Below are 57,671 nucleotides of genomic sequence, written 5' to 3' on the forward strand. Positions count from 1 at the left end.
GGGCTCTGATAAGTAATGCCCCTTGTCCAAAATAGTTAAGTACAAGTCCAGGCAAGACCACAAAAAACCATGCTTGACGAATAGCCTTTTTTCCAAAATGCCCTAAATCAGCATAGAGTGCCTCCCCTCCTGTAACTACTAGAAATACGGCACCCAGCACATATAAACTTTCAAAGCCTTCCACAGAAAGAAACTTTATAGCCAATACAGGGTTTAAGGCAACCAAAATGTCTGGATACTTGAGGATATGGACAACACCCAACACACCTAGTATTGAAAACCAAAGCAACATAACAGGTCCAAACAACATCCCTACTTTGGCTGTCCCAAATTGCTGCCCTAAAAAAAGTACCACAAGAATCAGGGTTGTAAGTGGCGGAGCTAGGTTCTCAAATGCAGGATTGATCACTTTGAGACCTTCTACTGCACTCAAGACAGAGATCGCAGGCGTTAACAACCCATCTCCATATAAAAGGGCTGCACCAAAAAGTCCTATCAACAAGATAAATGTTTTCCCTAACCTTTTATCACCAAGACTGGTAAGAGCCGATTGCATCAACGCCAATACCCCTCCTTCCCCATGGTGGTCAGCTTTTAAAACAACAAACAGGTATTTAACACTTACAATCAATATCAATAACCAGAAAATCAAGGATAATATTCCCATCACATTATCCGGATTCAGTGTTGTAGCATGTTTACCATTGAAACACTCCCGAAAGGCATAAAGTGGTGATGTACCAATATCCCCGTAGACGATACCGAGGGCTGCTAAAGCCAGAACTGATTGCTTGGATGGTGTTTTCGACATCGTACCCTAGTATAAGTTGTGTTGTTTGAGGTTTACATAAAGCTAACCTTGATTTAGTGATTGGCAAAATGCCTTTTCAAACTAATGGTACGCCCTTTCAGTTTATAAAATCTTAGATTAGTACTACCTTGAGTAAATCCTAGCTAGCACTTACAATAGCAGGAACTTACCAGAGAAAATAACAATACATTGAAATAATAACATGACAGAGTTTTGGGAATCGAGTTTTAAGGATAAACAAACAATGTGGGGATTTGAACCTGCTGATGCTGCAATTTCAACTCTTGACTTATTTAAAAATAAGAAATTAAAGGAAATATTAATCCCTGGGTTTGGATACGGCAGGAATGCACAAATTTTCACTGAAAATGGCTTCAACGTTACAGGAATTGAAATTTCAGAAACGGCAATTGATTTAGCAAAAAAACACTATGGCAATATCGTAAATGTGTATCATGGAAGTGTCAGCGAGATGCCATTTGACCAAAAGTTATATGATGGCATTTTTTGTTATGCATTAATTCATTTACTAAATGAAGAAGAAAGAGCTAAACTGATTGCGGATTGTTATAACCAACTTCGAATTGGTGGATACATGGTATTTGTTGCAATTTCAAAGAATACCGCCACATATGGAGAAGGTATAGAACTAAGTAAAGACAGATTCAAGACCAAGCATGGAGTTAATCTATTCTATTATGATCTAGCAGCAATAGAGAATGAGTTTGGCCAATATGGATTGAGTGAAACTGAAGAAATTAGTGAACCTGCAAAAAATATAGGCAACAAGCCTTCACAAAAATTTTGGCAAATTACCTGTACTAAAAAGGAACAGTAAAACGCTTCAGATTGATTTTTAAACTAAAACCAACAGTCCAAACTTGTGTCATAACAGCTTGATACTGCTTGTACTTAACCTAACAAATGAATAAGCTAATTGCAATAATTCTAATATTGGTCATTGGGCCAATTCTTGGAGGGGTTTATGGGATTCTTCATGACCAAATCACCTATTCCATCTCAGAGGAGTATTATACAAAGTTTAAGTTTATACAATTTGGACTTGAAAACTGGGGATTAGGACAAAATATCGGATCAGGTAAAAATCCGGAGATACAGTTAGAGAACCCTAGATTTGGAGTTACCATCATAGGAATATTGGCTACATGGTGGGTAGGACTTATTATAGGGGTGTTTCTTGGTCTTGTAGGGTTCATCCATAAAAATGGAAATGAGATGTTCAAGGTTACCCTAAAAGCAATTATGGTAACTATGGGAGTCGCATTAATAACTGGCTTTATTGGGCTTTTATATGGACAATTTTTTCTGGATGAAGTTCCTCCGTATTGGTTTTTACCTGACCATACAAATGACAGGAAAAGCTTTATAGCCATTGGCTCAATGCATAATTTCAGCTACTTGGGAGGACTAATTGGATTAATTGCAGGTGTGATATTTAGTATCCTCCAAAAAAGAAAAAATAAACGCATGATAACTCAAAATTCCTGATGCATAAAACGTCAGCAGATACTCCAATTAACAATAACCAATTGATGATTAAAGCATTATATCAAATAGAAAACACGCTCTTAAATTATAATGGGCTGAAAATAAAAAACGTTGTTCAAGACCATGAATGTCAAGAATATTTTGGGTTTAACTTCCAAATAAACAAGCTCAACATAAAATTTAGAAAAGCGAAAGTCACTCCTAAAAAAACGGGGCTGTTTGTCTCCTTATGGAAAAGAAACGCAACAGGACAAACAGCGCCTTTTAGCATAAATGACAATTTCGATTATTATATCATCGCAACGGAACAAGATCACCAATTCGGGTTTTTCCTTTTCCCAAAACAAGTTTTAAGCGACAATCAAATATTAACCAAGCACAATAAAGAAGGTAAACGGGGTTTCAGGGTCTATGCAGATTGGAATACACCCAACAACAAACAAGCTCAAAAAAGCAAAAATTGGCAAGAAAAGTATTTTATAGATTTGACCAATACCGAAAATAAGTGTGTTGAAAAACTTAATTCAATTCTGCCCATCACTTGTCTGTAATATGAATGGGATACACTAATTGTTCATCACATTTAATCAGCATTCAAACAAAAGGTATAGCCCATTCCTACTCAAATAGTAATGGCTATACCTTTATAATATTCAGCATCATAATGTCCTGCTATTGACTACAAACATTTGTATGCTTAACCTATCTACTTAAGTCTAATCGGATATTGGTTAGGTTACCCTTAAAATGAAAAGGAGTATCGTAGTTATCATCAATCGGGGTGCCGCCATCCATACCGATATCTTGCGTTTCATCCAAAGAGTACTTGATAGGTGTCGTCTGATCAATCTTACCTTCACCTACTACCTTGCCATCCACAAGGAGCTTCACTGTACCACTCTTACCAAACTCCTTTTCACCACCATTATAGGTAAAGTCTGCCTTGACCTCATGCTTTCCGGCAGGTACTTTTGAAGTAGAATTGATGGTATAGCGCTTCAGGTCAATGTAATTGTGGGAGAAATAAAGTTGACCATCTTTCAGGTAAAATGCCCAACCTGCTGTATTGCCGCCTTGCGTGAAGATCATCCCATTACTATTTTCATCCACCTCCACATCTGCCGTAATCGAGAAGGATTTGTTCTTCAGGTCAGGGGCAGTTGCTTCCGGCAACCCGCTGATAGGAGAAGGATAAACAAAGTGAGTTCTACCTGCACTTGGGTTGGGCTTACCTGTCATCTCTGCCGAAAAGCGTTCCGCTCCTCGCCAGTCCAGCGGCAGTACATTGTACTTGCTCGCCTGTGCCCACCACAAAGCTTTTAGCTCTTCCAACTTTGCAGGTTCGGACTTTGCCAAATCAGTAGCCTGAGAAAAATCCTTGTCAATATTGTAAAGTTCCCACTTGGCTTCAAATGGGTCATAGTTATCCCTTACCGGATTCCATGGTTCAAACGAAAGGCTGGCAGCCCACCAACCATCCTTGTAGATGCCCCGGTTGGCAAACATTTCAAAGTATTGCATGGTATGGCTTTCCTTGGCTTTGCCATCGGTCAAACTTTCCATAAAGCTACGTCCTTCCATGGGCTTCTGTGGTACCCCATTGACCATATTAGGCTCTTCTAGTCCCACTACCTCCAAAATAGTTGGCGCTATATCCACCACATGGGTAAACTGATTCCTGATCGCTTTGCTTTCCTTGATCTTCTTGGGCCATGAGATTATCATCGGGTTTCTTACTCCTCCTAAATGACTGGCTACCTGCTTGGTCCATTGGAATGGTGTATTCATCGCCCAAGCCCACTCAGCAGGGAAATGGTTGAAGTGTTTTTCCGTTCCCAACTCATCAATATGAGGCAGCACTTCCTCATAAGTAGTCTCATGGGCATTGAAGAATGCAATCTCATTCATACAGCCTTCCAATCCTCCCTCTGCCGAAGAACCATTATCACCCACGATATAAATGATCATGGTATTTTCAGCATCCGGCAAGGTCTTGACATAGTCCATCACCCGCCCTACCTGAGCATCGGCATGTGCCCCATAGGCAGCAAAAATTTCCATCATATGGCTGTACAGCTTTTTCTGGTCGGCATTCAGGCTCTCCCATGCCGGCAGACTTTTGGGACGGGTTGTCAGCTTGGCATCGGCAGGGATTACCCCCATCTCTTTTTGACGCTTGAAGGTCTCTTCCCGATACTTATCCCAGCCCATATCAAACTTGCCTTTAAACTTGTCAATCCATTCTTTCGGTGCCTGATGTGGACTGTGTGTTGCAGCCAAAGCCAAATAAACAAACCAAGGCTTTTCAGGCTCAAATGCCTCTGCCTTTTGCAAGTACGCAATGGTCTTGTCTGCAAGGTCTGCACTCAGGTGATAGTTCGGGTCATCTGGACGCTCTATTGGGTTCAGGTTTTCGATCAGGTCCGCCTTGAACTGGTTGATATCTCCCGCATTAAAGCCATAGAAGTAATTAAATCCCAATCCTGTGGGCCAGTGGTCAAAAGGTCCCAATGGACCTGTCTCATATACGGGTGTATTGTGGTTTTTTCCAATCCAAGCGGTGGCATAGCCATTTTGTCTCAGTATTTCGGCAATGGTAGCCGTACTTTTCGGGATTACACCAGTATAGCCGTCATATCCGGTAGCCAGCTCTGTAATAATACCTGTACCGGAAGACTGGTGGTTTCGCCCAGTCAGTAAGGCAGCTCGGGTAGGTGAGCAAAGCGCTGTCGTATGGAAACGATTATAGATCACGCCCTTCTCTGCCAGCTTTTCCATATTGGGTGAAGGTACCCCTCCACCGCTTACAGCAAACTGGCCAAACCCGGCATCGTCTATCAGGACAAGCAAAATGTTGGGAGCGCCTTCCGGTGGTTTGGCAGGCTGTGGAAACTTGGCAGGGTCACTGTCCTTGAAGGTCGTCCCCACGACACCCTTGAATCGGTATTCCGGTCGAGGTAAGACTTCCTGTGCAAAGGCACGTGGTACGTACACTAGCAACAGCAACATAAAAATAGTAGGTTTCATATTCGTTATCAGTTAGATCTAAAGAGGCAAAACAGAAAGGAGTGAATACCTAACAGGTAGCTAATAAGATACTTTTAGAGTTGACTTCAATAGCTAAATCAAGTGCATCAACAAAATGTAAAATGAAGTAAAAAAGAAGGGTATTTATCTATACTAAAGAAGTAGCCTTTTATGCTATATTATAAGTTTTCAAATTGAGCATTTATTTTAATAAATATATTTTCAGTACAAAACCCCATTCAATAACATTATATACAATCACAGAGTTCAAACTTTATTGCAATAAAAACTGCCCAACATACTTATATAAAAATATTCATATGTATTAAAGTCAATTTACGATGAATATCAGACTCAACTAAGTATTCTAATTGAAGTAATCACAATCCACCTTCCCCACTGTTTACGCTGTTTATCAGATAAAGTCATCCTGAAAAGTAACCATCACTTCTTGATTCCCTCATTATGAAATTTGTAACACAACGATAATTAAACACTAATAACCAAACACTTACCACTACAACTGACGCTTGTAAAACCTCCTTCTCTTCTTAAAAAGGGATCGTATAACCAACTTTCCTTATTGAAATGGTAACTAAAAAGTTTCATCACAACAGGCTCAGGACAATACCTGTTTAAGTCCTAAGATCTTTATACCTACATTCCATTCATCGCAATTCTTGTTCTTCCTATCGCACTATTTTCTTTTGAAAAATCTATACGCTCTACTTTGACACTCAATAGAAATTATGATCACTGGTTTTTAAGCGAACCTGATCGTCACGTGCTTTCTACTTTAAAAATTGTGCTAATGAAGACACCTGATTTTTATTACAGTGGATTTAAATCACAAACAGCATAGAAAAAGTAGAATTACAACAAACTATTAATAAACTAAATACTAGGTAATTATGACCAAATTGCGGAACACAAAACTCCAAATCACCCACCGGGTAATTTTTCAAGCAGTGACAGCCCTTATTATTTCATCATTAGTTATACTTTCAGGTTGCAATGATGACGATGAAAACGTAGTAGATGAAGCCTCCATTACATCCATAGATTGTAGCGGCGTCACTTTTGACTTGACTATAGACGGCCCAGATATTTCAGGTACAGCTACCGTTCCTTATTCCGGCGGAAATGGCGTGGCTTATGACACTGCAATGGTGATCTCTTCAACTGGTGTAATAGGCTATACTGCTACATTGGAAAGCGGTACGTTGGCGAGTGGCGAAGGTAACTTGGTCTTTGATATCACGGGTACATCCACAAATCAGATGGGCGGCGGCATCGCTTTCTTCAGTGTAGCTTTTGGAGGTCAGGCCTGCGTACTTGAGATGACACTTGATGGTGGATTCGATGGCGGCATGGAACCTGGCGCTGGTGGTCCTGGCGGAGACATGGGCGACATTGTGGACAACGGCTTCTCAGATGTTGAAGCGGTAGAAGTTACGGCTTGTTCTTCTGCTTCAGGAATTGAGAAGATCATTTGCCTTGCCGAATCTTTTATCGCATTGCTTGATGATGAAGAGTTGGCAATTGTACAGCTTGATTACTCAGTGGAAAATGCACAGAAATGGTCTAACCTACCAGAAGGAATGGCAGGAATCAGACTGGGACTTTCTCTGGGCGAAATGGATTCAACACAAGTGGCCTATGTAAAAGCCCTGCTGAAAGAAGTTACCGGAAGTAAAGCAAACGAAGGATGGGACGAACTGTATCAACACCTTATCGCTGACAATTACCTAGGTGACAATGGAGGCGGCAATACTTACGGCTCTCACAATTACTATTTTGCCTTGTTGGGAACACCATCTACCTCCGGCACTTTTGAGATCCAATTCGGAGGCCATCACTTTGCGCTTGCCAACACTTACATTGATGGAGAACTGGTGGGTGCTACTCCTTCTTTCCGTGGCATTGAACCATTCGGTACTTTCACTTACAATGGTGAATCTTACCAAACCATGAATGATGAGCAAGCAGCTATGGTGGCTATGCTGGCAGGACTGTCTTCTGACGAGCTGGCAACTGCTCAACTGAGTGGTACATTCGGTGATCTTGTAGCTGGCCCTCAGAATGATAACAATTTCCCTGCAACGCCTTCTGGACTGAACGTAGGTGGACTAACCTCTGCTCAGAAAGAACTGGTACTTGCCGTAATCGAAACTTACGTTGCTGACCTGTCTGATACTGAAGCTGAAAAAATCATGGACAAATATGAAAGCGAGATAGACGATACCTACATCGGATATTCAGGTACAACCAGCGTAACTGAAAGAAACGATTATGTCAGAATCGATGGCCCGTCTGTATGGATTGAGTACAGTACGCAGTCTGGCGTTATCCTGTCAGGCACACACCCTCACTCTGTATGGAGAGACAAGACATTTGATTACGGTGGAAATTAATTTTTTCCACTGCTGAAACATTCAGTGACAACCTGCCCTCCTGCTGAGGGCAGGTTGCTTTCAACCAATATGATAACAAATCCGTCCGACTTCAGGTGCAGGTACATTTCTGCAAGGTGATCGGGCAGCATTACTTATTGAATACCAGTATGCATTTCAGAAAGCTATGGCATGTATCACTTTTGCTGCTACCTGCCTTCATGATACTACCCTCAAAAATTTTGGCTCACCCCATGCCCAATACGGTGGTGGAACTTTCCGTTTCAGATCATTCTGTTTTTGGTGTGGCAAAGATGCCTTTTATAGTTTGGATGGATGCCACCAAAAGCACTGAAGAGAAAGTTGACAGCACACAGATCGTAGGTTATTTCCAGCAACATATCAAGGCGCTATCAGGGAATGACGTTTGGAAAACCAACATCAGTGGCTTTAAGACGATCGAAGAGTTTGACCGTGAAGTTGGTAAGTATACTGAACTGGAGATTTATTTTGAGCTGACACCTTCTACCCCATCGGCACTTCACCAGTTTGATTTTGCCTATGATGCCATCATTCATGAGGTACTCACCCACAAGATTCTCATTTACCTGAAATATGACTGGAACAGCGGGATGATCACAGATGAGGCTACCAGACCTGTTGGCGTTATAGCGACAGATTTTAAATTGGGAAAATGCCTGCCACTGAAGATTGACATTGATGGCGGAAGCTGGATCAAAGGCACTTGGGCCATGTTTTTATTTGGAATGGAACATATCCGTGTTGGGTTGGACCATATTCTTTTCCTGCTCACGTTGTTGATCGTCTCGCCGCTGGCAGTCTTTGATAAAAGGTGGACAGGCTTTGAAGGCTATAGGCACACCCTCTTCCGATTTCTGAAAATAAGTATTGCCTTTACAATTGGCCATTCAATCACATTGCTTGTTGGCAGCTTTGACCTGATTCCTTTCCGTGCTCAGTATATCGAAGTTCTGATTGCCCTATCCATCCTGATATCTGCCATTCACTGCATCAAACCTGTTTTTGTAAAGAAAGAGGCTTGGGTGGCGGCCGGCTTCGGGCTTATCCATGGTTTGGCATTTTCGATTTCACTTTCATCCATGAACCTCGGATGGCAGGCAAGGTTACTGAGTGTTGTCGGATTCAACCTTGGCATCGAAAGCATGCAGCTTATCATTATGGTTTGCTTCTTTCCCTTACTGATCACCAGCAAATGGAAATTTTACCCAGCCTTCAGGGTTGCCTTTGCCATCATCACAGGCATCACTGCCGTGGCGTGGATTTTTGAACGCGTTCTGGAGAAAGAAAATTTCATTACCGAGATCGCTAATTCTATTTTATAAACAATCAGCATGAATTTTTTCAAATCAATTTACAGTACAATTTTTTTTGTACTGGTCGGTTCTGCCGCATTGGCTCAAGGAATTTCAGGAAAGGTGGTGGATGAAACAGGACTTGCCATAGAAGCAGTACTCGTACAAAATCTTCACACCGATCAGCACACCCACACCAACCAACAGGGAACATTTTTACTCAACGGTATAGAAGCAGGCGATACGCTTACGCTAACACATGCCGCATACAATACGATTAGTGTTGTAGTAAAAGAAGAAAAAGAACGCACCATCATACTTGAACTCAAGACCTTTGAACTGGATCAGATTACGGTGAGTCCGGAGGTCAATGCGCTCAATGTTGTATCAAAGATTGACCTGAAAACTACGCCTGTCAACTCCAGTCAGGAAGTTCTCCGTAAGGTGCCCGGTCTCATCATCGGTCAGCATGCAGGTGGAGGAAAAGCCGAGCAGATTTTTTTACGGGGATTTGATATAGACCACGGAACAGACATTGCCATTTCTGTAGATGGCATGCCTGTCAATATGGTTTCCCATGCTCATGGACAGGGCTACGCTGATCTCCACTTCGTGATTCCGGAAACGATTGAGAAAATCGATTTTGGAAAAGGAACTTACTATGCCGATCAAGGAAATTTTAGTACAGCTGGATATGTCGCCTTTCAGACCAAAGACAGGCTGGAAAATAATATCATTCAGACAGAGATCGGTCAGTACAATACCAAAAGGTTATTTAGCCTGATCAATCTCTCCCGCAATTCACATCACGCTGCCTATGTCGCCAGTGAATACCTCACTACAGATGGCTATTTTGAAAGCCCCCAGAACTTTTCCAGACTGAATGTCATGGGCAAGTACACGGGAGAGCTGGACAATAACAACAAGCTTTCCGTTAGTGCGTCCCATTTCCAGTCCAGTTGGGATGCGTCAGGACAGATTCCTGAACGGGCAGTGGAAACCAATATCATCAGCAGGTTCGGTGCGATAGATGATACGGAAGGTGGAAATACGTCAAGGTCAAACCTGAACCTTAACTACATCCATCAGCTATCCAAAAATTCATCCCTGACTTCAAGATTCTATTTGTCTCATTATGATTTTGAACTTTACAGCAACTTTACTTTCTATCTGGAAGATGCTGAGCATGGAGACCAGATCAGGCAGAAGGAAGACCGCAACATGTTTGGATTCAATTCTGAGTGGAATCGCTTTATTGCGCTACCCAATGGGTCGATCAATCTGTCTGCCGGTGTTGGATTGAGAGATGACCAAACTACAGGCACAGCGCTGTCTCATTCCCTGAACAGACAAACAACGCTTGAAACCCTCAAGCTGGGAGACATTCACGAAACCAACAGCTACGCTTATGCACAGGCTGAGCTGGTCAGGGGAAAATGGACCGTCAACCCTGCCCTTAGGCTAGATTATTTTCAGTTCGGTTATTATGACCGTCTTTCAGAAACCTATGAAAACAATCAGGTAGAAAAAGGAATACTGAGTCCAAAACTGAATGTACTTTACCAGCATTCGCCGCTGCTGCAATATTACCTGAAGACGGGCATTGGATTTCATTCCAATGATACGCGTGTAGTCGTGGCAGAAGAAGGCGAAAGCATCTTGCCCAAAGCCTATTCCTCTGATTTGGGGCTGATATGGAAAGCACATCCCCGACTTCTGGTCAATGCAGCTGTTTGGAATCTCTTTCTCGAACAGGAATTTGTTTATGTGGGAGATGCCGGCATCGTAGAGCCAAGCGGAAAAACCAACCGATCGGGCTTCGATCTTGGCGTAAGATGGCAATTGCTGGACTGGCTTTACTTCAGTCAGGATGTCAATTATGCCTATGCCCGTTCCGTTTCTGACCCTGAAGGAGAAAACTATATTCCTCTGGCGCCGGACTTGACTGCTGTGGGCACCTTGAGCATATCAGGTCAAAGCAACTGGTACGGCAGCATCCAGTACCGATATATCAGTGATCGACCTGCCAATGAAGACAACACCATCGTAGCAGAAGGCTATACCGTAGTGGATACCAACCTTGGTTATCAGTTTAAACACTTTGACTTGGGTTTGAAAATTCAGAACCTCTTTGATGTGGAATGGAAAGAAACTCAGTTTGCGACAGAATCCAGGCTGTTTAATGAGACCTCAAGCGTTGAGGAAATCCATTATACACCGGGTATTCCATTTTGTGCGACGGCAATGCTCCGGTACAAATTCTGATAAGGATAAAGTTGCCATTTCAATACTAAACTCAGACGGTCATCATACAAAAACAATATGCTATATTGATAGTCCGAGTCCACAAATAATTCATCTTAAATAGTCGAGAAATGGTAACATGTTTTTTAAAATACACAATCGATCCGTACAAAGTAGCAGCGTTTGAACACTATGGAAAACTTTGGATTGATCTGGTCAATGAAATGGGAGGTGTACATCATGGATACCTATTGCCGTATGAAGGAGCCAACAACATTGGTTATGCTACATTTTCATTTGCGACCTTGGCTGATTATGAAGACTATAGAAATAAAATTCCTTCTTGCCCAAAATGCATGGAAGCTTTTGAGTATGCCAAAAACACAGGCTGTATCCTTCATTATGAGCGGTCATTCCTGAAGCCAGTATTTGAAGGCATAAACGATAAGGCGAGGATAGACTGATATCTTTTGACACAAAGCGTGCTAGCAAAACTCAAACAGCATAAAGGAATCCCAATTAGTGAGGATGAGATTTTTAAAAATCTCATCCTTTTTTTCTATTAATTAGATTAGTAGATAATTATCTCCCTTTGATTTCACAAAATCAGTAACATCTCTTTAAGAAGAGTATCCAAAAATTAGAGACCAATAAATAACATGAAAATGAAAAAAATAGGACACCTACTATTAGGGGTAACCTTATTTATGATCGGATGTCAAACCCCTAATAATAAGCAAGATCAAGAAAGTTCTACAACAAATACCGATCGATACGTGCCCAAACCATATGTAAAAATCACGCACCCTGAGTGGAGTAAAAATGCGGCTATTTACCAACTCAATACAAGACAGTTTACACAAGAAGGCACGTTCCTAGCTGCTGAGAAAGAATTACCAAGATTAAAAGAATTAGGGGTTGATATTATATGGTTGATGCCTGTTCAAGAAATTGGAAGTAAAAACAGGAAAGGCACATTAGGAAGCCCTTATTCCGTGAAAGACTATTTCAAGGTCAATCCGGAATTCGGGACCATGGAAGATTTAAAACAATTTGTCTCATCGGCTCATAATCAGGGCATGTATGTTATTTTAGATTGGGTCGCTAACCACACTGCATGGGATAATGTATTGGTTCAAGAGCACCCAGATTGGTATGATAGAGACTATAAAAATGATTTTAGACCTACTCCTTGGTGGGACTGGTCTGACATTATTGATTTGGATTATAACCAACCTGGCCTAAGGCAATATATGACCAATGCTTTAAAATATTGGGTCAAGGAAGCTGATATTGATGGCTACAGATGTGATGTTGCCGGATTTGTACCTGTTGATTTTTGGAATAACGCACGTAAAGAATTGGATGCCATAAAACCCGTTTTTATGCTTGCCGAGTGGGAGTCTAGGGATTTACATGCAGAAGCTTTTGATATGACCTATGCGTGGAGCTGGAATGAAACGATGCACAAAATCTGTACAGGACACGCAGATGTAAATGGCTTATATATTTATTACTCTTGGAATGAGAGTGCATTTCCTCCAAATTCATTTCGAATGACATTTGTAAGCAACCATGACAAAAATGCATGGGAAGGCACCATGTGGGAACAGTTTGGAGATGGTTTAGAGGCTGCCATTACCTTATCAGTGGTTGGGGAAGGAATGCCTTTGATTTATAATGGACAGGAAGCCGGTAATAAAAAGCGACTGGAGTTTTTTGAAAAAGACCCTATTGTATGGAAAGACCATTACATTGGTAAGCTATATAAAGACCTATTTGCTTTGATGAAGGAAAATACAGCACTGTGGCATGCGAAATGGGGCAGTACAATGGTTAAGGTTCCTAACTCTTCAGAAAAGGAAATACTTAGCTTTGTCCGTCAAAATGAAAAAGATAAGGTTTTTGCTGTATTCAATTTTTCAGATAATGCACAAACCATATCATTTAAAGAGACACTTTATCACGGAACATATACCGATTACTTTTCAAATGAAGTGATTGATTTCAAAGAAGATTCAGCGTTGAAATTAGATGCTTGGGGATATAAAGTATTTGTAAAAAAATAAGGGAATTGTAATTGATGCTATTTGCCATTTTTACACTTAGCTATCATTAAAAAGTCAATCCATAACTTATGTTCAAGTAATATAAACTATGGATTGACTTCGCTCTCCTTTCTAAGAATATCATTGGGAGATCATCACCCAACATTAAGGTTATTTCACCCTGCCAGACTTAACAACTCACCCTTAACCTTCTTCAGTTCCAATTTTGCTTTTTTATACTTTATGATTTCAGCGATATAAGTAAACTGGGCTTCCCTGACTGCGGCTTCTGAAGACAAAAGCTCAACATAGGTCATCTTACCTTGATGATAAAGTGCTTTTGTTTGAGCATAAACCTTCTCTGCCAGTTGAGCATTCTCTTGTTGCGAAATGGTGGATTGATATGCCGACAGCAATTGATTAATTGCATTGAAATAGTTATTGTAAGTAACCTGTTTTTCATGTTCCAAATCCTTCCTTAGGCTTGAAAGCTGCATGTTCACCTGATTAATCTTGCTTTGCTTGGCAAGACCATCATACAAAGGAATTGAAAGTTTGAAACCGATGTATGCATAATCTGACCAGCTATTTTTAGTAGATAACTCAAAGTTATCCGACTGATATTGATACGCTCCTGTAATGTTTGCCGAAAGTGTTGGTAGGTATTGTAGCTGATAACCTTTCTTCTTGAGCAGCAGTTGCTCTCGCTCCACCTCCAATTGCTGAATGGTTGTAATTGAACCAATATTGATAGAATCAGACATAAAAGCTTCTGGCACTTCAATAAAAGTAAGTGGCGCTTTGTCTACTGAAATATCATTTTCAACCGGCATGCCGATCAAGACTTTCAGATAATTCATTTGTTGACTGATTGTTGCCTGAAGATTCCTTTCACTTACTTCCAGCATACTTCGGTCAACCTTGGCTCTATTCAATTCTATTTCATGTGTAACGCCAAGCTCAACTTGCTTTTGAGTAATCATTAAAGAAGTATCTTTCTGGCTTAATAGCTCGTGAATTTTATCCAACTCTTCACCACTTTTCAAAAGGTCATAATACACTATACAGATATTGTAGACGGTTTCCTCTTTTGTCATCTTGCTTTTGATGGCACTCAGTTCCTCCACATTCCTGGCAACTTTTATGTCAGTAAAAATGGAAGGATCAAAGATCACCTGACTTAAAGTTCCACTGAGTGTATAATTGTAAGTGGTACCAAAATTTACAAACACCTGTTCCCCAGGCTGACCAAAAAACTCACCAGGCATGATGCTGGTCTCCAACTTCATATAGTTATCAAATTGTCCTGAAGCAGAAACTTGTGGCTGCACTTTGCTTTTAGCTTCTTTTGTTGCAAATGTCTTTTCTTGCTTATCATATTGAGACTTAACAACCTTATAGTTATTCTCAAGTCCATAATCCAGACATTTTTCCAGTGTCAGATGTGTTACTTCCTGTTGGGCTTTTACATTCAGTATATTGAACAGAAAGAAGAGCAACCACAGTGTATATTTTATGCTATTGATATTTTTAAAGCTATTCATTATTTACATTCTAAAGATTTGTACAGGCTCCAGTTTCAAGATTTTCCGCATAGAAAAATAACTCCCTGCCAAGCTGATCAACAGCGTTGAAAAAATCAGGAATATGATCCGTTCAGGAGCGTAATCCATGCTCTGGTTGATTGATTTCATAAAGTATTTCAATCCGATAAGCAGCAACATGGTAAAGCTGAACCCGCAAATGGAATAAAAAATGGACTGTATCATAATCAGTTTTGTAATGAGCCAATTTCCTCCTCCAATTGCCTTGATCGTGCCATAGTCTTTGATGCGGTCATTGACTGCTGAAAACATGGTCAACCCAACAATGACCAATCCCGTAACCAGCGAGAACCAGACAAGTATCATAAAGGTGCCTACAATACCACTTGCTTCTCCCATATAATCAAGTGTTACATCCTTGAAAGTATCACCGACGTAGGCTTTCACAGTAGGGATAGTCGCAGTTATGGTATCTGCAATGCGCTTTTTAACCATCGGGTCTTGTGTGTCAGCCTCTACAATGTATGCACTGACATGGTTAGGACTAAATCCGGAGAGTTTTCTGACTCTTTCGATTGTCGAAACCATATTAAATTCCCCAAGGCCTGCATTTCCAATTGAAATCCCGCTGATATACACCCTGACATCATTGATACTGAAATAATCCCCTTGCTTTAGTTTTCCAAGATTTTCCAAATCCGATTCATCTACAATCACAGCTCCTTCACTTTGCAGGCTTTTCAGGTTGGTACCTTCAAGAAACTGTTTCGGTGCGCCCACATAGTCTGGCGCTTTAATCCCAACCAAACTACAGCCAGCTGTACCTCCAGAAGAATTTTTCATCATGCCTCCAGTCACAATCACCGGATGGACTTTATTCACCCCTGGAATAGACTGTAACTCATACCCAACTCGCTTATCCACATTCACAAGAGAGATGGACGATTCACTTTTTTCATTCACTACAAAAATGTATTCGGTATTTCCCTTGATAATACCCAAGCTAGCCTCAAGAAAACCATCCAACAAACCCAATTGGGCACCTATCAGAAAGACCGAGATCACTATCCCGAAAAGTATTCCTATAAGCTTAGCCTTATCATAAACCATAAAGCTGAATGCTGTTTTCCACATGGCTAGTTCCGATTTAAATAGATGACACAATCCACCCTGTTATTAATCATTACCTGTGCATTATCATCCAATCGGATTTTCACTTCTCGCACACGTCGGTCTTCTACAGTATTCTCATCAGAGAAAAGTGACTTTTTCTTCAAAAAACCTCCAACAAATACTACTTCTCCCTTACCGATTGTCTTCCCGTTGACCTGTGAGATCACTTCGGCTTTCAGTCCTGTCTTAATGCGGTCTGCAAAAAGCTCATCCACTTCTGTTATAGCGACCAAATGACCATCAGGTGCATACTGTCCCAGCTTTTCCCCAGCAGTAAGAAAATCCCCGTTGTGTACATCCCATTTCAGTACTTTTCCGTCATAGGCAGCCTTGACATTTTTATCTGCCAATACTGCTTTCTGGTAGGCTATATTGGCATTGATTTCCTGCATGCCACTTTTCTGGTAAGCTATCTCTGCCAATTGTTTTTCGTATTCTATCTGAAGCTTCTCTACTTTGGATTTGCTATCCTTCAGTACCTTTTCTGTAATCGCTTTTGAGTTGAAAAGCGCTTCATCTACCGCCAAATCTTTCTGTGCATTCTGCCAATCATTCAGGGTAATTTTGGCTTTGATTTCTGCTGATTTTATGGATGCTTGCTGGCTGATAATTTTACCCTCCTGAATTTTTAATTGTGCCAGGTCAGCGCTTTTTTCCATATCCAAGATGACAGCACCTTTACTTACCAATTCATTCTCAGCTGCCATAATCTGGTTCACTTTACCATTGGCAGCCGAGTAGATATTCAATAACCCTTTTTCAGGTTCAATCTTGGCAATGCCTACTATCTTATTGATCTCAGTCTGCTCAGTCTTCACATTGTTATCATCTACTTTCTTTGCGTCGGCTGAACAAGCCATCAGCAGAGCAATCATTCCGATACCCAATATGCCGTTGAATAATTTTTGGTTTTTCATTTTTGCTGTCTGTCAGTTTATTGTCTGTTTATTTACTTCATTCACAATCCCGTTTTCCACTTCAATTACACGGTCTGCATATTCCATCAGGCGAGGGTCATGCGTCACCACTGCAACGGCTTTCCCACCTTCAGCCAACTCCTTCAGTTCTTTCATCACAATTTCAAGGCTATGCTTGTCCAGTGAAGCAGTTGGCTCATCACATAGGATAATTTTGGGGTCTGTCACCAATGCCCTGGCAATAGCTACCCGCTGTTGTTGACCACCAGAAAGCTGCTTAGGAAGTTTATGCTTATGCTCAGAAATATTGACTTTTTTAAGCGCCTCTTCCGTTTTCTGCTTTATCTCAGCAGTTTTCATGTTTCTCATCTTTAATGGGAATGCCACATTTTCAGCCGCTGTAAGCGGTGCCAGCAGGTTGAATTGCTGAAACACAAACCCAATGGTATCCAACCTTACCTTTGCCATTTCCTTATCAGGAAGGTCGTCCACATTTTTCCCATCTATCTCAAGGGTTCCTTCAGTAGGATTGATCAGACACCCCAAAAGGGATAACAAGGTGGTCTTGCCTGATCCTGATGGACCAATGATCAAAAGCAGCTCTCCTTCATATAACTCAAGGTTGCAATTTGCCAATGCAGTAAATTTTCCTGCCTGCGTTTCGTATATCTTGTTTGCATTTTTTAGTCTCGCAATCATCATTTGATTTATTGTTTTTGATTACGATACAAAATTGAGTGATTGGATAGTGATAAAATACCTATATTAGCTCACTTAATATCAGAAAACGGTCAAAATCATGTTAAAGCTGACTTTAAAGCAGCCTACCGGTTTTTTATTTGCCCTAGCAGAATTGATTGGCGGTAAAGTAGATAGCAATGGCAGGCTAAATATTCCTGAAAAAAAGGGCAACGGTTATATACAAGGCTTTATGTTCGATAATTCGGTTGGGCTGATGATCAGGAACTATGAGCTCAATCAGGATTTGCTGGCAAAACGAATTGATCCTTGCAATTCCAGTGAACGGATTGTTGTAACACTGAACAATGTATTTCCAAAAAGTGAAAGTGATGGGGTTGCCAAAATTGAGGAACTACCTTCCATACAGATTGGAAAGGGTAAGCTAAATTTTGAGATGTTCTATCCAAGCAAAACCAAATACAGGTCTATTCTCTTGGCGATAGATTCTAATAAATTGAGAACACTGATGGGGATTGAGGATGAATCCTCTTTATTGAATATGATACTCAACGGCAATCAGCCATTGCTGTTTGAAGAAGTCCTTTCCCCTCAAATACAAAAGGTGGCTATGGAAATGATTGAGAATGAAATACCAGAAAACCTTCACCATTTTTATATCAGGATAAAGGCGGAAGAGTTGCTATGTCTCTTGTTTGTAGAATTACACAAGCGAGAAAATGCTCCTGTTCAGGCTTTGAATGAAAAAGATGCCCTCAGTATTTATCGGGTAAGGGACAAGATCGTTTCAAATTTGGGTATACCACCAATATTAGGAGAACTGGCCAATGAGATAGGAATGAGTGAATCAAAGTTGAAAAGACTCTTTAAACAAATATTTGGAAGCAGTATCTATAACTATTACCAGAAATTCAGGATGCAGGAAGCGGCAAGGCTACTAAAGGGACAGCAGATGAGTGTTTCAGAAGTAGGATATCAACTTGGCTTTTCCAACTTGAGTCATTTTACAAAAGTCTTTGAGGAGCATATCGGAATGAAACCTAAGAAATACTCTGTACAGTCTCACAAATAAAGGTTTAATTTATTTTCACCTGCTTGAATGCTATAAGCTGTATTCTCATATACTCTTCCCATTCAAGCAGTTCGATCAATTCAAAATCACTGTACTTCTCATTAAATTCTTGATTGACTGTAGCCACAACGACTTCAGCTCCTACCTCTAGCTCACCATCTCTAGCAAACATTGGAGTAGTACATTCTCCATTAAATCCTCTAACGCCCACTTGCAAGTACTTATTAAAGAGATCAGCTACAACGTATTCTGAAACCCCTGACACATATACCTTACTTATCGGAATGTTGGCATTTTGTGCTCTAACATATGTTTCCAATTGCTTTTTATTCCTTTCATATTCACTGTCGGAAATTGCATAGTGAGTCTCATCTCCTGTTTCTGATAATAATATAAAATTCATATCGCTAGAATCATTTTAGAAAGTATAGTTCTTTAATATTTTACGAATTAGTTTGGTGAATAGTTTTAACTTAAATCCCATATTAGTTTGCTGTATACTGTAACGACCTAATAAGCTAAGCATCATACTTTTAAAACACTTGATTTCGAGACTATTATAGTTAATGGATTTCAACAAAAGACAGATTCATCAATTAATTGATGAAAAGAACATAAATACGATTTCCTTATGGGATCATTATTTAAGTAGAGAGGAATTTGATCTATATTTTCCAAAAATTGGAACTGACTTTTATTTAGAAAGCTGTAACAAACTCAATAATTTTTTTTTGGGGTTTATTGATTATATGTCTAAACCAATATTTAGCTATGACCCCAATCAGGAACCCCTAAAAACTATCAATCCTGAATCGCTTTTAACACAAGAAATATATTCACCTGATATGGAATCCGCTATTTACTTCAATGATAATAAAACAGTAGCAATTCAAATGTCATATGATTTCTGTCTATCAATATTCTCAAGTAAATCAGATTTTCAAATCGAGCTTTTGCCAATTGTCAGAAAATACGGATTGGAAATCATTAGATTCTAAGCCGTTAGTAATAACCTTCACTCAAAACTCTCCTTCCATTTTTAATATACCTTGGTAGTTTATTATATGAAAATAAAAGATTTCGCTATAGAAAGATATTTTGCCAAATATGAATCTCCAACCAAATACATGCTATCTAGCTCATATTGTGATGGATATAAAATGAAATATGTATTGGATTTAGCTTCCCCTACATTTGAATTTGCAGAAAAACTTGTCAAAGAAACAGGAATTATGTTGCTACCTGCTGAAACATTTGAGTATGGTAAATCTCATGCAAGGATTGGCTTTGGCAGAAAAAATTTCCCAGAAATACTACATATCTTTCAGGACTATATAACGAAACACTACAGCTAACATTCTCTTTTTCAGAAAAGACAGTACACCAATTATCGTTTACAGCTAAATGCTAAAAAAGAACCACTTTGGAAAAAGAACAACACATTGCAGCGTTAAAACTAAAGTTTGAAAGTTACGCGCCCATTTCAGATGCATCCTGGTCACTAATCGAATCAATAATAGATTTCAAGTCATTAGAGAAAAATGAGATTTTACTGAAAAATGGACAGGTTGCAAAAAATGTATACTTTGTCTGTAAAGGTGCCCTAAGGGCTTATGTCACCGATTACAATGGAAATATTTACAACAAAAACATTTTTCTTGAAACTGACTTTGCAGGCTCAACAGTTTCTTACCTCTTAAGTAAACCTTCCAACTTCACCCTAGAGGCTTTAGAAGATAATACTATTTTGATCAGCCTTAACTATCAAAAATACAGACGACTGATAGAGGAAAATATTGATTTGAAAAACTTCTATATCGCTTATCTGGAAAACAATTGGGTGATAGAAAAAGAGCAAAGAGAAATTTCCATTGTTATGCAAAATGCTACTGAAAGGTATCTGGACTTGCTTTCAAAACATCCCAATATAGATCAGCGAATACAACAACTACACATAGCTTCGCATCTAGGTATTACACCCACCCAGCTTAGCAGGATTCGAAAAGATTTAAAAAAAAGTCATTGAATCAACATATGTAAATGCCATAGGCAATCCCTTCTAATATTTTTGTCTTATCACTTATAGCAAAAATATTATGAACTATATCAAATACTTAAAATGGTGTTATGCAACTATTTGCTGTACACCATACAGTCTACTGGAAAGAAAACCAATAAGTGATTTATTTGACAAGCCATGAATCAAATAACACTATCTGCGCTAGCCATATTAGGAGGAATCTTTTTGGCTGCTCAAGGGAGCTTTAATTCGACTTTAGGGATCTTGCTTAAAAACCCTTTGCTGGCGTCAGTAGTTGCTTTTTTCAGCAGTACTGTATTTGCAATAGCCTTTGTTTTACTTAGTGTCAGAAGCTTTCCGACTTGGGTCGATTTAAAACAGATTCCCATTTATTTATGGTTTACAGGAGGACTTTTCAGCGTTTTAGGGATTAGTCTTTACTATTATACCATTCCAAAACTAGGCATATCAACAATGATCTCTTTGGGGTTATTTGGTCAGTTAGCATTTTCTACAATTGCTGGTCATTTCGGATGGCTAAACTTACCAATGGAGCCAATAACTATAAAAAGAGGTTTAGGCCTTATGATAATGATGACAGGAATTATTTTAATCAATATAAAATGAAAGAGACAACCAGCTTAAAGCAAGCGAATATAGATAACCTGACTTCACTTTGGAAGACAGTAGGAAGTTCATTTAATGCCTATTCCAAGATGTCAGGCTTTGAATATTGTGAAATTCAAAATGCTGAATGGCCAAACAGAGTATGGTTTAACCAAAATATCACACAACAAACTGTTGACTCCCTTAAAGAGAAAATAGCTGCTTCAACTTCCAAAATCACATTGCCTGTTTGGAATATTGAACACCAAAAGGAGGCTTCCATTTTAGAACGCAATGGCTTCAAAGCTACTTTTGAACAAGTTGGCATGTTATTGAAAATACAAAGCCGCTTTGAAACTGAAGGTCATGTAAAAATACAGCGTGTTGCAAACGAGACTGAAGCTAAACTATGGGCTGAGCTATTCAAAAAGTCATTCGGCTATATCATTAGTCATGAAACCGTTAGTAAAACATATAAGGATATTAATTTTTACATAGCGTATCATGATCATGTGGCTGTGGGTACAGCATTATTACATAAAACCGATCGTATTTTGGGTGTTCATTCTGTGGGTATTCCACCTGAAATGAGAAGAAGGGGCTATGCAGAGCAAATAATGAAATTACTGATCAATCTTGCAGTTGAAAATCAATATGAATATATAACCCTACAAGCGTCTAGTATGGGCAAACACTTATACCTGAAACTAGGTTTTGAAGAGCAGTTTTTGATCAGAAACTACACTTTAAAACACTATACATAGTAAATCATTTCAAACACCACCTTTTATCTAGTTAGAATAAAAACCATAAGGAGTGAACAGTCACAACCAAGCTTACAAACTATATTTTCTAAGCCAGACCCAAAGAGTACTTGGGTCTGGTTTTTATTTGCACGCCATCAAAAAAATGGGCTATTGAATACTATTAGGCATATTGTTTTTTTATCCTCCTTCCCTATAAACCTCTGCACTTTCCAGTATATAATTGCATTGATAAACGTCATCCTGATTCAGTCTTAACCTACCTTTAATCGTGACTACCTGATCCATAGTGAACCTTGGGTGATTGGGGTTGAGCTTTAATTCAACAATAGATTCCGGACCACCATTTCCACAGAAAAAACAAGCAGAATATGGGTTTCGAGACAGGATATAGATTCCCTTTTTGTCGTCAATAGCCAGTATATATCCCTTAAGACATACATGTTTACCTTCCAATGATTTCACCTTTGGACCAAAATGAGGGTAGTAATAATAAGCATCAACCTCTTGGCTGTATTTGTCGGTAAACTGTACATCCATAAGTGTCTTCCAAGTAATGCTGGTTTGTGCAAGTGCGGGAGAACTGAGCAGTAAAAAAAGTATGGTTACAAGCTTAAGCATTGGTCAATGTTTTTGAGATATTGATATTGAATACTTGGATTCCAGGAAGTAAGGACGCCAATAATCCTATTGACAAGGCAGTTAAAAAATTCGCCATTCCTCTGCTGTCTATTCCCATCTGGAAAAACTGTCGAAATAATTTGCCTCCATCTGATAAGAAACCAACCACAACCCTACACGGTTGGGTGGTTTTCCCTATACCGGCCTCTCCTAGAATAGGTAAGCCCCCCTTCTTTAGCTCAATGTCAGGGAAGCTAAAGTGGTGCTGTTCATTATATGCGGAAATCAGTGACCTAGTCTTGAACATATCTTCTCCTTTTTGTTTGCAAACATAGCGAGTGATAATTTTAAACGCAATATTGTTGCGTTTAAAAAATGCACGACTATATTTGCAACATTGTTGCATTTAATAGTTTTATATGAAGAATCATCAGTTTATAGGTTCCAACATGGATTTTATAGGGTTCAGTGTTTCGTTGCTTTGTGCTGTGCATTGTATCGCATTACCCATATTTCTAAGTATTGTCCCACTTACCGGACTCCAGTTTCTAGATCATATCTGGATCGAGTATTCGATTATTCTAGCCAGTTTTATTATTGCCTCTTATGCCCTTATACATGGTTACTACAAACACCACCAAAAACCATTGGCAATGACTGTTGTAGTGGTTGGTTTTATACTGATTGTGACTGGTCATTTTTTACAAGATGAATGGAAAGAAATCATGCTGACTTCAAGTGGAGGAGTTGTGATAGCTATTGCTCACCTATTGAACTGGAAACACATTAAACAAGCGAATACCATGTTTCCAGAGTGTTTAGATCAAGATAAATCAAAGTAAAATGTTAGGAGTAAAAAAATTACCTGTAACTGTACTCAGTGGCTTTTTGGGCGCCGGAAAAACCACGTTGCTTAACCATATCCTACACAACAAGCAAGGGTTAAAAGTTGCTGTTATCGTAAATGATATGAGTGAAGTGAATATTGACGCACAGTTGGTAGAAAATGAAGGAACTCTTTCCAGAACAGAGGAAAAACTGGTAGAGATGAGTAATGGATGTATTTGCTGTACCTTACGTGAAGACCTTATGGTAGAAGTAGAGCGACTGGCCAAGGAAAACCGTTTTGATTATCTGGTAATTGAAAGTACTGGCATTTCTGAGCCAGTTCCAGTAGCCCAAACCTTTACCTTTCAGGATGAGCAAAACGGCATTGACCTAAGTAGGTTCAGTTATATTGATACAATGGTAACCGTAGTAGATGCCTTCAATTTTTTCAAGGACTTTGGGAGCAAAGAGCTTTTGCAGGACAGAAATCTGACAGATATGGAAGAAGATTACCGAACGATAGTCAACTTACTTACAGATCAGATCGAATTTGCCAATGTGATTATCTTAAATAAAGCAGACTTAGTATCAGAGGAAGTATTGGGGACTTTGAAGTCTGCCATACAAAAGCTTAATCCAGGGGCTAATATTTTGACAACATCCTATGGGAAAATCAGTCCGGATAAGATCCTGAAAACTGGATTGTTTGACTATGAAGAAGCTGAACAAAGTGCCGGTTGGATAGAAGAGTTGAAAAAAGACAGTCACAATCCGGAAACGGAAGAATATGGAGTTGGGTCATTTGTATTCAGGGATAAGCGACCGTTCCACCCAGCGCGGTTTTGGAAGTATATTCAGGAAGGTTTTCCCACCAGTATTATTCGCAGTAAAGGATTATTTTGGCTGTCTTCTCGGCCTGACCAAGCAATGGTATGGAGTCAGGCAGGAGGTTCGCTTCAGGCAGACAGTGCAGGAGTTTGGTGGAGCAGTATGCCCTACCATGTCCGTGCTGGTTTCCCAAGCTTTCTTTATAACCAAAAACAAATTGAAGATGGCTGGCATAAAATTTTTGGTGACCGAAAAAATGAGTTAGTGTTTATAGGACAGGACTTAAACAAAGCTCAAATATTGGAAGAGTTGGAAGCTTGTCTGTGTACAAAGGATGAGATAGCCAAGATAAGTTGGGAAAATGGAGGAGATGACCATTGGCCAGTACAACGTGCCATTCCTCCACATAAAAGTAAATTGAGTTCTTAAGCTTTATGAATTTGAACATGATTCACAAGTTCCATGAATGATGAAATCGGAGTGATCTTTTTGATATCCCTTCGGTAAAGAAATCTTGGGAATGTGGATATCTTCCATACAGTAGGTTTGTTCACACTTGTGACATACAAAATGTATATGATCATCTTCATGTTTCTCTGATGAACAATCATGGCTACACAGTGCATACTTTGCGATAGCCCCATGGACATCAGGCACCTTGTGGATCAACCCTTTTTCAACAAAAGCATCTAATGCCCGGTAGATAGTAACCCTATCCTGTCCGGGCTTTAATTTTTCAGTGATATCGTGATGGGACAAAGCATGTTTTGCCTCAGCAAATAAAGTCAACAACTCAATTCTAAATGGTGTTCTCCTTATACCATGCTCTTTTAAGCTTTCTTCTATATTAAACCTCTCCATGTCGCAAAAGTATATATTTAAACTGTTATTCAGGCATTCGATATACTATAATAGTGACGAATACAGACGCAACAACGTTTCGTTAATTTAACACATTTTACCTGATATAGAAGCTGGAAGTCCGTAGATCAATCTAACTTCCTATAATACTTAATTAGGTAATGGCAAAGTCCCTACTCTCTACAACTAAATACCCACTCTACGGTACCGTTTTAATAACAAAGTGAGTTAAGGGTGTAATACTGGATTACAGGATATTTGCAGGTTATTTAAGGGCTGATTGGGGCAAGAAAAAGCAAAGGTCTAACTTTGCCGTTCGCCAAAACCACAAGCCAGACCTTTACCTTTATGTTGACTGCAAATATACTTGAAATCCTCTGCGGTTTCCAAATCGTCAAAGGCAAACCAAGCAAACAGGTACTAGCCAAGCTAATTACGGCCTTGGTGGAAGATGAAAATGTGCAATTTCATCAGATAGCCAAAAACTTGCCATCCAAGGCGCAAAAAGCTTCTCGGACCAAGCAAGTCAAACGCTTTATGTCAGGAGCTGTGTTCAATTATCAGGCCCTGATGGCATGGTTGTTTTCCTGCCTGCCATCCGGAAAGATCACCCTCTGCATTGACCGAACCAACTGGCAGTCCAGAAAGCAGGCAGTGAATATTCTGGCCGTGACGGCCTACAGTCATGGCGTGGGTTTCCCACTGGCTTTTCGGCTACTGGACAAAAAAGGAAACAGCCACCAGCAGGAGCGTATTGATTTGCTGAAGGAAGTACTTCAGATTGTGCCTCCCGAACGGATCGGGAAAGTGATTGCAGACCGGGAGTTTATCGGCAAAAAGTGGCTTCGGTTTATGACCATGCAAGGGATTGTCTTCTGCGTTCGGATTCCATCACACCACAAAATCAACATCGATGGTGTGGAGAAAACAGGAGAGGTATGGAGCAAAGAAGGCTTTCGCTGTACTGACCGAAGAGCAACGATCTATGGAATGGACCTGACTCTTTCCATGCAGATGACCAAGGATAAAAACGGGCGAAAGGACTACCTGATCGTAGTCTCAAACCTGATGAAAAGAGGCTTGCTGTCAAGCTATAGAAAACGGTGGAGCATCGAGGTGTTCTTCCAGTCGCTCAAAGGGCGGGGATTCAACCTGGAAGCCACTCACCTGACCAAATTGGATCGGCTTGAAAGACTTTTTGCTGTGGTGTGTATGGCCTTTGCTGTTTGTCACTTATTTGGCGTGGCTTTCCATGAAAAAGTACAAAACATAAAAGTAAAGAACCACGGTTACAGGGAGAACAGCTATTTCAGAAAGGGAAAAGATCTGTTGCAGGAACATTTCTGTACGAGATCCCGCCAAGTAGGTAATGAGATCAAAGGACTTTGGAAGAAGTTTTGGAGGGGAATTAGTCCCAAAACACCATCTGAAAAACTGGTTTTTAGTTGGTTATAAAAAAGTGTACCGTAGAGTGCTAAATACCATTAAATCATCCCATAGCCGTCAATACATCTTAGATTAATACTATATTGAAAAGGATTAAAATTAAATGCTTTTTTAAAAATGAAAAAACTATTTCTAGACGACATTAGGACAATCAATATGGTTTACGATAAATCCATGGAATCGGAATTTGACATCGTAAGGACGTACAGCGACTTTGTTGATTACATAAAAACAAATGGTCTTCCCGACTTCATCAGTTTTGACAATGACCTAGGACTAGATAATAAAGGAGAGGTCGCACTAGACGGCTATGCGGCAGCCAAATGGTTAGTTTATGAATCCGAACTTGACTTAACTAACCTAAAATTTAAAGTGCATTCTGCTAATCCAGTTGCAGCCAAACAGATTCATGGGCTTTTGACTAATTATATCAGGCACTTAAATGAAAAGTAAAAACAGTCACCAACTATAATCTCTGCTAGTACTAATCAATCTTAATGATAACAGCTTTCAGTTAATTCAACCTATTTACTTTCGCAGTGTTATAACCTAGATTTCTGCATTTTAAAGATAAAAAGATAAGTAAGAAGTAATCAGTTATTTTTTTAATATTTACAACTAGAACTATCTACTCAAAAATATCAATGAACTCATTTTGCAAAGCTAAGTTGTCAACGATTCTCTTCTTTGTTTTAAGTATAAGTTGTATTTCAGCCCAAACACTTGATAGAAGAAAGTTAAATACTGAAACAGCTATTGAAGAAACTATATCTTCATTTGAAAACCATACATATACTATTGATTTAGAAAATGGGATGGCAATTATAGGAAAGGTTATACAGGTAAATATAGATCTTGTAATTGATATCTATAAGCCAAATGGTCAACTTTTAAAACAAATTGAGAGTCCCAATGGAAAAAATGGAGTTGAAGCCATTGATATAACTTCCAATGAATCTGGAACTTATAAAATAAATATTCATACACTTGATAAAAACACCTTCAAAGGAAGCTATCAACTAAAAGTTGAACAGATTTTAACTTTGGAACAAAATACAAGGCGTATTATAAAGAGAGAACTTCCAACTGACACATTATATAATCTATGGGAAGCCTCGCTTACTGATGATAAAGCTATTGACACTTTTTTAGCTGCTCAAGCCCAAAGTCATATAATAGAGCTTATTGATAGTGATGATTCAAATATGCTTGTAACTTACTTCTGTGTGCCTCACAAAAACACAGAGTATGTTATGTTAAGTGGCGGACCTGATTTTTTAGGATTAAGATTTCAGAGATTACCAAATACTAAATTATTTTTTGTAACCCAGCGAGTACCTAAAGATGCTCGATTTAATTACGGTTTCAATTATTTCAACCTAGATAAAGCCGGACCAAATGGAGAAATAGTATCAAGGAGTGTAGAACACGCTTATGATGGTACAGTTGAAATGCCCAGTGCACCAAAGCAGGTTTACATCTCAGAAAGAGACGGTATAGAAAAAGGCAGCTTATTCCTTACTTCAATCTACAGTGATTTTTTACAGGAAGACCGAAAAATAACGATCCATACACCTGCAAATTATAATCCCAATAAACCTCATAATCTATTAATCGTTTTTGATGGTGAAGCTTATGGGGCAAGACCCAATCGCAAAGCTAGAATACCAACTCCCACCATAGTAGATAACCTACTTGCTGATAAAAAGATCACTCCTACAGTTACAGTTTTAGTATGGTCAATGGGTAAAAGAAGTAAAGACCTAATAAGTGAAAAATTTGGGAATTTCATTTCAAAAGAATTAATTCCATGGGCTCGTTCAGCATACAATATTTACCCTATATCTGATAAAATCATCTTAGCTGGTTCAAGTAGAGGAGGATTTGCTGCAAGTTATATTGCATTACAACATTCGGATGTAATAGGAAACGTAATCTCCCAATCAGGTTCATACTGGATAAAAGGAACCAACGATGAAAACCATTGGATTTATCCAGAAGACAACGGAATGCTAATTGACTTGTATAAGCAGAGTAAACTACTACCTATCAAATTCTATATGGATATTGGGCTTTATGATGCAGGAGCTTCCATGCTTGGAATGAATAGACAATTTCGAGATATTCTTGAGCTAAAAGGTTATAAAGTAGATTATCATGAATTTAAGGGAGGTCACAACTATGTTAATTGGAGGGGAACATTTTCCAATGGATTAATCTCATTAATTGGGACTGCGGCAGAGTAATAAGCCCCTTTACATAAAACATATTTAGAAATAAAATCGCATTGCTTTCCTGAGCCAAACCCTAAAGGTTTGGCTTTTTATTTTATACTTAAGCGTGTTTATAAAGTGCATAAAATTTGCAAATGGTTTAAGTCCGTCTAAATCCATTTATTAATTTTATAATTGTTCTTTATTTAAAAAGTACAAACTAGTGAAAACAATTAATTCAATGAACAAAATAAGCCGTTCTGACTATAAAGTATTGCATCAATTTCTTGAATCAGCGGAACCATTGAGTGAAGACCTTTTTGAAGAAATAAGAGACTATATCAGTAAGAAAACATATAAAAAAGGAGAGGCTATCCTAAGAGCTGGAGACATTGAAGTCAATTCCAATATTGTGGTAAAAGGCGTTGTATTACAATATGTATTTGATGAAGACATCCCCATCACCATTAATATTACCCCAAAAGGGCTCTCATTTAACAGCTTAAAGAGTTATATCGATGGGTCTCCTTCGGTCGAAATTCACGAAGCAATTACTGATGTTGAGATTCTTACTATCAAAAAGAATGATTTAGAAATGCTAGCTAAAAAGTATCATGAGTTTAGCTATATCATGTACAAAGTCTATGAAAAAATACTGCTTGACCGTGAAAACAGAATGTTCCTATTGCAGTACAGATGTCCCTCCAAGCGTTTTATGCTATTTCATAAAATTATTGAGCGCGCAAACTGGATGCTGGAAGACACACCTGATAAATACATTGCCAGCTATCTGAATATGACACCTCAACAATACAGTAAAGAGAAGAAAAAATATAGGCTAATGCTGAATAAAAGCAATTAATACAAAAAATATAGGATAAGTTATCTAGAGGCAACTTCAGTTTAAGAAACAACTATTTTCTTGTACCCAAAACTGAAACATTTAGATCAACATGCTTAGGTATATTACTTTTTCTTTGATTGGTTCATTGATTACATTATCAGTATATAGTCAAACCCAAAACAAGTTAACAACATTAGAAGTGGAGACCGGATTACATCAGCATCTCAAGCAAATGTCAAATCCTTTAAAACAAACACTCTTATTTTCTGATGGAACCAATGCATACAAGTTAGATAGTATTATTGATTATCGCTTTAATGAATCAACTGGAAAATGGGATGAAAAATTATTTAAAAAGAGTTTTGTCTATGATGAGAATTTCAATGACACTTTAGTCATCAACTCAATATGGGACAAAAACGACCAACATTGGAAGAACGTAACCAAAGAAATCACGCAATACAATAATAATAAGGTATTAAGTTATGAACGGCATATACTCTCAAAGTCAGGACAGAGAATAGATTACACCTATAACGACAAAGAAGAACTGACTGAAATAACAGAGAGCAAATGGCTATTTGGGGATGGGAAATGGCTTCAGATCAAAAAGCAGGTAAATAGTTACAATTCAGCGGGTGTAATAATCGCTGACACGCTATATTATAAATTTACAGACTCAGAAGAGTGGGTACCGGTCAAAAAAACACAATATAGCTATAATGCTGAAGGTGATCTACTGGTTGACACAATCTACAACAAACAAAAAGGCTCAGATGTATGGCAGCTGTTTGGTAAAACTGAGTATGCTTACAACAATGGATATATAGAGCTTCTTACCTCATCAAATTGGAGTGTTGATTCTAAACAATTTATCCCATACTTAAAAAAGCAGACACTTTATGATTACGATGAATGGCATGTGTATGGCACGAATGAATATGAGTGGGATAAAGCAAGCAAAGACTGGAAAATTACAAAAGCAAAATCCTATGGCTTTGACGATGAAAATCATGTGAATTCCTGCACAAACAAAACTTGGGATTTCGACACTACAACAGTACAAGAAGTTTTTAATTTTGACTACACTATAGACAATAGTAATTTACGCTTGCCTACAATCCTAGATGCGAACGAAAGAGTAGCTTTTCATCATAAAATAATCAGTAAACAAGCTCTAAAATACAATCACACAATCAGTGAAATGGAGAAGTTCCGTGAAACGGCGTATTACTATTCAGTTGAGGAAGTATTTACTGGTATTGACGATATTGATCAGGATGTAGTGAGTGTATATCCCAACCCTGCATCGGAATGTATAATTGTTAAGTTTTCCAACACTTACAAACAGACTTCCTTTGCCCTATATGATATAAACGGAAAGGAAATACTATCTAAAACACTCAGGAATAAGGAAAAAATAGATATTGACCGTCTAAAGAAAGGAATATACTTTTACAGTATCCATATTGGTCAAAGCAAGGTCACAGGAAAGTTGATTAAAGACTAAAGTGTAACAGTCTCATTGTATGACCAAACAAATCAAGTTTATCTGTCCTATGCCAGACCCAAAGGGTTTGGCTCTTTATTTTTGGTTAGGACTATTTCCAAAAAAACTGAATGAACAAACTCTCTACACTCCCCTATTTAATTTTCTCAAAACCTCTCAGCTATTCGAGTAAAATAGTAAAAGTCAAACATGTCAGAAAAGATCAAAATATCAGTTTCTTGCAAGAGGATTCTTGCATCAAGAAAATACGTTTAGGCACTTCTTGAAAAGCCCCCAGAACTATTCACCCCTTATTTGGAAATTTCACCCCAAACCGCCTGATTTTATTGATTAAGCAGGTTTCTCCTACTTTTTTGCTACAAAAATTATAGCAAATGAAAAGGAGTTTATTGATATCAGTGGTCTTTATAATATGGTTAACATCCTGTACCAAACAAAGACCAACACCTATAAAAGACCTATCAATTAGGTTGGATAGTCTTATTACACATGAGCATGACTCAAACAGGTTCGATGGAACAATAGTCGTTGGAACACAGGACTCCATTCTATTCCAGCGAGCCATCGGTACTGCTAACCGAGTTTGGGATATCCCGATGCGTATGGACTCCCGTTTTGATATCTGTTCACTTGACAAATCTTTTACAGCAACTTTAGTGCTGATGGCAGTAGAAGAAGGTAAGCTATCACTGGACGATCACCTAACTGACCTTCTGAAACCTCTTAATTACTCAGGGGCTTTCGATCCTAATATCACCATTCACCAAATGCTTACCCATACTTCTGGGCTAGCTCATTATGAACACATGGCTCCCAATCTACAATTGGATTGGTTTCGCCCATTTAAAAGAAAACATTTCAATAATCCTGAATATATAGACTTTATCAGCACCGTCCCTACGGTCAACAGTCCTGGGAAGCAATTCTATTACAGCAGTTTTGCCTATCACTTATTGGCTATTATCCTTGAGGATATATACCAGCAACCTTACGCTGAATTGTTGAATGAAAAGATCTGCCAACCCCTGGAACTGAGGCAGACTTTTAGCACTTCCGACAACCTTGAAGTCCACAAGCATATGGTGGAAGCCTACAACTACCACGAGCTTTCGGATAGTTGGAAACGGAATCAATTTATTGACCTGACCCTTGGAAGAAGAATTTTCTCCACTTCTCACGATCTCTATCTATGGGGAAAAGCCATGAGTGCAGCCTCACTTTTGAGTCCCGAATCCATGAAACGAATGCATAGCAATTATCTCAAAGAGATTACCCCTGATATCTCATATGGCTATGGGTGGGCAGTGTTTGACAAAAAGGGGAACTACCATATGGGAAACCTCGGGATTGACCAGAAGTATATCATTCATGGAGGCGCTACCGAAGGCTTCAGGTCCATGCTTGTCAACATTGAAAATGGACAATACATCATTGCTTTTTTGACCAACATAGGAGATCAGGTCAATGAAATAGAAATCACTAAAAAAATTGCTAACATCTTAATCGAATCTAAATATGATAACTAAACAAATTGCACTTCTCAGTCTTTTGCTTATTGTATCAGCTATCACAATGGCGCAACCTGTAGTAGGTTTTTGGAAGGTGGATCTGGTAATGGTAGGTGATATGGATGTAACTCCAGTAGCCAAATGGTTTAAATACCATCAAGATCATAGCTATCAAGCCGGAAATGGTTGGAGTCAGAACAGTGTTGGTACTTGGACATACGATAAACAAAAGGAGGAATTTTTGCCATTTAACAGCAAGGGTGAACCGGATGAATTTGGGGCTTTCAAGACCAGTTTCGAGGATGGAAAAATGTATTGGGAAAGAGAAGAAGAAGGCATGAAAGTGAAGGTAACTCTTTCTCCTACAACAGAGATGCCAATGGCTCCCAAAGACAGTATTGCTGGAAAATGGCAGTTAGTCTCTATAATCAAAGAGGGTAAGGATATCACCGATTTACACAAAGCAAACCATCAAGAGGAAATATTTATTCGTTGGGGAGGCACTTATATCAAGACAAATCCTGATGGTTCGAAATCACATGGCTTTTGGCATATGGATCCACATCACCCAAAATTTCATATGGTAGACTGGAACAAAGAAGTGGATTTTATGGCCTTTAATATATCATTTGACCATGATCTGGTTAAAATGGTGCCATGGAAAGACAAGGAAATAACCTACACCTACAAACGGAAATAAAAGCTGATTGCAGGCAGTGCTGTGATTTAGCAAAAAGATAGATAAAGAAACTTTACTGAGCCAAACCCTTTGGGTTTGGCTTTTATTATATCAAACCGTCTATGTCTATTTTAAGGTGATAAATCATTATTAAGAATTCATAAAATGGGTTATAACGCCCACCATCAGTTTATTAAATCTTGGGTTAGTACTATATTAGAAAGGATCAAGCTTGAATAAATGACTGTTTGATGTTATATCAAAAAAAGAATTTTATTTAGATAATATAAGGACTTGGATAGTACACTAATACCTAATGGCAATGAAAAAACAAGTATTCGATATAATCTCACTTGCACCAAGTAACAAGAGATACTTCCCTGCCTATATGAAAAAGGAAGACTGGATGGGAGAAGAATATGTAAAATATACTGAATTAGAGATTCCTCTTGGTCACTCTAGGTATGGCGGGCCTGTGATAGATTTGCCTGAAGGTGTTCAAGTTCCTCAAGGTATGAGGTTTGCCGCACAATTGGACTTATCTGAAATATCCAAGTACGACGTTGCAGGACGACTCCCCAAAAAGGGGCAGCTCATCTTCTTTTCAGATATAATGTCGGACTCAGGAAAAGTGTTATATACCACTGTAGCCAATGAAAACTTGTGCAGAAATATCATAGAGCATGAAGACAACTTTTGGGAGGGTGTTCTGATTGATAAAGTATGGTCAGATCGTGAATCATGGAATGAGAGATTTCGCAAGCCTGAAGACAATTGGGACAAGCAATATGTAAACGAGACCGGATTGCTTTGGGATGATTTTGCAGGAAGTGAGAAGTCTAAGATATTTGGGATATTCACACACTGTCAATTGGAACAAACTGAGATTGAACAAATCACTAACGCTGACAAAATCGTCCTTCTCCAAATAGGAGAAAATGGTTTTAATGATGAAGGTGTTTTCAGTGTCCTTATTGCAGAAAAAGATTTGGAAAAATTGAATTTTGAGAACTGCGAATTTTATTGGGGACAAACATAACAAACCATGCCTCACCTATATTAGAGTTAATATGCCTTTCATGATGCTGTTACACCTTTTACAAAAATGAAAAGCGGTACAGAATCACTTCCATACCGCTGTACAGCATTAGAAATACCCTCGTATTCCTTTTTGCATATTTATTAAGCTTGTTTCTTCAGCATCTGCTCCAATTCATACTCGGCAGTAGGACGCTTTTTATTCTTAGGCCATTTCTCTAAAGCTGACTTCTTTAGTTCAATTGCTTCTTTTGTCTTCCCTCTCTTGTAAAGCATTTTGGCTTCCAAGTTCTCCAGTGTATAATCTCCCTCATTCAGTTTATAACCATACTTAATCCAGCTTTCGAGGTTTTTGTAATCCTTCTTGCTCTCAGCAAATTCTAGGTAGTCAGTCCCTATTTTATAGATAGTCTTGATTCTGTCAAATGCTTCTACCCCTATCTCATATCTTGGCATCATGAAAGCCCCTGTTTCAGTAGGGTTTTCATCATAGCTTTTCTTATATCGCTCGTATTTCGTTTGGTCCTCTTCTTTGATTTCCTTTAGTGGCTTAGAGGCTATCAGGCTATCGATATAACTATTAGCCGTTTCCATATAAGACTGACCGTCTTTAGCCAAAGTATAGTACATCAACTTATTCTCAATCTCATCCTCCCTTCTTTTACGTTTTTCAGGAAGCTCTTCCCAGTTCTCCAAGAAAGCCTTCATCAACTCAGGATCTTTCGTATCAATCGCTTTTTCACGGGTGTTCCTTAACATTTGAGACTTGACTCTGCTCAATCTTTTATTGTCGATTTTTGAAGCTAATTTTGAGTACTCAGCAATATTTGCATTCAAGATGGCTTCTGATTTTCCATCTACTCTTAAAAAGCGGCTATACTTCAATATGAACTCCATCATCTCAGCACCATTCTCCTTGATCTCGGTTTGTACTGCCAACCACTGTTCAATACTTTCAGCAGGGTCTTCTCCATACTCGATCATTTTTTGAAAATAAATTTTCAGAAAATCCTCATCCTGCTGCCTTGCAGGATATAATTCCTTCAGCTTAGCCAAACTATACTCACTGTTTAATGAGGCGATCGCTTTCTTACCTAGCGCTATAAAGCTATCGGCTTGCATGCCACCGGTTTCTGTATAAACCACCGTCCCTTCAGGTGTAAGGAACAGCAATGTAGGGTAGCTATATACTTCATATTGTTTGGCTGCAGCAAGCCCTTCTTTTTCTGCGTCCAGTTTTAGGCTGACAAACTTCTTATTGTAAAAGTCCCCTACTTCTTTCACAGGAAAAACATGCTTCACCAAATACTTGCATGGTCCACACCAAACCGTGTAAAAATCAACAAATACAAGTTTGTCTTCCTGCTTCGCCTTTTCAAGTGCCTCCTCCAAGGAAATGTGCTGAAAATCTACTCCTTGTGCGAACAAGCCGCTGTATAGTCCTATCATTAGAGATAGGCATACAAATACTTTTTTCATCATAGTGATTGCGCTGTTTTGTATAACCCTGTTAAATAATTGTTTCATTCCATTAATGCCTCCTATTGGTGTATTCAGAGTGTTATTCAGGTTTTTAGCACTAAAAGTGAGTGTAATTTCTCAACACATATAGTAGTTTGAATAGTGCCAATAAACCTTGTGATTTTGGAAGCATTAAAAATGTATGCTGATGATACACTTTTGTCTATGTATATATTGCCATTTGGTATGAAGACGCAAAAAATATGAAGTGGAGTGACAAAACATGAAAATTTAGGTAAACTTTTGTGTTTAGGTTCGTTCCAGTAATCTTAACACCCCAGTTTCAACCTTGCTCCAAACCAATACAGCTATGCGTAAAAGGAGGTAATTGTGAGAGAAGCATTGATGGTTTTTACTTTAGGGACTAAAAGAGTCATTCTTTTTCTAAAATTGAATAGAACTAATCACGATTGGTTAATGTTTTCAAAACGAAAATTGTTCATACTTTAAGCAGTGGCTTCTCCTCTATAAAGAGTCCTACTCTTTTAAACCTCAAGTACACACACTACTAAAGACCTAATTAACAAAGACTTACCTATCCATCTCTTAGCAATACTCCTATCTAAATGCTTGTCTCTTTCTATTCACTTGATCATAATTTGATATAGCCTTATGAATAAAGTAAAGGTATCTATTGTGACAGTCATAGGGATTATGACTTTCCAATTAATCTATGTTGCTTATAATCAATCCGAAAACATTAAGCAAAAGGATAAAATAACCCATGCAGAAAAGGATTCCACTTTTAGTAACACTGAAGAATTGCTAAAAATCAAGGAGACTAAATAATTCAAAGGTACTTTCTTATTGATGAAAGACCCTATGACTACAATATTCTGAACCTGTAGTACTAATGAAAGACCTATTACGATCTGTTATAGTTCTTCTAGCGCTTCTTTCCAATAGGTTTTTTGTTGTCCAGTCTAAGGCTCAAGGTGACGGACCATTGACCTACCCTTGCATATTTAACATTGAGGGTGATTCCAAGGAGCTTTGGAATATGAATGTTACGTATGCGTGGGTAGGTGTACCATTTGCCAAGCTAATGGCAGCTTATACACAAAGTATTAAGCAATACCCAAATATCGAACCTGGGGCAAAACGACCTTCGCATTAAACAATATCAATTACCATTTGGTAGCTTCAAACCAAAGCGTTTTATAACAACCTATATCCGTTTATTAAATTTTGAATTAGTAGTATCTTGACAGAGATAAGCTTGAACAAATGATAGCTAATGGCTATAAAACAAAAGGAATGCAAAAGACACTACTCTTCAATAGGAATGTAATTAATTTTGGAATCCCATTAGTGCTTTTAGTAGTGCTGATATTCACTATGAAGTCCTCATTTATAGCAGGAAATGATACACTATACTTAGCAGTAACAGCAGACCTAATCTTGACTATTCCTTTTGTTTATTTACTCCTTATTTTTAAAACGGGTATCCCTAAAACTACGATAGTTCCTGTAATCGTAGTTGGACTTTTAATTGGCTCATACTTCTTACCAAAGGAAGGTCAGATGTATTTAGGGCTTTTTAAATCGTGGGCGTTGCCCATTATTGAACTTGCAGTTTTGACAGTTGTTGTAATCAAATTTCGAAAAGCGCTCAAGGCTTACAGAGGGCTAAAAGATACAGTACCTGATTTTTTTGATATACTACGAAGTTCCTGTCATGATATCCTTCCCAAAAATTTAGTATTACCATTTGCTACTGAAGTAGCCGTATTTTATTACGGGTTTGTCAATTGGAAAGAAAAAATAATTACTGATAACGAATTCACCTACCATAAAAAAAGTGGGACACCTGCGCTATTTGGTGCATTTATTTTAATCATTTCTATTGAGACTATCGCTTTACATTTTTTACTTCTAAGGTGGAATACTTTAATAGCTTGGGTTCAAACTGGGTTAAGTCTATACACTGTCATTCAATTATTTGGATTTGCAAAAGCACTATCCAAAAGACCTATTTCTATGGATGATAAAAACCTGATCTTACGATATGGAATTATGAATGAGGCGCAAATACCCTATTTGGATATTGAAACTGTGTACCTATCCAAGAAAGGACTTGGTAAAGACCAATTATTCAAAACATTATCTCCCCTGGGAGAACTTGAAAGTCATAATGTAATTATCAGGCTTAAAAGAGCGCATACTTTAACTGGACTGTATGGCTTCAAGAAAAAATTTAAAACTATAGGGTTTCATCTTGATGAACCTAATGATTTCAAAGAAAAATTAGACAATATCATACAACAAGATCAATAGCATTCCTCCTTCAAAATAATACTAGTTCCAAAGACGGTGTTTCTGCTATGAGCTTGAAACACTTATAACACGCCATACAGGTTTATTAAACCTTAGGTTAGTATTATATTGGAAAGGTTTACTTTTGAACAAGTGATAGTTAAGTGTTATACAACAACAAATAATAGCTGAAATAGAAAAAAATGATACCAATTAATGACTTACTACTCTTTGGATTAGCCGCTTTGATTATGGTACTATCCCCTGGACCAAATATGATTTACCTGATTTCAAGGTCTCTGTCTCAAGGTAAAAATGCTGGAATCATTTCTCTTCTCGGAGTAATGTCAGGATTCTTATTTCATATCCTTATGGTTTCATTTGGACTTACTGCAATATTTTTTGCAGTACCATATGCATTTGTGGTGGTAAAGTTTCTTGGTGTTGTATACCTACTCTACTTGGCTTATAAATCTGTAAGATCTCAAAATAAAATTTTTGATGCTGATAAGAACCTTCAATCAAACAACCCTCTAAAGTTGTTCAACATCGGGCTAATGACAAATGTCCTTAACCCAAAAATGGCTGTTTTTTATCTTTCATTTTTTCCACAGTTTATAAAACCTGAAAATGGTTCGATTTTAAGTCAAAGTTTTCAACTAGGAATAGTTCAAATAATTATAAGCTTTTCAGTAAACTTTTTGATCGTAATTTCGGCTGCCAAATTAGCGACTTGGTTCTCCCAAAAACCACTTTGGCTCAGGGTTCAAAAATGGTTTATGGCTTCCGTATTAACTGGGCTTGCTATGAAAATGGCATTGACAAAAGTAAAATAACAGCACTGCATCTCTAAAAGCAAAATCAGGGTAAACTTGCTTACCTCTCACCCACGCTCAATTTCAATTGCCTTACAACTCATAAATGGCGGATATGTAGCTCCGTTATGTACCATCTGAGAGATATGAGTTAGACACTTCATGATATTTGAATCATGAAGATAAAACAATAAAGATTGGTTTTTGTGAACCAGACCTGAAGGGTCTGGCTTTTTTATGTCTAAAACTGATCAACAGAAATAAGAGTATACCGAATATAATGATTAGGTCAAGTTCCACCCGTCATATTTTTCACACTACACCAAAGACGCTGAAAACAATTTAAACACCCTCAATCCGTTTATTAAATCTTGGACTAGTACAATTAAAATTGAACAAACAATAGCTTTATGTTACAAAGCATACCATAAAAGCAGATGTCTAATAAGTACATATTAATGACATCTACCCAATTAGTGACATACAACCTGTTTATTAGAAACAGTATTTGAAATAAAATTAGCACTATGAATAATCGAACTACAAAATTAAGCTATCTCCTTTTAATATTAATCACTTCACTTTCAGTAACTTCAGCTTTTGGACAAAATAATGAGTTTTTACTTCAGGACTCTCAGGCTGGAATTTTTAAAGTTGGAGAAGAGATACCATTTGCTGAGGCTGAAAAAATGTCCTACATCGTACAAGAAAAAAACGATGTTATAAGTACTCCTGTTAGTGATCGTCATGAGCCATATTATCTATTTTATGCAGGTAAGGAAAAACTGGTGAAAATTATTCCAGAGTACAATTATGAGACTCAATCTTTTAACAAGAAAGTTGGTGAAGTATTCGTGTTTTCTCCAAAGTTTAAAACTACAAAAGGCATTGGGGTAGGTTCTACCGTTGAGGAGTTTGCAAGCGAGTATGCCGATTTTCAGTTGTGGTATACTTATATTAGTGATATGTATGGTATTGACACAAAAGGGTTAAACGCTCAGTTTTTGTTAAATGGAAACGATTACGTGGAGAAAGTTGACTTTGATAGTGATCTAACCATTTTGATGAAATCAAAATTCAAGGAAGGATCAAAAATTCACACTGTCAGATATTATTAGATATAAAAACAAAACCCCGAATGAACGATCATTCGGGGTTTTTAGTTACTTTTTGGATATTCTATTGTTGTTGTTCCAGAAACTCCTCTAAAGCTTGTTTATTCTTTGTATATGCCATTTTCCCAACAGCCATATGATATTTCTGCTTGTCTGAACAAAAACGATAAGCCATTTTAGCAAACTTTAATCGAGTTCCATCTAAATTGAAAATTGCCAGATAATCTAAGACCTGAGCAGTACTAATACAACCTTTTTCCATAAGAAATTCATTAGCCATTTCAACTGGTTTACCACCATTGTCCAACTCGGTTTTAATATCAGTTTTTAGCGTGGAATAATCACTAAAAGATAACTCACAGTTTTCAATAACTACCTTTTCTTCTTTATTCTCTTCCTTCTTATCATCTTCGGCTACTTCATCTTTATAACTTGTGCTTTTTATAGTAATGGCATCAATATTAACCTTAGATACAACCATTAGGTTAAACACACCTTTCCAGTTAATGGTGAACTCTTCGCTGTTTGGACTTAAATTAATTGAAAAGGTATATGATTTACCTGGAAGAAGAGCTTCCCCTTTTTTTACTATATCAGGGTTTCCGCCAGTAACGGTAAGCTTTGTGAGATCTACTTTCCCTACCTGTTCCCATTTCCATTGAATGTCACTTTTATTTGTGCATATTTTCTATCTGCATAAACATTGTACTCCATCACCTTTACATCGAATTCTTCGATAGTTTGTGTCGCTTTTTCTGCTACTACTAAGCTCTCTGCTTCCAGTGAATTTCCTGATTCAACAGCATATGTTAAACCATCGAGTACAAGCTGAAACAATTCAGTATTTGGTTGTACAGGAGCTTTTGCTCTGAACTCGTTATAAATAGTTTTGCTTTCACCCGATTTCAATATATAATTTCCAGAAAGCGAATTAACTGTACCTTTATTTTGCTTGATAGCAGCTTTCTTACGGTCAATAAACAAAATACCATCTCCAATATTTTCCACATTATAATTAATATAATATGTCGATGAAGATGGCTTAACTTTCTGAAATACAATACTAATGTGACGTCCTGAAATAGCGTTACAGATTTACAATGATACAACTTTATATGGATCCCACTAGCTCAAGTGCTGGTGGGTTTTCTTTTTTATAGGTCTTAATCTTTATCTCTCTTTGCAGGTGCATGTATTCTGGCGTTTTCATCCTGCATGATAAATGGGGTCTTTCCGTGTTGTAGATGTCTATACTCTGCTTGATTATTTTCTTCATAAGTTGGATATCATTGATTTGGATTCCTCTTATAAACTCCTGCTTAAGGATGCCATTTACGCGTTCAGCTACTGCATTTTGATAAGGATCATACTTCTCAGTCATGCTACAGGTTACCTGTGCGTCGTCCAGCATTTCTTGATAATCATCACAACAATATTGCAACCCTCTATCGGAGTGATGGATCAAGGCTTCTGCAGGGTATTCCCGTTGCAGGAGTCCCCTTTTCAATGCCCAGATAGCCCCTTGGGCATTTAAGCTGTTGGATACATCATAGCCAACAACCTTTTTGGCATAAGCATCCGTGACCAAAGCCAGGTACATCGGGTTTTGCCTTGTGCCTATGTAGGTGATATCAGCCACCCAAAGCTGCTCTGGGCGCTTTACCTCCAAGTGTTGCGTCAGGTTCTTGTGCTTACGGAAACGGTGATGTGAGTTGGTGGTCACGTGATATCTTCTGCGAGGCTTTATCAGCATATGGTTAGCCCTGAGGATATCGAAAAGCCGATCTCTTCCTACATCAAGAGTCCTTAACTCCTGTTCCAAGATGGTGTACAGTTTGCGCACACCCAAGCGAGGCTGTCGCATGCGTACCTGCGTCACTAGCTCCAATACCTTCACCGTTAGGGCTTCCCGCTTCTTTTGCTCCTGCTTACATCTGTAATAAAACTGCCTGTTTACCCCGAGTAACTCACAACATTCAACCTTGCTCCAACCGTGTTCAATGTTGCTGCCCTCGATTACTCGGGGGATATATTTTTTCGCACCGGGATGTTATATTCTTTCTCTGCCATCTCCAGCATCATATCAAAGAGAATGATCTTCTTGTCAGCTCGTTCTACCTGCTTCTCTAGGGTTTGCTTCTGACGTTCCAGCAGCTTGACTTTTTGCTCCAGCTCCAATATTCTTTGCTCAGGGGGTTTCGACATTTTTAAGGGGTGTTTGTTGGACCAGTCCAAGTTACCAAATTTTCGCAACCAGTCACGAACAGTAGATTTGGCTTGAATACCATATTTGTCACAAGCGCCCTGTACGGAGAGCTTGCCTTCTTCCAATTCAGCGACCACTTGAAGCTTGAAGGACATTGTATAATCCTTCTGAGTTCGCTTTATATAAACCTGATTTACTTGCTTCTCTTCCATGACGTTACAGTTTTGGTGTAACGCTATACTAGGACGGGACATAATGTTTTTATTTTCTATTGGCTCAGGCATATTATAAGTAACCTGTGCAATTGCTGTCATACTTATGAATATTGAAGCAATTAATAAGAAAAAAGTTTTAGCTATAACTAATATTGATAATTGAAAAAATGAAATAAGTCTATACTATAAAACCTTGATAGTTACTATAGAATACCTTTTATACCGAAGATGTAATATGGAAATATCTATTGAGTTCAAAGAAGTTTCCCAAGACAAAAAGGCTAAGAATGAAAGAGAAAATACATTGAATAAGTATGGTTTGTAGCATCTAATATAGCTGAATGGGTATGTGAAGTTTCTGTTGTTACTTCGAAAATAACGTCCAAAACCCCTAATATTATATAGCCTGACTAAGCAAAAACATAAATCTAACATTTATCAAACTGTAAATCACACATTTGGTGAGAGATAAAGTAAAGAGAGAATAGACAAAGTGACTAGTAATAGAAAGTTTACAATAAGTAAATGTGTTGATATAAATGGCGAATCTACACACTGTTAACTACCAAAATTTTGGTTTACTATAAACTCAAAGTTTTATGATTATTGGACATTGAAGCTGACACAAAATAATAGGAGTTTATGATTGGTCATACCGACCATATAAACTCCTAATTATTATACACACTGGAATAGCGTTTTTTTTATCACCCTTCTAATATAAAATCATTCATCTTCAGGGTCATTGAAGATTTCTTCAATGCGTAGCTTAAATAATTTCGATATTTTGAATGCTAATGGTAAACTCGGGTCAAACTTCCCCTTCTCAATAGCATTGATTGTTTGGCGAGAAACCCCCAATGAGTCAGCTAAATCTGCTTGCGTCATATCTTTTTCTGCCCGAAGTACTTTTAGTTTATTTTTCATGCGTAGTGCTTTTTCCCAACGAACAATGCAATCAAATATGAGATACTGATCAGCATCACCAAAAAGCCAATTTCAGCATTACCGGCAATAACATTGGCAGTATCCATTACCGAATAGCTCAATCCTCCCACAATTCCAACTCCCAAAGCAATTCCCATAGCATCCATTTGAATTTTCTTCTGAAGTTCATCAAGAACACTCAGGTGTTTGATGTTTGCCCAAATCATTCCAATACCTATAGCCAAATTAATGATGATTGCAATAATGCTCCAGGTAGTGTTTTCCCTCCAAATAAACTTTGGGCCAAAGGTGGCCAATGCTAAAGAGACGACCCACAACAGTGTCCAAATTGCTAGGTTCTTCGTCATTCTATTGATCTGATCTTTCCTTTTATCGTTTTTCATATGTCAACTATATTTGATTATTTGTAAAGTTTATTTGACATAAATGTATGAAATAAATTTAACATGACAAGTAAACTTTACTTTTTGTCATGTTAAATGCTTTATAGCACTCTATAATCGTTTATTCGATCTTGGTCTAGTACTGAAAGCAACAAGCTTGATCTAAGTTACAATTGACAAGAATAAACTTTTTTAATTATGAGAGTTTTTGGAGAGATAAAAGGTGTTATTGAAGGGCAGTTATTCGGTAATAGAATTTTATTAGCTGAGGCAGGAATACATAAACCGCATGTCGCTGGTATAAGTGGTTCAGAAAATGAAGGAGCTGATTCAATCGTAATTTCAGGTGGTTATGTTGATGACGAAGATTTAGGTGTATTTACTATATCTGAAAGTTTTGAAATAATAGGCTTAGAATCAGAATATAAAAAGCTAACAGTTCACAAGAAACACAACATTGATAAAGAATGTTTAAAATACCATAGAGAGCATCATTATAAAAAGTAACGAATAAAAGGCTTCGTATACAAATGTTTGCGATACCTCCCACATACCAATATCATGTTCAAGTCTACAAGTAAAAAACTTTAAACTTGTGTATTGGAATTATGAGAAGGAAAAAAGTCCTGAAGGAAACATAGACTCCAATCAAACAAAACGGGAAAATGGCTGTTTCAAACAACATGGATTTGAGCCGGATACGTAACCAAATCCATTTGTATCAATGTTTGTACACATGACAGCTAATTGGGTTAGAAGATGGAGGTAGCACGTTTATTATTGAAGCAATACATTCAAAAGAAAGAAGACCATAACTTATCTTTCCGGATTTTTGACTTAGCCGACAAGTCCTTGGAAGGATATGCCCAAGTTCATAAAAAAGACCATTTCTGTTTAATTTTTTTGACCCAAGGCAGTATTAAAGTTCACATTGAGGATTCCTTTCATGTGCTAAGCCCTGGGAAAATCTCCATTATTTTTCCTGACCAAATCCAGTTTATCAGTGATGCTAGTGATGATGCTATAGGCAAAATCGTACTTTTTGATGAGGTGCTTTTCTGTTCAGACATTCTCAACAATGAATTGACTGTATACAATGTAAACCTTACTTCAAAGCTAGGTTGTGTTCAACTGACAGAGACAGAGTTCCAACAGGTTTTACAATATACAAGCGCTATCGAATCAATATATGCTTTCCCTAGCCTTATCAAAAAGGAACAAGCCCGATTTTATATTAAAATCCTCCTTTTGGATATCATAGAGGCTTTGCATGGAGAAATCCCAATGCTGCAACATGAAACTGACAAGGGAATCTATATCCAGTTCAAAAAGACACTCAATACCCGTTACAAGGAACACAGGACTGTCAAGTACTATGCTGATAAGCTTGCTGTCAGCACAAAAAAGTTGAATGCGATTACAAAGAAGCATTGCGGACATACAGCTATCAGTGCGATCCACTACCGTATTCTTACAGAAATAAAGCGGCAGATGTTGTACTCTGACTTGTCGCATAAACAGATTGCCTTAGACTTGGGATTCAGTTCACCATCGGCGCTCCATAAGTTTGTCAAAGCCAAGCTGAAGGAAACGCCTACAGACCTCCAACTTAAACTGGAGCAAATGTATAACGCATAGTCCTATATTTATACTATTCCAGCTTTGGTGCGCCATACTTTTGTCATGAACTTAAAAACAAAGATCATGAGTAAATTATTCATCGCAGGGGAGGTATTTCACGGTGCTGGAAGCCTGTCCGAACTAAAAGGAATAAAAGGTACAAAGGCTTTCATCGTAATTGGTGGTGGTTCGATGAAAAGAAACGGTACACTGGATAAAACAATCAGCTACCTAAAAGAAGCTGGAATTGAAAGTACAGTATTTGACGGTGTTGAAGAAGATCCATCATCTGCTACCTGTTTTAAAGGTGCTGAAGCCATGCGTGCTTTTGAGCCTGATTGGGTGATTGGATTGGGAGGTTGCTCCGCTATCGATGCGGCAAAAACCATGTGGATATTTTATGAGTACCCAGATGCGGATTTTGATGAGCTGACGAAACCATTCAGTGTTCCTACACTCAGAAAAAAAGCCAAGTTTATTGCGATTCCTTCTACAAGTGGTACAGGAACTGAAACAACTGGTTTGGCTGTCATCACAGATAGAGAGAAGGGTGTTAAATATCCGATTGTATCGTATGAGTTGACTCCTGACATCGCTATCGTTGATGGTGAGATTTGTGCTTCTATGCCTGCCCATGTTACTTCAAACACTGGTTTGGATGCACTGACACACTGTGTTGAAGCATTTGTTTCTAACATTGATGACAATTATGCTGATGTGCTTTCTAAAGGCGGTCTTGAAATTGTATTTGACAATCTGGAAGAAGCAGTAAGAAACCCTGATAACATCAAGGCAAGACAAAAAATGCATGATGCTTCCTTTATGGCAGGATTGGCCTTCAACAATGCATGGTTGGGAATTGTACACTCCTTGTCTCATCAGGTTGGAGCCTTGTATGGCATCCCTCACGGATGTTCAAATGCTATATTCTTACCAAACGTAATTCGCTACAATGAATCGGCTACTGAAAAGTATCCAGCATTGGCGAAAGTAATCGGAGGAAACTCAGCTGAGGACTTGGCACTATCAATTGAAGACCTGAGAACGAAAGTAGGTAACATCTCTTCCATCAAAGAGTTTGGTGTTTCAAAAGAAGATTGGGACAAGAACCTGGACTATATTGCAAAAAATGCATTGGCAGACCCTTGTACAGGTTTCAATCCACGTGTACCAACACTGGAGGAGCTCAAAGCTATTTACAATGCCTGCTATGAAGGTCTTGTATATACTGAAGCATAAGAAGCTGATTGAAAAAGCATATAACAAAAAGAGAGGCTGCGTTTGTCAGCCTCTTTTTTATTTATTCCCATTCAACTATCACTGAATCCATTAAGCAGCAATACCCCACAACAGACAAAACTGCCTGTCGGGGGAATTACTTATCACACTTAATTCAGTCAGCACAGCCTTAACCGAACCTGCTTAAGACTTGTGGTTAATGATGGGGGTATATTCGAAATTCTTGAATGTGACCTCTCCCTTGCCCATTGCGCAAAGCCCGATACGCAAACTCATAAAGCCGCTCAACACATTGTGATGCATTGCCGATACTTCCGCAGAGTTCTCGGTCTTGATCCAGTTTTCACCGTCTATGCTATAATACATGTTGACTGTATTGTTCAGGTTTTGCAGACGAAGGTACACATGCCTGTTGATTACCTCCTTCTCTGTTGGGAACTGCCACCCTCTCAGGTTTGTCAAAATGTTTTGGTTATCCGCCAAAATACCTGAGTATGATTGCTGATTGTAGAAAAGTACCAGACCACCAACTGCATCCCCCTTGATTTCCAGCTCCACTTGTGCCGTATAAGAGTGGTCAGCAGGTACGATCAGCATTGGTGAACAGTCTGCTACAGCACTTCCTTTTCCCTTGATGGTAAGACCATCGTCAGAAGTCTGGTATCTGCTTGGGTCATACTCACCGAAAAACTTCCATTGCGGGTTTAGCTCATTACCCTTAAAGCTGTCACTCAACGTAAAGGCTTTTTGCGGCTTTGCACCTTTAGGCAACTTGATAGGTTTATCCACAGTGATACCTTCCGGAATTTTGAACCATCCGTCTTTTGTCCACTCAATTGGTGTCAGCAATGTCTGGCGTCCCATATTGTAGTGATCATTCTCGTATCCGTGGTACATCATCCACCATTTATGGGAAGCATCTTCAAAGACAGTTCCATGCCCTATTGAAGCCCATCTCTCTGAAGGACTTTCTGCACGGGTGATGGGGTTGTATGGAGAGTTTTCCCAAGGACCAAGTGGAGATTTAGAACGAGCTGAGATCACCATATGTCCTGTTGCCGGACCGGCTGTTCCACCCTCTGCTACAGTCAGGTAATAATATTCTCCACGCTTGAAAAGTTTTGGACCTTCCATACAGAAACACTCTATGCTCCACTCACGTGGAATCTCCCATCCATCATAACTATGCTTCACCTCTCCGGCAATTGACAAACCATCTTTTGACAAGGGCACATAGCTGCCACTGCTGAAATAAAGATACCTATTGCCTTCCTCATCCGCTACGTGTCCCGGATCAATCATGGTGATATCCAAATGTACAGGCTCACTCCACGGACCTTCGATCTTATCGGCAGTCACCACATAGTTGGTATTGTTTGCAGGAAAATAGATATAATACTTCCCGTCATGCTTTACCAAATCAGGTGCCCAGACAGAACCTACATACTTATGCAAGGCATTGGCTACTGGTGTCCAGTTGATTAAATCTGTTGAATGCCATATCAGCAGCCCCGGATAGTACTCAAACGAAGAGTGGACTACATAATAATCCTTTCCATCCACCAGAATACTCGGGTCAGGATAATCCCCTCCCATGATCGGGTTCGTGTAAACGTTTTTATCTCCCGACTCCTTGTTTCCCTGTGCATTTGCCAGCAGGCTCAAGCAGGAAAATATAATTGACAGAATAACCTTGGTATATTTCATTTTCTCTTATCGTATTTTGTTGTCCTTATTCTAATCCTGAACCTACAGCCTTTTAAAACTAATCAGGTAGACATCATTCTCCCTTAACTGGATCTCACGGCTGAACTTCCCTTTTTTATCCACTTTGACTAATTCTGTCACCTTCGGGCTACCATTGCTATTGTCTTTCAGGAAATTGACCTGTCTTTTTGTTAATTGGTCAGGTTGTCCCAATTGGGTGTACAGGGTATATGGGTCGTTATTCATATAGCCGACTGTATATATTTCCATTTGGTAGTTTCCTTCAGGAATTCCTGCAATCTCCACCTTGGCGCTTCCCTTCTGTAGAGCAGGCAAATCCTGATTAAAGTAATCCTGATTGTTTATCGAATCTTTGGGAAGTGTATAGGTATAATCCCAGAACAGCAATTGAAAATCGCCAGTACTGTTTTTACAAGCCCATGAAGCCTTGTCCTTATTTTCCAACTCCGTCTCTCCCAGCTTATTCATAAAGGAATAAGCATGGTAAGCCGATTTCTTGATGCCCTGTGTATTCATCAAACCAAAGCCACCGTGGAAAGGTGTTACTCTCGGTCCTGCTTCTTCAAAAATATCCGTAAATACCCAGTAAGACATGGAAGTGGCAGCATCATCCACCTGCTTGATCTTATTGAGGATATAAGCCGCCTGATGATAGCTGTCGTGAACAGGATCGGCAGGTGTATAAGAAGAACTCCACTCTGTAAAAAGCAATTCCAGATTAGGCATGGATGATGTTGCAATCTGCTTTCTTGAGGCAATCACTTCCCCACTTACTGCCCATTCATCTTCATTCAAAACAGTACCTGTGGTACCAAACTCATCCAAAAACCCTTGCTGTACACCATAGGCGTGTGTACTGATAAAGTCGATAGGCACCTTATTTTTCTCGCAGAACACAATCGTCTCTGGTACCCAAGCCGCTCCTGCCGTTGCTGGCCCTCCTACTTTGTATTGAGGGTTTACTGCTTTTACTCCTTGAGCTGCATACTGATAAAGCTTGAAATATTCTTCCTGTGTCCCTGCCCAAAATCCGGGTGATAAGTTAGGTTCGTTCCATACCTCGAAATACCAGGTCATGACCTCTTCCTCACCATAACGGTCAGTAAAATGCTGCACCAAATTCTTGATCAGGTCTTCCCATTTCTTATAGTCTCTCGGAGGGGTTACGTTTCCTTTCCACCAAAAAATAGTCTGGTCCCCGCTTGCCATGGCTGAAGGCATAAATCCCAACTCCACAAAAGGCTTCATGCCTAGCTCAAGGATATAATCGTATAGCGCATCAACATACTGATAGTTGTAAACCGGATTGCCCTGCCTGTCTTCCCTATACACTGCCATATCATCGGTCAACAGACCGTGCATCCTGATGTACTTGAAATCACAGTCCTCCTTTACCGCCTTCAGTTGTTGTTGCCAATCGGCTCTTAAACCTTCATTGGCACGTCCGGCTCCGATACATTCCTTAAACATGGTATTCATCGGTCCCTGCTCTTTTTGGAGGTCCACTGAAATGCTTCTTTGCTGGGCAAGAAGCAGCGAGGTACTCAGTATGATGAGCAGTAAACTCGCTATTAAAGATCTTATCATGTTGCTTATTAGTTGGTCTAAAAAAATCAGCTCGATGACTCAATCCTGTTTGCAAGTACACCCTGTTATTTGATCAACAAATAACACCTAACGAATACAAAACTCTGACATGATATAAAGGCTTCCAAGTAGGATGGTTACTACTTCGCGGACCTTCTTTTACCAAAAGCAAGCATCATCTACCGTAAGGTTCCTGCACCTAGGATTGAATACGGTAGCAATGTTAAATGATTCTTGTTATTTGGCTTTTACAAAAAATGACAATCCTTTTACAAAAAGTGAACTCACTGATTATCACGATATTCTGAAGGACTAATTTTCACTTCCGCCTTGAACACTCTATTGAAATGACTCTGATTATTGTAGCCAACTTTATAGGCGATCTCCCCAATATTGAGTTCTGTTTCGGTTAGTAGACGTTGGGCTTCGTGGATTCTGATGCGGTTGATGTAGGTCTTGAAGTTACAGCTAAAACGCTCGTTGATGATGCCTGTTATTTTCCGTTGAGAGATGCCGATTTCTTTAGCCACAAGGTCAAGACTCAGTTCGTTATTATGAAAATGCTGGTTGATATAGGCGATACATTCTTCCTCATTGACAGCCGAAATCTCGGTCACTTCCACTGGTTTGTAAGACACCGTTACCTCTTCCTTTTTCTTTCTTTGGTAAGTGCGCCCGTAGCGCAAACCAAAAAGCAATACGACGAAAGCAATATAGCTTGTGCCGAGAATTACCCAGAGTTTGCTGTTGTTTCTGGTAAATGCAATGGAATACACCTCTAGCGTTTTCTCCTCTTCAATCTCGGGAACATATGCAGAACCCAGATTGATATGAAGGATACGGCTTAAGTCCGGCTTGCTTTTTTTGGACTCTGAAATTTGGTGCAGGTCTTCCCACCACTCCGGATGCTTCAGCTGGTTTAGCGGAATATGGTAAGTAGCCTCTTTATCCGATATCGTCAGGTAGGAATGATGAAGGTTCTCATCCTCCAAGGAAATCTTCTGCTCGTCAGGCAAAGGGGTATAAACACCTAGTCCCAACCGGTCGATTCCCTTTCCTGAAAGACATAAGCTGATCTGATTGTATTGGGAAACATCAATATATTGCGCTCTATCGGAGGGCATAATGCTGACACCTGCATAAGGACTGAAAAACCCTTCCCGCAACTGAAACCTGAACGTAAGCTTGGAATCGGTAACCGTCTGTTCAAGTATCTGCGTATTTCCCCCATCGATGCTATCCGTATATCCGACCAGTCCAAACTGCTGCGAATCAGGGAAGACGGTTTTATCCTCAATTCCAGCAAAATAGCCTATCACAGCGATGAAAATTACAGACAATACGCTTACAGGCCACAGAAAATATTTTGAGCTAAATATTTTGAGAGTCGAACGTTCCTCCATTTTCCATGCTTTTTGTATGAATTAAATCCACGCAAAGATAGCTAAATATGAAGTGATATTGTCAACTCAGTCACTACCTCAGAGATGCTTTCAGTCCTTTGAGGCTTTTAAGTCTTGGTTCAGTTATAATTGACTTGACATAAAAAAGCCAAACCTATCGGGTTTGGTGCAGAAAGACTAAATTTATTCTTCATTTAAGCAAGAGATAAAATGAATGTTATAAAACCCAGATTACCATCCGGAGCTAATATGGTTTGTTTTCTTCAGAAACGGTGTTTTTTGAAAGAGAAGAAATCCCAAAGGGATTAAACAATAGTAGCCGCAGGCATTTGCCTGCGGTATAAGTAATTCTATTTATTCAAATACGTAGTCTTTCTACTCTATAATTCGTTCCTGCTTTTCATAAGGCAATGAAAAATCCGAATTATGGACAATCTTGAATTTCCAGTTTAAATCCTGATCTTTCATAATCACAAATTGAATAACACCATTTCTGTCAGGAAGATGTTTCCCATTCGGTGTTTGACTATTCTTATTCAACCAATTCGCACTTACCATCACTACATCTGATAAGATTTCTCGGATCAAGAGGTTTTTCATTTCAAAAGAAGCATTTTTCATCACCACATTAAAAGCAAAGTCATGTTGCTTTTTGATGGCTTCCTTGCCAATTGCCGTCTGACTTACTACATCGGTAAACTCAGCGTCCTCAAGAAAATTATCCATAAACCCTTCGAGGTCCTTATCATTCCATGTATCCAAAAACCGTCCTAAAATGGTCTGGATTTCATTTGTGGTCTTGTCGTCTAACAATGATTTCATCTCTTTATTAATTAATGCCAATGCCTCATATTGAAAGAAAAGCAATCAAATGAAGGCTATTAACCTCGTAGTTTTATAATATATTATCTTTTTCTCTTATCCGGTAGGTACACCGTTCTTCTCCTGAGACAATATGCTGTACACGCTCAACCAAGAACTCATCTCCCATCAACTGCCTGAAGTTATTCAGTTCGCTGCGACAAAACCCCTGACACTCAGTAGCAGCAGCACAGATAGGACAATGGTTTTCTATCAAAAAATATTCGCCCTTTTCCTTTTTCCATTCTGCCATATAACCCTCGTCAGAACGTATTTTACACAACTTCGTTAGGCGCTTTTCGATGGTTGTCGCTTTTTTTAATTCGTCTTCGTAACGCTGATATATTTTTTTCTCTCTATCGTTTATCAATAAATCCAAGGCATTGTCACCCAATAGGCTTTTGACCGATTGCAATAACTCTACAGTCATCTGGGCGTGCGAATCGGGAAATTTGGAGGTACTTTTTTCACTTAGTGAATAATAGGTGACAGGCCTACCAACACCTTCACGCTTTGACGTGGTTTCTACCAGGTCTTCTTCCGTCAATTTCACCAGTTGCAAGCGAACCCCTTCTTTGGTTATGCCTAATTCTTTCGCCAAAGCTGCTGCGGTTATTTTGCCCCGCATTTTTAGGATCATCAATATTTTGTCTGATGCTGTCTTCTTCATTTTACAACAAATAAGTTGTTTTATTTTCATGTAAAAATAACCAAAATATGGGGATTTTGAAACAAAATAGCCATTTGAGGGCCTTTCAGGCTTTTTGCATGAGTAATAAACCAAATAATAAAACAAGTATTAACTTGGTTTATTAAAAATCACGCTATAACTTTGTTGCATCTTAAAACTATAAACAAGCATAATTATGGGTTACAAACTTCCTGAGTTGCCTTTCGCATACGATGCGTTAGCCAACCATTTTGATACAGAGACGATGACCATCCACCACCAACGTCATCACCAAGCGTATGTAAACAACCTGAACAAATCGGTTGAGGATAACGGCTTGGAAGCTGAAACGCTGGAAAGCCTTCTGAAAAATATCAGCAAGCACAGCCCTGCTGTAAGAAACAACGGAGGAGGACATTACAACCACTCTCTGTTCTGGGAAACCTTATCGCCTACGCCTAAAACTGCACCAGAAGGCAAATTGGCAGAGGAGATCAACAAGGTTTTCGGAAGCCTTGAACAATTGAAAGCGCAAATCAATCAAGCTGGAATGCAGCAGTTCGGCTCTGGTTGGGCTTGGTTGTTTGTGAAGTACAATGGCGCATTGGGCGTATCAGGTACTGCTAACCAAGACAATCCTTTGATGGACACAAACATCACGAACCAAGGCTACCCTATTCTGGGTGTTGACGTTTGGGAACATGCTTATTACCTGAAGTACCAAAACAAGCGTGCAGACTATCTGGATGCTTTCTGGGCAGTGCTGGATTGGGCTGCTGTTGAGAAAAAGTACGAGGAAGTGCTTTCAAAACTGAAATAACTTCCAAAGTACGGCGTAAGGTGGCTTTATGTCGCCTTGCTCTTTTTTAGACTAATGGCAGATAAATTATTATCAGACAATCTCATTAGGAGCGGCATCATTACAGTTGACCTGTCAGACTATGAACCCGAAGTAAAGAGCGTATTTTTTGATATAAAAGACGGCTTGGAAATGGGGCACTACCTTAAGTGATTTACAAAAAAATAAGATCAACTATGAAAGCATTGATATTTAACGGTGCGTTGGAAAGAAGGGAAAATGCAACTTCTGAACGCCTGTCAAGATTTTTGAGTGAATACCTTCACGAACTGGGTATCGAAACCAGCATATTCAAAATTGCGGATGCTGGTATTCCACTTTTTGATGTTTCCCTACAAAAAACGCCTAACTCGGTCGTGGTGATGAACCATGTATTTCGTGAAGCCGATGTACATATCTGGCTTACGCCACTTTATCATGGCAGCATGACTGGTGTGATGAAAAACTGTCTGGACTGGTTACAATACAGTGCGAACCTACCAAAACCTTACCTTATAGGAAAAATCATTGGTCTGGTTTGCTGGGCAGACGGTGTACAGGCTATGCAGGGTATCAATGCCATGGATGCCGTTGCCAAAGCACTCAGAGCATGGACTGCCCCACTGAGCATTCCAATAGAACGTAGTAAGCTGTTTGATGAAAATGGTGAAATCAGCTCCCATTACAAAGACCGTTTTACAACATTACTGCAACTTTTAACTGAAGCTAAAGTATAATGGGGGTTTATTAGTTTCTAGTGTCATATAACATTAAACCATCAATATATTCAACCTTATCATACATAAGCTGATAGTTATAGTATGGTCATTAAACTTGATAAGCTGTACTTTATTAACATTGAAACCCATTAAGAGACATAAAAAAACGGGTTCAGAAATTTCTAAACCCATTATCATTAAGTCTGCTGACTTTAAATAAAAAATCCCTAATTGACCTCTTTGTTGAGGTAGTAATTCTGTAAGATGTAGAATGCCTTTTTCTTCTCGCCCTTTTCAGAGATCAACCCTTTACGGTTCCAGCCATCCTGCACATCGGGCAACTGACGTAATGGGGACCTGAAATCAACCAGAATCCAAGGTGTCATTCCTGCCAGCCCATCAATACGGTCAAACATGGCTATACTTTCCTTATAGAGGTATTCCTGAAACTCTTCACTCCAACGGGTAAGGCTGTCTCCATGAAACCCTTGCAATGCACCACCGCCAAACTCACTTACTATGATCGGTTTCTCTATCTTGGTCTGAAATGATTTTGTTCTGCACGCTTCCGGAAGTCCACCATACCAACCAAGGTACTCGTTTAGGCTAATTACATCCAGCTTGGACATTAGCGGGTCACTATAGGTATAGACACTGTCAGGGTGTCCGTCCAGTTCCTGATCTTTTTTGCATGCAGCGGAAATCAGTCTGGTATCGTCCATTTCCCTTACATAGTCTACCAGTTCAGATAAGAATTGTGTACGGTCTGTTGTTGGTGCCGTTTCATTGGCTACAGACCAGATAATTGAACTTGCTCGGTTATAATCCCGCTTGATCAACTCAGCATATTGCGCTTTTGCCTTATTCAATACTTCTGGATTTCCCCAATTAATGCCCCAATAGAGCGGTAACTCCTCCCAAAGTAAAATGCCCATCTCATCTGCCAGACGAACAATATTCTCCTGATGTGGGTAATGAGCCAAGCGAATAAAGTTACAGCCCAGTTCCTGCGCCCAATCCAATACCAATTTCGCATCCTCCATGGAGTTTGCCCTGTCCTGACGGAGTGGGTTTTCGTCATGTAGACAGATGCCTTTCAGAAAGATGGGGTTGCCATTCAGCAGGATTTGTTTTCCACTGGTTTCTACTGTTCTAAAACCGATTTGGTCACTGATTTTATCCTCCCCTGCTTCAATGATTACCTGATAGCGTTTTGGGTTTTCCGGTGACCATAGTTCCAGTCTACTTACCTCAACCGTAAAGTCCGTTACGCCCTCTTTATTGACTTTAATTTCTTGAGTATGCTTCAGCTCTGGGATTATGATACGAGCATGCTTGGGCAATACCTCTCCGTTAAGTTCCAGTTGACCATTTATCCGCTTTGTCTTTTGGGTAAGTGTTGACTTGTCGAGTGAGATAAAGTAATTGGTTATAAATGTTTGTGGTACCTCGATCAGTTGTACATCACGAGTGATTCCACCATGGTTGAACCAATCGGTTACTTTTGAGGGAATATAGTCTACCTTTCGGGCATTGCTGACGCCTACAATCAAAAAATTGCCTTCTTCCTGAATCAAGTCGGTGACCTCATAACTGAATGGCGTAAACCCGCCCTCATGCTTGCCAAGAATTTTCCCGTTGAATGAAACTGTTGATATATAGTTGGCAGCCCCTATATTCACAAAGTAGCGTTTACTTTTATCGATATTATGCTTATCGAAAGTCTTTCGGTACCAAACAGCTCCCTCAAAATAAGTTAGCTCAGGTTGCTGAATATTCCAGCTACCGGGAACCCATAAAGTCTGTGCCTGATCAAAACTGTATTCGACCCTATCTGTCTTTTGATGGGATTGGGCATTTTTATACAGTGGCATTCCTCCCATACCTCCTGTTTCATAGGGATCCAATACATATTTCCATTTCCCATTCAAACTGGTAAATGTCCGGTTCTGGGTATTGGAGATAAAAATATCCTGACCATGAGTAAAGGGTAAAACACTCAATAACAGTAGAAAAAATAGCAGGCCTGTTTTCTGTCTAAACATAAATACAAGGTTTAATAACGGGTTGGATTCTATATACTTATGGATGCTTTTACTAATCCTATTAAATATATAGAGCACCTACCTCTTGAAATGCCCTCACTTTAAGTGTAAAAAATCTACTTTATTTACTGAGTGATGGAAAAAGCCTAATTGTCTCCTTACCCCTACCATAAAACTATATAAGCTTATAGCTCAACAGTGAACCCTTTATATGAAATTTTCATTTCACTATTCAATCTGCTTGATCACCTTGGCTGGCACTCCAGCTACCACACAATTTGCCGGAACATCCTTTACGACCACGGCTCCAGCTGCCACTACTGAGTTTTCCCCTATTGTAACACCTGGCAGTATGGTGACTGCGGCTCCAATCCAAACATTTTTCTTGATCAGTACTTTTCCCGGCACTAAGGTCTTACGGTCTCGAACTGGTACAGGATGGTTTTCAGAAGTGATGCTCACCCTAGGACCAATCATCACATCATCTTCAATTTCCACCATTCCCAAGTCCAAAATGGAACAGGCATGATTGATAAATACTCTTTCGCCCAGAGAAATATTCTTACCATAGTTGGTATAAAGAGGAGGATACACTCTGGTTGTGTCTGACACCTGTTTTCCTATAAGTTCCCCTAGGATACTGCGTGCTTTGACCAGATCATGTTCCTGATTAAATTTTGTCAGGAGGCTAATTGCACGGGAAGCATCATCTCCCAATTCACTGATGTCAGGGTGATTCATTGAAACGGCTTCACCCGCATTGAGTTTATTATGAATTTCTGACTCGTTATTTGATTTCATATATATCCGTTTTTAACTACGAACACATCTGAAGTACACTTTAATCGACACTTCAGATATGTGTAGCTTAAATTTTTGTACTACTTTAAGTAGTTTTTATGTTAGAAGTTTTCAGGCTTGTGATCATCGTTACCCGCTACTGTAACCTGACCGTTTACATTTCA

59 protein-coding genes (1 of these 59 running past the window's edge) are annotated in these 57,671 nt (G+C 38.9%); 34 read left to right on the plus strand and 25 right to left on the minus strand.

Translation table 11 applies throughout. The annotated features are described in order from the left end of the window. A partial coding sequence (locus tag V6R21_RS02400) for a KUP/HAK/KT family potassium transporter (RefSeq protein WP_334240520.1) occupies nucleotides 1-811 on the minus strand: 811 nt, incomplete at its 3' end. A gap of 202 nt (nucleotides 812-1,013) precedes the next feature. On the opposite strand from V6R21_RS02400, the gene V6R21_RS02405 reads away from it, so the two are divergent. From V6R21_RS02405 to V6R21_RS02415, 3 genes are all read left to right on the plus strand, one after another. Next, nucleotides 1,014-1,649, plus strand: a complete 636-nt coding sequence (locus tag V6R21_RS02405) for a class I SAM-dependent methyltransferase (RefSeq protein ID WP_334240522.1) — start codon at nucleotides 1,014-1,016, stop codon at nucleotides 1,647-1,649. An 86-nt stretch (nucleotides 1,650-1,735) separates the two neighbouring features. Continuing rightward, entirely contained in the window at nucleotides 1,736-2,320 is a 585-nt protein-coding gene (locus V6R21_RS02410) for a hypothetical protein (protein WP_334240524.1), read from the plus strand. Beyond that, on the plus strand, nucleotides 2,320-2,871 hold the full coding sequence (locus V6R21_RS02415) for a MepB family protein (protein ID WP_334240525.1): 552 nt from the start codon (nucleotides 2,320-2,322) through the stop codon (nucleotides 2,869-2,871). The genes V6R21_RS02410 and V6R21_RS02415 overlap by 1 nt, the downstream gene beginning before the upstream one ends. A gap of 151 nt (nucleotides 2,872-3,022) precedes the next feature. Here V6R21_RS02415 and V6R21_RS02420 read toward each other — a convergent pair whose 3' ends face one another. Beyond that, nucleotides 3,023-5,347: an arylsulfatase gene (locus V6R21_RS02420; RefSeq protein WP_334240529.1), complete on the minus strand. Its 2,325-nt coding sequence runs from the start codon at nucleotides 5,345-5,347 to the stop codon at nucleotides 3,023-3,025. Between the two features lie 911 nt (nucleotides 5,348-6,258). On the opposite strand from V6R21_RS02420, the gene V6R21_RS02425 reads away from it, so the two are divergent. The 5 genes from V6R21_RS02425 to V6R21_RS02445 all read left to right on the plus strand — a co-directional run bounded on the left by V6R21_RS02425 (nucleotide 6,259) and on the right by V6R21_RS02445 (nucleotide 13,387). Beyond that, on the plus strand, nucleotides 6,259-7,761 hold the full coding sequence (locus tag V6R21_RS02425) for a DUF3500 domain-containing protein (RefSeq protein WP_334240531.1): 1,503 nt from the start codon (nucleotides 6,259-6,261) through the stop codon (nucleotides 7,759-7,761). Between the two features lie 95 nt (nucleotides 7,762-7,856). Further along, on the plus strand, nucleotides 7,857-9,104 hold the full coding sequence (locus V6R21_RS02430) for a HupE/UreJ family protein (protein ID WP_334240533.1): 1,248 nt from the start codon (nucleotides 7,857-7,859) through the stop codon (nucleotides 9,102-9,104). A gap of 9 nt (nucleotides 9,105-9,113) precedes the next feature. Beyond that, the gene (locus tag V6R21_RS02435) at nucleotides 9,114-11,339 is read left to right on the plus strand and encodes a TonB-dependent receptor (protein WP_334240535.1); all 2,226 of its coding nucleotides are present in this window, start codon (nucleotides 9,114-9,116) and stop codon (nucleotides 11,337-11,339) included. A 110-nt stretch (nucleotides 11,340-11,449) separates the two neighbouring features. Then, nucleotides 11,450-11,782, plus strand: a complete 333-nt coding sequence (locus V6R21_RS02440) for an NIPSNAP family protein (RefSeq protein ID WP_334240537.1) — start codon at nucleotides 11,450-11,452, stop codon at nucleotides 11,780-11,782. 201 nt (nucleotides 11,783-11,983) lie between these two features. Then, a complete protein-coding gene (locus V6R21_RS02445; RefSeq protein ID WP_334240539.1) occupies nucleotides 11,984-13,387 on the plus strand; it encodes an alpha-amylase family glycosyl hydrolase in 1,404 nt (467 codons plus the stop codon). A gap of 155 nt (nucleotides 13,388-13,542) precedes the next feature. Here the strand turns inward: V6R21_RS02445 and V6R21_RS02450 are convergent, their stop codons facing one another. Genes V6R21_RS02450 through V6R21_RS02465 form a run of 4 tightly spaced genes read right to left on the minus strand, consistent with a single transcriptional unit; the run spans nucleotide 13,543 to nucleotide 17,699 of the window. Beyond that, entirely contained in the window at nucleotides 13,543-14,910 is a 1,368-nt protein-coding gene (locus tag V6R21_RS02450) for a TolC family protein (protein WP_334240540.1), read from the minus strand. Nucleotides 14,911-14,913: 3 nt separating this feature from the next. Beyond that, entirely contained in the window at nucleotides 14,914-16,044 is a 1,131-nt protein-coding gene (locus V6R21_RS02455; RefSeq protein WP_334240543.1) for an ABC transporter permease, read from the minus strand. Between the two features lie 2 nt (nucleotides 16,045-16,046). Further along, nucleotides 16,047-17,000, minus strand: coding sequence for an HlyD family secretion protein (locus V6R21_RS02460; protein WP_334240545.1), 954 nt, complete (start codon nucleotides 16,998-17,000; stop codon nucleotides 16,047-16,049). Between the two features lie 12 nt (nucleotides 17,001-17,012). Further along, the gene (locus V6R21_RS02465) at nucleotides 17,013-17,699 is read right to left on the minus strand and encodes an ABC transporter ATP-binding protein (RefSeq protein ID WP_408612970.1); all 687 of its coding nucleotides are present in this window, start codon (nucleotides 17,697-17,699) and stop codon (nucleotides 17,013-17,015) included. Nucleotides 17,700-17,799: 100 nt separating this feature from the next. Here V6R21_RS02465 and V6R21_RS02470 point away from each other — a divergent pair, with 100 nt between their 5' ends. Next, nucleotides 17,800-18,771 (plus strand): helix-turn-helix transcriptional regulator, encoded by a 972-nt coding sequence (locus tag V6R21_RS02470; RefSeq protein WP_334240549.1) that lies wholly within the window; start codon nucleotides 17,800-17,802, stop codon nucleotides 18,769-18,771. Between the two features lie 4 nt (nucleotides 18,772-18,775). On the opposite strand, the gene V6R21_RS02475 is transcribed toward V6R21_RS02470, so the two are convergent. Next, nucleotides 18,776-19,174, minus strand: a complete 399-nt coding sequence (locus V6R21_RS02475) for a hypothetical protein (protein ID WP_334240551.1) — start codon at nucleotides 19,172-19,174, stop codon at nucleotides 18,776-18,778. Between the two features lie 163 nt (nucleotides 19,175-19,337). On the opposite strand from V6R21_RS02475, the gene V6R21_RS02480 reads away from it, so the two are divergent. From V6R21_RS02480 to V6R21_RS02500, 5 genes are all read left to right on the plus strand, one after another. Continuing rightward, complete coding sequence (locus V6R21_RS02480) at nucleotides 19,338-19,769, plus strand: hypothetical protein (protein WP_334240553.1); 432 nt, start codon at nucleotides 19,338-19,340, stop codon at nucleotides 19,767-19,769. Between the two features lie 66 nt (nucleotides 19,770-19,835). Then, nucleotides 19,836-20,126 carry a hypothetical protein gene (locus V6R21_RS02485; RefSeq protein WP_334240554.1) on the plus strand — a complete coding sequence of 97 codons (291 nt, stop codon included), beginning with the start codon at nucleotides 19,836-19,838 and terminating at the stop codon, nucleotides 20,124-20,126. Between the two features lie 68 nt (nucleotides 20,127-20,194). Further along, nucleotides 20,195-20,797 (plus strand): Crp/Fnr family transcriptional regulator, encoded by a 603-nt coding sequence (locus V6R21_RS02490; protein ID WP_334240556.1) that lies wholly within the window; start codon nucleotides 20,195-20,197, stop codon nucleotides 20,795-20,797. Between the two features lie 171 nt (nucleotides 20,798-20,968). After that, nucleotides 20,969-21,418: a DMT family transporter gene (locus V6R21_RS02495; RefSeq protein WP_334240559.1), complete on the plus strand. Its 450-nt coding sequence runs from the start codon at nucleotides 20,969-20,971 to the stop codon at nucleotides 21,416-21,418. After that, nucleotides 21,415-22,161: a GNAT family N-acetyltransferase gene (locus V6R21_RS02500; RefSeq protein ID WP_334240562.1), complete on the plus strand. Its 747-nt coding sequence runs from the start codon at nucleotides 21,415-21,417 to the stop codon at nucleotides 22,159-22,161. Before V6R21_RS02495 ends, V6R21_RS02500 begins: the two co-directional genes overlap by 4 nt. A 180-nt stretch (nucleotides 22,162-22,341) precedes the next feature. Here V6R21_RS02500 and V6R21_RS02505 read toward each other — a convergent pair whose 3' ends face one another. Both V6R21_RS02505 and V6R21_RS02510 read right to left on the minus strand, forming a co-directional pair. Then, entirely contained in the window at nucleotides 22,342-22,782 is a 441-nt protein-coding gene (locus V6R21_RS02505; RefSeq protein WP_334240564.1) for a DUF3299 domain-containing protein, read from the minus strand. Next, a complete protein-coding gene (locus tag V6R21_RS02510; protein ID WP_334240566.1) occupies nucleotides 22,775-23,089 on the minus strand; it encodes a hypothetical protein in 315 nt (104 codons plus the stop codon). The genes V6R21_RS02505 and V6R21_RS02510 overlap by 8 nt, the downstream gene beginning before the upstream one ends. 112 nt (nucleotides 23,090-23,201) lie before the next feature. On the opposite strand from V6R21_RS02510, the gene V6R21_RS02515 reads away from it, so the two are divergent. Both V6R21_RS02515 and V6R21_RS02520 read left to right on the plus strand, forming a co-directional pair. Beyond that, nucleotides 23,202-23,624: a MerC domain-containing protein gene (locus V6R21_RS02515; protein WP_334240568.1), complete on the plus strand. Its 423-nt coding sequence runs from the start codon at nucleotides 23,202-23,204 to the stop codon at nucleotides 23,622-23,624. Nucleotide 23,625: 1 nt separating this feature from the next. Next, entirely contained in the window at nucleotides 23,626-24,867 is a 1,242-nt protein-coding gene (locus tag V6R21_RS02520) for a GTP-binding protein (RefSeq protein ID WP_334240569.1), read from the plus strand. 3 nt (nucleotides 24,868-24,870) lie between these two features. Here the strand turns inward: V6R21_RS02520 and V6R21_RS02525 are convergent, their stop codons facing one another. Beyond that, on the minus strand, nucleotides 24,871-25,299 hold the full coding sequence (locus tag V6R21_RS02525) for a Fur family transcriptional regulator (protein WP_334240572.1): 429 nt from the start codon (nucleotides 25,297-25,299) through the stop codon (nucleotides 24,871-24,873). Between the two features lie 348 nt (nucleotides 25,300-25,647). Here V6R21_RS02525 and V6R21_RS02530 point away from each other — a divergent pair, with 348 nt between their 5' ends. The 8 genes from V6R21_RS02530 (at nucleotide 25,648) to V6R21_RS02565 (ending at nucleotide 34,538) form a co-directional block, all read left to right on the plus strand. Further along, complete coding sequence (locus tag V6R21_RS02530) at nucleotides 25,648-26,754, plus strand: IS4 family transposase (protein ID WP_334240574.1); 1,107 nt, start codon at nucleotides 25,648-25,650, stop codon at nucleotides 26,752-26,754. A 108-nt stretch (nucleotides 26,755-26,862) separates the two neighbouring features. Then, complete coding sequence (locus tag V6R21_RS02535) at nucleotides 26,863-27,198, plus strand: cyclic-phosphate processing receiver domain-containing protein (protein WP_334240576.1); 336 nt, start codon at nucleotides 26,863-26,865, stop codon at nucleotides 27,196-27,198. A 191-nt stretch (nucleotides 27,199-27,389) separates the two neighbouring features. Further along, on the plus strand, nucleotides 27,390-28,991 hold the full coding sequence (locus V6R21_RS02540; RefSeq protein WP_334240578.1) for an alpha/beta hydrolase: 1,602 nt from the start codon (nucleotides 27,390-27,392) through the stop codon (nucleotides 28,989-28,991). 208 nt (nucleotides 28,992-29,199) lie between these two features. Then, complete coding sequence (locus V6R21_RS02545) at nucleotides 29,200-29,820, plus strand: Crp/Fnr family transcriptional regulator (RefSeq protein WP_334240580.1); 621 nt, start codon at nucleotides 29,200-29,202, stop codon at nucleotides 29,818-29,820. 214 nt (nucleotides 29,821-30,034) lie between these two features. Continuing rightward, nucleotides 30,035-31,312 (plus strand): T9SS type A sorting domain-containing protein, encoded by a 1,278-nt coding sequence (locus tag V6R21_RS02550; protein ID WP_334240582.1) that lies wholly within the window; start codon nucleotides 30,035-30,037, stop codon nucleotides 31,310-31,312. A 374-nt stretch (nucleotides 31,313-31,686) separates the two neighbouring features. Then, entirely contained in the window at nucleotides 31,687-32,838 is a 1,152-nt protein-coding gene (locus V6R21_RS02555; RefSeq protein WP_334240583.1) for a serine hydrolase domain-containing protein, read from the plus strand. Then, nucleotides 32,828-33,520: a hypothetical protein gene (locus V6R21_RS02560; RefSeq protein WP_334240585.1), complete on the plus strand. Its 693-nt coding sequence runs from the start codon at nucleotides 32,828-32,830 to the stop codon at nucleotides 33,518-33,520. Before V6R21_RS02555 ends, V6R21_RS02560 begins: the two co-directional genes overlap by 11 nt. A gap of 301 nt (nucleotides 33,521-33,821) precedes the next feature. After that, on the plus strand, nucleotides 33,822-34,538 hold the full coding sequence (locus tag V6R21_RS02565) for a DUF1963 domain-containing protein (protein ID WP_334240587.1): 717 nt from the start codon (nucleotides 33,822-33,824) through the stop codon (nucleotides 34,536-34,538). A gap of 143 nt (nucleotides 34,539-34,681) precedes the next feature. On the opposite strand, the gene V6R21_RS02570 is transcribed toward V6R21_RS02565, so the two are convergent. Further along, complete coding sequence (locus tag V6R21_RS02570; RefSeq protein ID WP_334240589.1) at nucleotides 34,682-36,019, minus strand: thioredoxin family protein; 1,338 nt, start codon at nucleotides 36,017-36,019, stop codon at nucleotides 34,682-34,684. 892 nt (nucleotides 36,020-36,911) lie between these two features. Between V6R21_RS02570 and V6R21_RS02575 the strand changes: the two genes are divergently transcribed. From V6R21_RS02575 to V6R21_RS02590, 4 genes are all read left to right on the plus strand, one after another. After that, nucleotides 36,912-37,175: a hypothetical protein gene (locus tag V6R21_RS02575; RefSeq protein WP_334240591.1), complete on the plus strand. Its 264-nt coding sequence runs from the start codon at nucleotides 36,912-36,914 to the stop codon at nucleotides 37,173-37,175. Between the two features lie 140 nt (nucleotides 37,176-37,315). After that, nucleotides 37,316-38,335, plus strand: a complete 1,020-nt coding sequence (locus V6R21_RS02580) for a hypothetical protein (protein ID WP_334240593.1) — start codon at nucleotides 37,316-37,318, stop codon at nucleotides 38,333-38,335. 182 nt (nucleotides 38,336-38,517) lie between these two features. Further along, nucleotides 38,518-39,150: a LysE family translocator gene (locus V6R21_RS02585; protein WP_334240596.1), complete on the plus strand. Its 633-nt coding sequence runs from the start codon at nucleotides 38,518-38,520 to the stop codon at nucleotides 39,148-39,150. Between the two features lie 506 nt (nucleotides 39,151-39,656). After that, complete coding sequence (locus V6R21_RS02590) at nucleotides 39,657-40,247, plus strand: hypothetical protein (protein WP_334240598.1); 591 nt, start codon at nucleotides 39,657-39,659, stop codon at nucleotides 40,245-40,247. A 61-nt stretch (nucleotides 40,248-40,308) separates the two neighbouring features. Here the strand turns inward: V6R21_RS02590 and V6R21_RS02595 are convergent, their stop codons facing one another. From V6R21_RS02595 to V6R21_RS02620, 6 genes are all read right to left on the minus strand, one after another. Then, nucleotides 40,309-40,725 (minus strand): DUF4476 domain-containing protein, encoded by a 417-nt coding sequence (locus V6R21_RS02595; RefSeq protein WP_334240600.1) that lies wholly within the window; start codon nucleotides 40,723-40,725, stop codon nucleotides 40,309-40,311. 158 nt (nucleotides 40,726-40,883) lie between these two features. Further along, entirely contained in the window at nucleotides 40,884-41,252 is a 369-nt protein-coding gene (locus V6R21_RS02600; RefSeq protein ID WP_334240601.1) for a hypothetical protein, read from the minus strand. Nucleotides 41,253-41,355: 103 nt separating this feature from the next. Then, a complete protein-coding gene (locus tag V6R21_RS02605) occupies nucleotides 41,356-42,273 on the minus strand; it encodes an IS3 family transposase (protein WP_334241019.1) in 918 nt (305 codons plus the stop codon). Then, on the minus strand, nucleotides 42,261-42,764 hold the full coding sequence (locus tag V6R21_RS02610) for a transposase (RefSeq protein ID WP_334240605.1): 504 nt from the start codon (nucleotides 42,762-42,764) through the stop codon (nucleotides 42,261-42,263). Before V6R21_RS02610 ends, V6R21_RS02605 begins: the two co-directional genes overlap by 13 nt. Before the next feature lie 627 nt (nucleotides 42,765-43,391). Beyond that, nucleotides 43,392-43,592: a helix-turn-helix transcriptional regulator gene (locus V6R21_RS02615; protein WP_334240607.1), complete on the minus strand. Its 201-nt coding sequence runs from the start codon at nucleotides 43,590-43,592 to the stop codon at nucleotides 43,392-43,394. Continuing rightward, complete coding sequence (locus V6R21_RS02620) at nucleotides 43,589-43,996, minus strand: hypothetical protein (protein ID WP_334240609.1); 408 nt, start codon at nucleotides 43,994-43,996, stop codon at nucleotides 43,589-43,591. The genes V6R21_RS02615 and V6R21_RS02620 overlap by 4 nt, the downstream gene beginning before the upstream one ends. A gap of 198 nt (nucleotides 43,997-44,194) precedes the next feature. Between V6R21_RS02620 and V6R21_RS02625 the strand changes: the two genes are divergently transcribed. From V6R21_RS02625 to V6R21_RS02635, 3 genes are all read left to right on the plus strand, one after another. After that, nucleotides 44,195-44,503 (plus strand): YDG/SRA domain-containing protein, encoded by a 309-nt coding sequence (locus V6R21_RS02625; RefSeq protein ID WP_334240611.1) that lies wholly within the window; start codon nucleotides 44,195-44,197, stop codon nucleotides 44,501-44,503. A 252-nt stretch (nucleotides 44,504-44,755) separates the two neighbouring features. Continuing rightward, nucleotides 44,756-45,634, plus strand: a complete 879-nt coding sequence (locus tag V6R21_RS02630) for a helix-turn-helix domain-containing protein (protein ID WP_334240613.1) — start codon at nucleotides 44,756-44,758, stop codon at nucleotides 45,632-45,634. Nucleotides 45,635-45,700: 66 nt separating this feature from the next. Beyond that, complete coding sequence (locus V6R21_RS02635) at nucleotides 45,701-46,855, plus strand: iron-containing alcohol dehydrogenase (RefSeq protein ID WP_334240615.1); 1,155 nt, start codon at nucleotides 45,701-45,703, stop codon at nucleotides 46,853-46,855. A 183-nt stretch (nucleotides 46,856-47,038) separates the two neighbouring features. Here the strand turns inward: V6R21_RS02635 and V6R21_RS02640 are convergent, their stop codons facing one another. The 5 genes from V6R21_RS02640 to V6R21_RS02660 all read right to left on the minus strand — a co-directional run bounded on the left by V6R21_RS02640 (nucleotide 47,039) and on the right by V6R21_RS02660 (nucleotide 53,104). Next, nucleotides 47,039-48,562, minus strand: coding sequence for a family 43 glycosylhydrolase (locus tag V6R21_RS02640; RefSeq protein WP_334240616.1), 1,524 nt, complete (start codon nucleotides 48,560-48,562; stop codon nucleotides 47,039-47,041). Nucleotides 48,563-48,604: 42 nt separating this feature from the next. Next, complete coding sequence (locus V6R21_RS02645) at nucleotides 48,605-50,170, minus strand: GH39 family glycosyl hydrolase (protein ID WP_334240618.1); 1,566 nt, start codon at nucleotides 50,168-50,170, stop codon at nucleotides 48,605-48,607. A 284-nt stretch (nucleotides 50,171-50,454) separates the two neighbouring features. Beyond that, on the minus strand, nucleotides 50,455-51,573 hold the full coding sequence (locus V6R21_RS02650; protein WP_334240619.1) for a helix-turn-helix domain-containing protein: 1,119 nt from the start codon (nucleotides 51,571-51,573) through the stop codon (nucleotides 50,455-50,457). Nucleotides 51,574-51,948: 375 nt separating this feature from the next. Next, the gene (locus V6R21_RS02655) at nucleotides 51,949-52,395 is read right to left on the minus strand and encodes a YybH family protein (RefSeq protein ID WP_334240621.1); all 447 of its coding nucleotides are present in this window, start codon (nucleotides 52,393-52,395) and stop codon (nucleotides 51,949-51,951) included. Nucleotides 52,396-52,468: 73 nt separating this feature from the next. Further along, nucleotides 52,469-53,104: a helix-turn-helix transcriptional regulator gene (locus V6R21_RS02660; protein ID WP_334240623.1), complete on the minus strand. Its 636-nt coding sequence runs from the start codon at nucleotides 53,102-53,104 to the stop codon at nucleotides 52,469-52,471. Nucleotides 53,105-53,300: 196 nt separating this feature from the next. Here V6R21_RS02660 and V6R21_RS02665 point away from each other — a divergent pair, with 196 nt between their 5' ends. From V6R21_RS02665 to V6R21_RS02675, 3 genes are read left to right on the plus strand one after another with little or no spacing between them, the layout of a single operon-like run. Continuing rightward, complete coding sequence (locus V6R21_RS02665) at nucleotides 53,301-53,924, plus strand: superoxide dismutase (RefSeq protein WP_334240625.1); 624 nt, start codon at nucleotides 53,301-53,303, stop codon at nucleotides 53,922-53,924. A 54-nt stretch (nucleotides 53,925-53,978) separates the two neighbouring features. Beyond that, complete coding sequence (locus V6R21_RS02670) at nucleotides 53,979-54,116, plus strand: hypothetical protein (protein WP_334240627.1); 138 nt, start codon at nucleotides 53,979-53,981, stop codon at nucleotides 54,114-54,116. Nucleotides 54,117-54,139: 23 nt separating this feature from the next. After that, complete coding sequence (locus V6R21_RS02675; RefSeq protein ID WP_334240629.1) at nucleotides 54,140-54,679, plus strand: NADPH-dependent FMN reductase; 540 nt, start codon at nucleotides 54,140-54,142, stop codon at nucleotides 54,677-54,679. Between the two features lie 209 nt (nucleotides 54,680-54,888). Here V6R21_RS02675 and V6R21_RS02680 read toward each other — a convergent pair whose 3' ends face one another. The 3 genes from V6R21_RS02680 to V6R21_RS02690 all read right to left on the minus strand — a co-directional run. Then, on the minus strand, nucleotides 54,889-56,706 hold the full coding sequence (locus tag V6R21_RS02680) for a glycoside hydrolase family 2 protein (RefSeq protein ID WP_334240632.1): 1,818 nt from the start codon (nucleotides 56,704-56,706) through the stop codon (nucleotides 54,889-54,891). Nucleotides 56,707-56,934: 228 nt separating this feature from the next. After that, nucleotides 56,935-57,507 (minus strand): DapH/DapD/GlmU-related protein, encoded by a 573-nt coding sequence (locus V6R21_RS02685; protein WP_334240633.1) that lies wholly within the window; start codon nucleotides 57,505-57,507, stop codon nucleotides 56,935-56,937. A gap of 154 nt (nucleotides 57,508-57,661) precedes the next feature. Further along, nucleotides 57,662-57,671 carry the final stretch of a tautomerase family protein gene (locus V6R21_RS02690; RefSeq protein ID WP_334240635.1) on the minus strand. 218 nt of this gene lie beyond the right edge of the window, so 10 of the gene's 228 nt are visible here — the last part of the coding sequence; its start codon lies beyond the right edge, outside the window — the gene reads right to left on this strand; its stop codon occupies nucleotides 57,662-57,664.

This window comes from Limibacter armeniacum (assembly GCF_036880985.1).
Lineage (GTDB): Bacteria > Bacteroidota > Bacteroidia > Cytophagales > Flammeovirgaceae > Limibacter > Limibacter armeniacum.

What these genes read in the sequence shown, in the direction of transcription:
- V6R21_RS02405 (WP_334240522.1), top strand. Translation starts at nt 1,014, where the DNA reads ATGACAGAGTTTTGGGAATCGAGTTTTAAGGATAAACAAACAATGTGG.
- V6R21_RS02410 (WP_334240524.1), top strand. Translation starts at nt 1,736, where the DNA reads ATGAATAAGCTAATTGCAATAATTCTAATATTGGTCATTGGGCCAATT.
- V6R21_RS02415 (WP_334240525.1), top strand. Translation starts at nt 2,320, where the DNA reads ATGCATAAAACGTCAGCAGATACTCCAATTAACAATAACCAATTGATG.
- V6R21_RS02420 (WP_334240529.1), bottom strand. Translation starts at nt 5,347, where the DNA reads ATGAAACCTACTATTTTTATGTTGCTGTTGCTAGTGTACGTACCACGT.
- V6R21_RS02425 (WP_334240531.1), top strand. Translation starts at nt 6,259, where the DNA reads ATGACCAAATTGCGGAACACAAAACTCCAAATCACCCACCGGGTAATT.
- V6R21_RS02435 (WP_334240535.1), top strand. Translation starts at nt 9,114, where the DNA reads ATGAATTTTTTCAAATCAATTTACAGTACAATTTTTTTTGTACTGGTC.
- V6R21_RS02440 (WP_334240537.1), top strand. Translation starts at nt 11,450, where the DNA reads ATGGTAACATGTTTTTTAAAATACACAATCGATCCGTACAAAGTAGCA.
- V6R21_RS02445 (WP_334240539.1), top strand. Translation starts at nt 11,984, where the DNA reads ATGAAAAAAATAGGACACCTACTATTAGGGGTAACCTTATTTATGATC.
- V6R21_RS02450 (WP_334240540.1), bottom strand. Translation starts at nt 14,910, where the DNA reads ATGAATAGCTTTAAAAATATCAATAGCATAAAATATACACTGTGGTTG.
- V6R21_RS02455 (WP_334240543.1), bottom strand. Translation starts at nt 16,044, where the DNA reads ATGTGGAAAACAGCATTCAGCTTTATGGTTTATGATAAGGCTAAGCTT.
- V6R21_RS02460 (WP_334240545.1), bottom strand. Translation starts at nt 17,000, where the DNA reads ATGAAAAACCAAAAATTATTCAACGGCATATTGGGTATCGGAATGATT.
- V6R21_RS02465 (WP_408612970.1), bottom strand. Translation starts at nt 17,699, where the DNA reads ATGATTGCGAGACTAAAAAATGCAAACAAGATATACGAAACGCAGGCA.
- V6R21_RS02470 (WP_334240549.1), top strand. Translation starts at nt 17,800, where the DNA reads ATGTTAAAGCTGACTTTAAAGCAGCCTACCGGTTTTTTATTTGCCCTA.
- V6R21_RS02475 (WP_334240551.1), bottom strand. Translation starts at nt 19,174, where the DNA reads ATGAATTTTATATTATTATCAGAAACAGGAGATGAGACTCACTATGCA.
- V6R21_RS02480 (WP_334240553.1), top strand. Translation starts at nt 19,338, where the DNA reads ATGGATTTCAACAAAAGACAGATTCATCAATTAATTGATGAAAAGAAC.
- V6R21_RS02485 (WP_334240554.1), top strand. Translation starts at nt 19,836, where the DNA reads ATGAAAATAAAAGATTTCGCTATAGAAAGATATTTTGCCAAATATGAA.
- V6R21_RS02495 (WP_334240559.1), top strand. Translation starts at nt 20,969, where the DNA reads ATGAATCAAATAACACTATCTGCGCTAGCCATATTAGGAGGAATCTTT.
- V6R21_RS02500 (WP_334240562.1), top strand. Translation starts at nt 21,415, where the DNA reads ATGAAAGAGACAACCAGCTTAAAGCAAGCGAATATAGATAACCTGACT.
- V6R21_RS02505 (WP_334240564.1), bottom strand. Translation starts at nt 22,782, where the DNA reads ATGCTTAAGCTTGTAACCATACTTTTTTTACTGCTCAGTTCTCCCGCA.
- V6R21_RS02510 (WP_334240566.1), bottom strand. Translation starts at nt 23,089, where the DNA reads ATGTTCAAGACTAGGTCACTGATTTCCGCATATAATGAACAGCACCAC.
- V6R21_RS02515 (WP_334240568.1), top strand. Translation starts at nt 23,202, where the DNA reads ATGAAGAATCATCAGTTTATAGGTTCCAACATGGATTTTATAGGGTTC.
- V6R21_RS02520 (WP_334240569.1), top strand. Translation starts at nt 23,626, where the DNA reads ATGTTAGGAGTAAAAAAATTACCTGTAACTGTACTCAGTGGCTTTTTG.
- V6R21_RS02525 (WP_334240572.1), bottom strand. Translation starts at nt 25,299, where the DNA reads ATGGAGAGGTTTAATATAGAAGAAAGCTTAAAAGAGCATGGTATAAGG.
- V6R21_RS02530 (WP_334240574.1), top strand. Translation starts at nt 25,648, where the DNA reads ATGTTGACTGCAAATATACTTGAAATCCTCTGCGGTTTCCAAATCGTC.
- V6R21_RS02535 (WP_334240576.1), top strand. Translation starts at nt 26,863, where the DNA reads ATGAAAAAACTATTTCTAGACGACATTAGGACAATCAATATGGTTTAC.
- V6R21_RS02540 (WP_334240578.1), top strand. Translation starts at nt 27,390, where the DNA reads ATGAACTCATTTTGCAAAGCTAAGTTGTCAACGATTCTCTTCTTTGTT.
- V6R21_RS02545 (WP_334240580.1), top strand. Translation starts at nt 29,200, where the DNA reads ATGAACAAAATAAGCCGTTCTGACTATAAAGTATTGCATCAATTTCTT.
- V6R21_RS02550 (WP_334240582.1), top strand. Translation starts at nt 30,035, where the DNA reads ATGTCAAATCCTTTAAAACAAACACTCTTATTTTCTGATGGAACCAAT.
- V6R21_RS02555 (WP_334240583.1), top strand. Translation starts at nt 31,687, where the DNA reads ATGAAAAGGAGTTTATTGATATCAGTGGTCTTTATAATATGGTTAACA.
- V6R21_RS02560 (WP_334240585.1), top strand. Translation starts at nt 32,828, where the DNA reads ATGATAACTAAACAAATTGCACTTCTCAGTCTTTTGCTTATTGTATCA.
- V6R21_RS02565 (WP_334240587.1), top strand. Translation starts at nt 33,822, where the DNA reads ATGAAAAAACAAGTATTCGATATAATCTCACTTGCACCAAGTAACAAG.
- V6R21_RS02570 (WP_334240589.1), bottom strand. Translation starts at nt 36,019, where the DNA reads ATGATGAAAAAAGTATTTGTATGCCTATCTCTAATGATAGGACTATAC.
- V6R21_RS02575 (WP_334240591.1), top strand. Translation starts at nt 36,912, where the DNA reads ATGAAAGACCTATTACGATCTGTTATAGTTCTTCTAGCGCTTCTTTCC.
- V6R21_RS02580 (WP_334240593.1), top strand. Translation starts at nt 37,316, where the DNA reads ATGCAAAAGACACTACTCTTCAATAGGAATGTAATTAATTTTGGAATC.
- V6R21_RS02585 (WP_334240596.1), top strand. Translation starts at nt 38,518, where the DNA reads ATGATACCAATTAATGACTTACTACTCTTTGGATTAGCCGCTTTGATT.
- V6R21_RS02590 (WP_334240598.1), top strand. Translation starts at nt 39,657, where the DNA reads ATGAATAATCGAACTACAAAATTAAGCTATCTCCTTTTAATATTAATC.
- V6R21_RS02595 (WP_334240600.1), bottom strand. Translation starts at nt 40,725, where the DNA reads ATGGTTGTATCTAAGGTTAATATTGATGCCATTACTATAAAAAGCACA.
- V6R21_RS02610 (WP_334240605.1), bottom strand. Translation starts at nt 42,764, where the DNA reads ATGACAGCAATTGCACAGGTTACTTATAATATGCCTGAGCCAATAGAA.
- V6R21_RS02615 (WP_334240607.1), bottom strand. Translation starts at nt 43,592, where the DNA reads ATGAAAAATAAACTAAAAGTACTTCGGGCAGAAAAAGATATGACGCAA.
- V6R21_RS02620 (WP_334240609.1), bottom strand. Translation starts at nt 43,996, where the DNA reads ATGAAAAACGATAAAAGGAAAGATCAGATCAATAGAATGACGAAGAAC.
- V6R21_RS02625 (WP_334240611.1), top strand. Translation starts at nt 44,195, where the DNA reads ATGAGAGTTTTTGGAGAGATAAAAGGTGTTATTGAAGGGCAGTTATTC.
- V6R21_RS02630 (WP_334240613.1), top strand. Translation starts at nt 44,756, where the DNA reads ATGGAGGTAGCACGTTTATTATTGAAGCAATACATTCAAAAGAAAGAA.
- V6R21_RS02635 (WP_334240615.1), top strand. Translation starts at nt 45,701, where the DNA reads ATGAGTAAATTATTCATCGCAGGGGAGGTATTTCACGGTGCTGGAAGC.
- V6R21_RS02640 (WP_334240616.1), bottom strand. Translation starts at nt 48,562, where the DNA reads ATGAAATATACCAAGGTTATTCTGTCAATTATATTTTCCTGCTTGAGC.
- V6R21_RS02645 (WP_334240618.1), bottom strand. Translation starts at nt 50,170, where the DNA reads ATGATAAGATCTTTAATAGCGAGTTTACTGCTCATCATACTGAGTACC.
- V6R21_RS02650 (WP_334240619.1), bottom strand. Translation starts at nt 51,573, where the DNA reads ATGGAGGAACGTTCGACTCTCAAAATATTTAGCTCAAAATATTTTCTG.
- V6R21_RS02655 (WP_334240621.1), bottom strand. Translation starts at nt 52,395, where the DNA reads ATGAAATCATTGTTAGACGACAAGACCACAAATGAAATCCAGACCATT.
- V6R21_RS02660 (WP_334240623.1), bottom strand. Translation starts at nt 53,104, where the DNA reads ATGAAGAAGACAGCATCAGACAAAATATTGATGATCCTAAAAATGCGG.
- V6R21_RS02665 (WP_334240625.1), top strand. Translation starts at nt 53,301, where the DNA reads ATGGGTTACAAACTTCCTGAGTTGCCTTTCGCATACGATGCGTTAGCC.
- V6R21_RS02670 (WP_334240627.1), top strand. Translation starts at nt 53,979, where the DNA reads ATGGCAGATAAATTATTATCAGACAATCTCATTAGGAGCGGCATCATT.
- V6R21_RS02675 (WP_334240629.1), top strand. Translation starts at nt 54,140, where the DNA reads ATGAAAGCATTGATATTTAACGGTGCGTTGGAAAGAAGGGAAAATGCA.
- V6R21_RS02680 (WP_334240632.1), bottom strand. Translation starts at nt 56,706, where the DNA reads ATGTTTAGACAGAAAACAGGCCTGCTATTTTTTCTACTGTTATTGAGT.
- V6R21_RS02685 (WP_334240633.1), bottom strand. Translation starts at nt 57,507, where the DNA reads ATGAAATCAAATAACGAGTCAGAAATTCATAATAAACTCAATGCGGGT.